We start from the raw sequence: 57,671 nt of genomic DNA, 5'->3' as shown, positions 1-57,671 counted from the left end.
TCGACAAGTCCATTTTTATTCTCGTGGGATCATGGAAAAAGCTGGAGCACAAAGGGCAAATACGGCTATGAAGTCTATGATAAAGTACGGGTCAATCGAAAAGAAACAAAGATCAGTGAAAAGGAATCTTACAAAATAGTCCCGCAACCGAAAGAAATCATCGACAAAGAATATGGACGCCCTCTAGCCCAGCCCGACAAGCTAGCAAGGGTTACTGATAGAGGCGAACAATTGCTAGATTTTCCTTTCCGTCGACGACTAAATTATATTTACCACGACAAGAAAAACCGACTTTATATTGGCGCCGAAGGAACACGTTTTGAGTGGACTGTCAAAGGGAATGAGCGTACTTATCCGACATCCACAGATACAGCGATCATTTACATCAGCAAACTGCCTATTAGCGCACAATAACGAAACCGCACTTAATTATTCGGAAAGAACAAGCGAATGATCGTCCCCTTACCCAGCTTACTGGAGAGATTAACGTTACCGTCCAGACGTTCCATCAACTCCTTAACTAAAGAGAGTCCTATCCCTGAGCCCTGTGCTGCAAGCGCATTTTTTGCGCGCTCATGGGCTTTAAATACAACATCTAGGTCTTCATCTGGAATACCGATCCCATTATCTTCCAAATAGTATACAATCCCTTTGCTTGTCTTTTCACTATAGATCGCAAGATAATCCTGCTCGGTATCTTTGGCATATTTCACAGCATTGGAAATCAGATTAAAAAAAATCTGATAAGCGAGACTACAATCTACCTCAAGCTTGTAGAGATTTCCCAATCTAAACTCCAACTGTGATGCTGGATAAATAAGCTTTACCTCATCTATCCATTCCGCGATCTTTTTATCCATATCTAAACATTCCCTGACCAGATTGACAGCTCTTATTTTATTTAGCTGAAGGGTTTGGTTGATAATAGACTGAATATTTTCTATGGCAGCTTGCATATTGTCGAACCATTTTTGCTGAACATCTTTAGGCAGACTTATATTTTTACGCAGCATATCATTTCCCATCTTTAGAATGGATAATGGGTTTTTTAAATCATGTGAAAGGGTATTGGATAATAGATCCAGCTTTCTATTAAAAGATATTTGCTCTTTTTGGCTTTCAGCTTTATCATAGGCAAGTTTTCTTTCCGTCACATCCCATGAGGAATGTAAAATAGCATAAGTATTTCCCTTTTCGTCTAATAATGCTTTGTATTCGAAATCAAAGTACCGTTTGATAATATTTCTCCCGGATACGATATCTGCCGGGGTATCCTTGGCACGATAGGTAATCCCTGTCTTCCACACATTTTTCAAAATAGATGAAAACCCCTCTTTTTCAAAGCTGGGAAAACAGGCACACAAAGTATGTCCCAAAATTGAGCTGCTTGCATGCCATGTATCCAGCATCGCCTGGTTGGCAAAGGCAATATTGAGGTCCTCACTATCATAGATAGCCGTGGCTAAAGGAGACCGCTCCAGAACAGACAACAAAAAGTGCTCATCAAAAGGCATACAGAAAGAAATTTAGCAATTGTGAATGTATAGATATAGGGAACTCTAACAAATTAATGCAACAGAAATGATGCCATTCTTTGTAACCATTTTTGTATCTTAACCTTTAAGAAAGTTTTATATGAATAAAGTAGGAAAAAAAATCAGGTTACTTCGGCACCAAAAAGGTTGGAGCCAACAAGATGTAGCAAAAAAACTGGGGATTTCCATCCCCGCATTTTCAAAAATGGAAACAGGCATTACAGATCTTAATCTCTCCAGATTAATCCAGATCGCCAATTTATTTAATTTAACAGCGGTACAGCTTTTATCTTTTTCTGAGACAGATCACATAAATGATTATATTGACGGAATAACTTTAATTCAGCAAAAGCTGAAAGAACGGGAAGAGGAAATAATCCAGCTTCAAAAAAAAATCATTCACCTCTATGAACTGTTGCACAAAGATTAAAACTTTTAAAATTTAACCGAAATACTGAGCCGAATAAGGTGCAAATAGATAATTGATTTAAAGAGTGTTTCTTTAGAAAGAAAGCCACCCCCTTTCGGAAATGGCTTTAATAAATATTTTAAGCTTAAAAATTCCGTGATTACAGTTTTTCAATTTCTTCAATAGAAAGTCCAGTAATATCACGGATATCCTCTATTTTAAAACCTTTACTCAACATCTTCCGAGCAGATTCAATAGCTTTTTTACGTTCACCTTCAGCAAGACCCTCAGCCATACCTTTAGCAAGACCTTTGGCCATACCTTCAGCTAAACCTTTAGCTTCTCCGGACCTCACAGCCGAATTAAAAACGCTTTCAGCATCTCGTTTATGCTTTAGACTTGATTCATATGACATGCGATCTTCCTCCGTTAATTTACCTATTTCTCCTACTTCAAAGATAAGACCAAATATCCTTTTATCCAAAAATGATGGCAACTTATCCATGGTACTCAAGTGTTTAAGCACATATAGCCACTGATCCATTACAGTACGCAATTCTGTCGGCTTCTTATTGAAGAGCGGTAATGAAACCAATTTGTACCCTAACTTATCATAAAAAATTTCATGCGTATCCTTATCACACAATGCAACATCATAGAAATAGGGTCGATCGGTATTGCGCATAGGAAGGACCTTATCGTCTCCATAGAGTTTAAATTCTAAAACACCAATAAAATAAACCTCTGGTAGACAGTAATCATTTCCTTTCTTTCCCCTTGACAATTGTTTATTAATCAATCGTGAAGTGTAGTAAACAGCTCGATCCCTAAAAAATTCTTGAAATAATTGCTGCATTTCTATAATAAATAACTCGCCATCACTTCCGATACAATGTAAATCGAAGACGACCCGACGCATATCTTCCTGATCACCATCATATTCTACGGATTTGTAGAATAAATCGGCAATTACTTTCTCCCCTTCAAATAAGCTATTGAGAAATTCAATCAAGAGAATTTTATTTTCCTCCCGCCCAAAATAAAGCTTCCAACCAAAGTCGGTATTGGGATCAACATATTTCCCGATATATTTAAACTTAGCCATAATTATTAAGTTACTGGTTATTAGCACAAATATAAATAAAACTAAAATTATTAGCAAACAAAACAGAAAAAGGACATCGTATAATCTGACCATCTCCACAAATCGTCTCAAAGTATCCTCATATTGTCTCAAGTGGTAAAGCCTATACTGTTAATGCTGTACATTTAGTATTCAAATCACACCAATTATATGCAGTATCTTGAATTTGAACATATCCAGTTTATCTGGAGCCGACAGCTGACATCGACCATTCTCCAAAAATCCTGTCAAGCTCATTTTTCATAAACAACCAATATTCTTTAATAAACATTAGCACATGAATTTTAAAATCAACAGTTTTAAAGTGGCTACTAAATTATTGCTATTCAGCAGCAGTTTTTTTGCTGGAGCCGCTTACGCACTACCGCATGCACCCTATGTGCAGGAGGTTCAGACCACAGTCAAGGGCAGTGTAAAAGACGAGCAAGGCAATCCCCTAGTTGGTGCCACGGTCTCTGTGAAGGGCAGCAATCTACGAACTTCGACGGACGCCAATGGTACATTCACCCTGACTAACGTTGAGCGAAATGCTATCCTCGTCGTTCGAATGATCGGCTTTAGCGCCAAAGAAATCACGTATACGGGTGGTTCCAGTTTGAATGTACAATTGGTATCTGACACGCAGCAGCTTGAGGAGGCTGTTGTGGTCGGCTACGGCTCCCTAGACAAAAAAGAATTGACCAGTGCCGTCTCGAGCATCAAACAGAAAGACATGGTCGCGGGTGCTGTCTCTCCTCTTTTGGCGATCCAGGGAAAAGTTCCGGGACTCAGTGTCATCTCCACCAATGGAACCGACCCTAATGCGGGTATCTCCTTGCAATTGCGCGGTGTCAATTCGGTAAACGCCTCTCAGGGACCGCTCGTGGTTATTGACGGTGTTCCTGGTGGTGATATCAACTCCGTGGCGAAAGAAGATATTGAATCCATCAACGTGCTGCGGGATGCCTCCGCAGCCGCGATTTACGGAACACGTGCCTCTGGTGGTGTGATCCTGATCACCACTAAAAGACCACAGGTTGGAAAGGCACAGGTGAATTTTACTTCGGAATATTTTGTCGAATCCATCCGCAAACGTCCCAAAGTCCTATCGGCAGAGAAATTTGTGGAATATGGCCTCGGTGAAGACCTTGGACATCGCACCGACTGGTATGATGAGGTTACCAACAATAATCCATTTAGCCATCGGCAAGTCGCAAACATCAGCGGCGGTTCCGAAAATGCCAATGTCTACACCACCTTTACCAAGCGCGACGCCAAAGGAATGGCGATTACCTCCAAAAGGGATGAAATCGGTGGACGGATCAATAGTGCCTTCAAATTTTTCGACGGTTTTGCGGAGTTGAATACCAATGTAAGCTACAACCAGGTAAAGGCGTTTGGCTCCAACGGAGACATCTTTAACAACAATGACATTTTTAATATGGCCTTGGTGATGAATCCGACGGAAACGCCTTACGATGCCAATGATGTCAGCGGTTACAACGTCTTGGAAGGTGGATATGATACCTGGAACCCTGTTGCCGAAGCCCGCCTACGCAGCGATGAAAAGCAATTCAAATACCTGTTGGCCAATGCGACCTTAAAGTTAAACCTCACAGAACATCTGACCACAAGTGCCACCATCGGAATAAAGAATAACAGCGAACATGGCAATTATTACCGATCGGCACAACATCGCATTTCGCGAGAGAACAATGTGGACGGATTTGCCAAGCAATATTATAGCCGGTTCAATGACCGCGTCTTTGAATGGACCGCCAACTATACAAACCGCTGGGCCGCACATTCCTTGAATGCTGTAGCCGGTTATAGCTACCAAGATTTTAATGGACAGGGATTTTCTGCCGAAAACTCTAATTTCCCGGTCGATGGCATTGGCGAAAACGATATGGGTACAGGCACCTATTTGCCCGATGGACGTGCCGGTATCGGATCATGGAAAAATCCCTGGGTCAAACTAGCCGCCTTTTTTGGCCGTGTCAATTACTCCTATTTAGACCGCTATATCCTGACCGCAACAGCACGTTACGAAGGATCCAGCAAATTTGCGCCTAAAAACAGATGGGGATTCTTTCCGGGACTTTCCGCAGGCTGGCGGGTTTCCCAGGAACCTTTCCTACGGGACGTCACATTTATCAATGACCTTAAATTACGTGCAGGCTACGGAGAAACGGGCAATGAAGGTTTTGATGCCAAAGTTGCCACACGGATGTATAGCGCCGACACCTGGTTTTTGCAGGATGGCAAATGGTTCAGAACTTATGGTGTGATGCACAACCAAAATCCAAATATCAAGTGGGAAGTCAAAAAAGAATACAACCTTGGTTTAGATTTCACTGTACTGAACAACCGTTTAAGTGGCCGTTTTGATATCTACAAACGGAAGATCGACGATCTGATTTATGACATCAGCGTATCCCAACCGCCGGCCATCCACGATAAAACCACCATGAATGTGGGAAGCATGCAAAATACCGGATATGAATTTGAGCTGAACTTTAAAGCCGTAGAAAATGATCATTTCAGTTATACCACAAGCATTGTCGCTTCACATAATAAAAGTAGGCTCAATACTTTATGGGGCAGTCAGACCTTTACCGATCGAAAAGACTTCCCGGCACCCGGTTCGCCAGGCTCGGCAGTGAGGTTATATCCGGGCGAGGATATTGGCCAGTTTTTCCTCTGGAAATTTGCAGGCTTTACAGATGACGGCTATTGGAAGCTTTATGATAAGGATGGAAATGCCTTTGATGTGCGGGACCGCAATAAGACCGTGGGCGACAAGTCTTTTGTCGGCAATGCCATCCCTGCTTTACAACTCTCCTGGAACAACCAATTTACCTATAAAAACTGGGATGCAAGTATCTATATGCGCAGCTGGATCGGCCACGATGTGTTCAATATGATCAATATGTACTACAGCCTACCCAATGTAAAAGGACAGAATGTGCTGGAAGAGGCATACGACAAACATAAAAATATCAAAGGAGAAAAAGAGCTAAGCGATTACTGGTTGGAAAAAGGTACTTTTTTGAAGGTTGACGCCCTGAATATCGGTTATCGCTTTAACCAAAATTGGATCAAACCATTGAAGTCGATGCGAATCTATGCCACTGCACGTGACCTTTTCGTATTTACCAACTACAGTGGCCTGGATCCGGAAGTCAATATCAATGGCCTTGAACCGGGATTTGAAGAGCGCAATGTCTATCCAAAGACCAGGACTTTTATGATGGGTTTACAAGTAAATTTTTAAAGCGAGCAAACATGAAAAAATACATTTCCATAGCAACATTATCCGTAGCATTATTGCTATCAGGATGTACCAAATTGGATCAGGAATTTTATAGTTCGGTCACGCCGGACACCTTTTTCAAAAGTGAGAAAGACATCAAGGCAGCCCTATTTAGACCATTTACCCATGCGAAGTGGTATATGGGCGAAGACCGTTGGCGCCTACAGGAATATACGGCAGACAATTTTGCCATTACCACCAAGGGACGCCACTGGTATAATGGCGGCGAGAATGAGCGCTATCATTACCACCGTTGGACGGCGGATGACAATTGGATTTGGGGAAGCTGGCGCGGAACCCTGATGGGGGTTGCCCTCGCACTGGATACAAAGAGTGATCTGAGCAAATTGGATTACGGCAAATTTGCACTGAGCGACGAGCGGAAAGCAGCAGATCTCGCACAATTAGATGCATTGATAGCCTATTTTTATCTACGTGGTTTGGATTATTTTGGCGGTATGCCTATTTTCGAGTCATTAGACCAAGAGTCACTACCGCGCAATAGCGATCAGGAACTTTTTGCCCATATCGAAAAGCTGCTCAAAGCTGCTATTGAAAATCTTCCTGCAAAGAAGGCCGGCGACAAGGAAGAAGGCGCGATTCGAAAAGCTGCGGCTGCAGCGATGCTGGCACAGCTCTACTTCAATGCAGAAGCCTATATTGGTAAAGCCATGTACGCTGAAAGCCAAAAATTGGCACAGGATATTGTCAATAAAGTCTATGGCGACTACAGCTTGGATACGAAGTGGAACGGGGTACATGGATTTAAAAACAATGAATCGCCCGAGATTATCTGGTCTATGCCTTCCGAATTCAAGATGTTGGAGTACAATTGGTTTTATGCAGACTTCTATCACTACAACACGAAGCAGTTCTTTGCACAGGATATGGGCGGGAATAATGGCGCTCACCTGACGCCATCCAAGAAACCTAATGGCTCAAGCTATGATGTGGACTTCAAGTTAGGTTCACCCTTTGAAACCTTCGACCAAGGCGATCTACGTAAAGCACCTTACGTCTATCACGGTTCGGACCAATATGAGGGTATGTTTATTGTTGGTCCACATAAAACACCGAGTGGCGAGGCTATTCTTGGCGGTGAAGAATACAAGGACAAGCCTTTGAACTTTGTAGACCAAGTGGGTCGTTTTTCGGAAGTTGGACCAGGAAAAAAGTACAGTTCCATCGATCAGTTGCCCTCCAAAATGTCTGAAGGAGAGGAAAACACCGGCATACGGCTGGTGAAGGTGCCCATCCCAAATCTAGCCAACAATACTTTACGCTGGGGAGCCGATATGCCGATTATCCGACTAGCGGAAGTTTACTATATGCTTGCCGAATGTGATTTCAGATTAGGGAACAAGGAAAAAGCGGCAGAACTGTTCAATACCGTCCGAAAGCGAAACTTTGCCAATGCTGCTGATCCTAATCCCGTGACTAGCGCCAATATGGACAAGTACCGTATTCTGGATGAATGGAGTATAGAGTTTTTAGGGGAAGGTCGGCGACGTACAGATCTGATCCGATGGAAAGCTTTTACTACGGAAAAGTGGTGGGATCATAATCCAAGTACCTCCGCACATCTGAATCGTTTCCCAGTTCCCAATCAGGCTATTGCTGGCAACAGCAACTTGGCCCAAAATCCGGGTTATTAAAATTGACAATAAAAAAAGCCAGCCTGCGATTGCTCACGCAGGTTGGCTTTTTTGTGAAAGACTTACTTGTCCAACGATGTAAATATCGAATTCTGAGAACGGAATTCCGGCACAATATCTTTAACCAGCTGAACTAATTTCATTTTATCCTCATTCGGATCGGCTGTTTTCGCCAATTCACATAATTGTTCAATTCTTGTCTTTTGCAACGCTAAATCTGGAGTATTGACCTTTGCAATCATAATCTTTTCATGATAGGTCTTTTCCGTATTCTCCCCATTTGCTAAAAGTTCCTCAAAAATCTTTTCCCCGGGACGGAGGCCAACAATCTTAATATCGATATCTTCAGGATAATTGTAACCTTTTAAGCGGATCATCTGTTTGGCGAGATCCATAATCTTAATAGGTTCGCCCATATCGAAGACAAATATTTCACCGCCTTTACCCATTACTGCGGCCTCTTGTACGAGTTGACAGGCTTCGGGTATCGTCATAAAATAACGGGTGATATTTGGATCGGTAATTGTCAGCGGCCCACCTTTCAGCATCTGCTTTTCAAACAGGGGAATCACAGAACCATTGGAACCCAAAACATTCCCAAAACGAGTTACAATAAAATTGGTTTTGGAGTTTATGTTCACCGTCGATATAGCAATCTCAGCGACTCGTTTGGTAGCCCCCATGACATTTGTCGGATTGACCGCCTTATCGGTGGAGACCATGACAAATTTAGATACACCATATTTATCCGCCAGCTGCGCCACATTATAGGAACCCCATACATTCGTTAGAATAGATTCATACGGATTCGCTTCCATCAAAGGCACATGCTTATAAGCGGCTGCGTGAAAAACATAAGTCGGCCGGTAAACCTGAAACAGCGTATCCATAAATAAGGCATCCCGAACATTGCCGACCATAAATACACAACGTCCAAAATTTGCAGATGAGCTCAACTCCTGTTGAATATCATACAAAGAGGATTCCGCCTGGTCGACCACGATGAGCTGTTTGAGATCAGTATGTGCAAGCTGACGCACCAGTTCTCCGCCAATAGAACCTGCTCCCCCCGTCACCAATACGATCTGTCCCTTCATCTCCGCAGCGATAGCAGGATTGTCCAGGTCGATTGCTTTGCGTCCCAACAGATCCTCTATGCGCAAACTGCGTATTTGTCGGGTTGCCACCTCCCCGGCCATTAAACGCGCCGTATCTGGGATAATCTTGACGATTAATGGAATAGGTTCAGCCAACTTAAAGACCTTGCTTAATCGCTCGGGAGACCTATTATCGACTGCCACAATTAGCTCTGCAGCATTTCCATGCCTATCGACAAATTCTTTATTCAATTTATTAATATCATGGATTCTAAAGCCTTGAATTCGATTACCGATACGATGTGGATTATCATCCGTGATAGCCACAATACGATATTTGTTTCGTGATGTTGTATGAATAAAATGAAAGGTTGTATTGCCCATATTTCCTGCACCAAACAAGATAACAGGAATACGGTTGTCTTTATTACCCCACATAAGCTCGTGGTAGAGCGCCCGATAAAGCACGCGGCTAAAGGTCATACCGAAACCTACAATCAATGCATGAAAAAGAAGCTGTGTATCAGAGAAAGGAAAAGCGGCATGTAAGAACGAAGGTTGTGTCCACTCTAACATTTTACATACAAGTACTGATGAAAAATAGGCCATCCCAATCGCAAAAACCATACGTTGCAGTTCGCGAATGCCAGTTTTATGAATAACACCTTTAAATGTTCCCAGCGAAACAAAACAGATCAGATATACGGTGGACACTAATATAAGCTGTATTCCCAAGGCATCGACCTCCACTCCGCCTCGATGCTTAAAAATGAGTATATAGCTAATCAAAAATGCTACTCCTACAATAATCATATCCAACAGCAGAATGATCCACCGAGGCTTGTTGATGGACAAGCCCTCCCTCCATATATTACTCATTTAAAATATATTAAAATTCCCTTCCCAAGTTTAAGTCAGTGCAAATGTACCAAATTAAAACAATGTTTCAGGAAAAGATTTCTGCCTATCTAGAATATAACAAATGGCGTGCAAATAATCTTGTATATCTTTATTTATTGTACCTAAATCATTAAGCATAGGATATAAATTATTATATTTGATCAACCCCTATTTCTAAAACCAAATGAACAAACAATTAAGGGATATTTTTTTTCAGTTATTGCGTATCGGCCTTTGGGGAGAAGGTAAGCTTACTCTCATCAAACCTTTGTCTATTGAAGATTGGATTAGTATCCAAAAATATGCATGCAATCAAACGGTAGAAGGTGTTATTTATGATAGTTTTCCATTTTTAACCGAAGATCAATTACCACCAGCTTCTTTGCGTCTAAAATGGGCTGTACGAATGGATCAGATCGAAAGGCACAATGCAAAGATGAATGCTGTAATTGCCGAACAGTTTTCAACTTTTGAGCAAGGCGGAATCCGCCCCATACTTCAGAAAGGGCAAGGAGTCGCATGCTATTACCGTATTCCTGAGCACCGTATATGCGGAGATATTGATTGGGGTTTTGAAGAAGATGATTATAGCAAAGCAAGGAATTATCTGAGGGAACGGAAAGTAAAATTTAAATACACCCCCGATTTCAGTTTTGGATATGACTGGAATGGAGTACATGTTGAGCATCATGAACGCAAATTTGATTTTTATAATCCTTTTAAGAAAAAATATTTGAATAAGCTTTTGGAGGATTATAGGGCTAGGCAAGAGGCATTGGAAATCCATGGAATATCCATTCGCTTACTAGCCCCAGAACTACAGCTTCTACAGGTCAATATCCACATTTTAAAACATCTAATTACTTACGGTATCAGCTTACGCCAGTTTTGCGATTCTGCGAGATTATATTACAGTGAACTCCCCAATATTGATGTTCAGGCATTGCATTCCATTTATAAAAAAACCGGGATGCTCAAGTGGACTCACCTACTTCATAAATTGCTTGTTGATTACATAGGACTCCCCGAATCTGCCATTCCGTTTGCTTACCCCAAAGACACACGTGTCGATTGGATGCTAGATGAAGTATGGCATTCCGGAAATTTTGGGTTCAATGATGAAAGATTTGTGCAGGGAAAAAAAACAAAATTTTTCTATCATCCTGACGCTAGTAAGCGCCTTTGGGGAAATTTTAAAAGATATCTTAAATATGCTCCACAGGAGGTTATAGCATTTCCCATTTTTCAAGTCTACTGTAAGTTTTTAAGGAAAGATAGTGACTGAAAAAGCGTCTCCCTTCCAAAATAGAAATAGAGACGCCACAAATTTTCTGTATTAAAAATCTAGATAAATACTTTCATCGACCACCTTCTTCTCAGGCCATAATCGTTGAGGATAATCACCTCGTTCTATTAATTGATGAATACTTTGTTGTACTTGATTCTTATCTTCTTTATAAGTCACACCAAACCATTTTGCGTCGGTAGGTAATACCGAAAAGTTCGCAATGCCTTGCTTCACCATGTGATCTGGCAAATCAGGAATAAAGAATTCTGCTTTGGGGTTCTCATAATTTTGCTCCACGAAACCAGGGAACAACTCACGTGCAATTTCAAATAGTTTAGGCGTAAATCCCCAAAAGTTCATTGAAACCCTTGTATTGTTTGGTAACACGGTTTCTTTTTCTTCCTGCGCGTAAACAATATCCTCATTTTTTCTGTAAATGTTGGTTCTTTCCGTAACGCTTTGTAAATAATTTGTCTGGTTTACTTCACATACACCACGAGAGACATAACCAAAGTCGGACAGGGTATTCCCCACTTCAAATCCAACTAATGCCATCTCGTTATCCATTGCCTTGTTCTTCAAAAATATAGCCATTTTTTGAAATGCATCAAAGCCATAGAAATCATCAGCATTAATGACACAGAATGGTCTATCCACTTCTTGCTCGGCACTCATTACGGCATGACCGGTTCCCCAAGGCTTTTGACGTTCTACGATACGATCCACACCAAATTTTTTCAAGTTGAAATCCTGATAGGCATATGCAACTTCGATTGAGTCCGGAAGCTTATCCCCAATGTTGCTTTTCATTACATCTAAAAACTCCTCTCGAATCACAAAAACGACTTTTCCAAAGCCAGCCTTTATCGCATCATAAATTGAATAATCAATAATTTTTTCACCAAAGGGGCCAAAGCACTCAACCTGTTTTGCAGAACCATAGCGACTGGCCATCCCGGCAGCTAATATGACTAAAATTGGTTTCTCGGAATAAATTTCATTTCTTAACATGACTATTTTGATCTATTTGTTTGTTGTTTTAAATATCTTCTTTTATATTGTCCGATGAACGTTAATATAGATGGCTAGTTTTTATTGAAAATTTATAAAATAAATAGAAGCGTTAAATAACAAAATATATGCCACTACACGTCACTTTCCTTTAACAAATGATGATGAATTAATTAAAAAGAACCCTATAGGACCCTAAAATAATGATGCCTCATCTTTTCTAAGAGAGGCATCACAAAAAACTTTATTATATCTACAGTTTCTCTTCTGCTTTTTTTCCTTGAGCCTTATTTCCCTCAAGCTCCTCAGCCTTTACGCCTTTAGGATTGCTCCACAACTTCTTTTTATAGGCATCCAATTTCTCCTCGACTTTTTTGCCATCCAGCTGTTGTCCTCCATTTTCTGTATCTTTGAGATTTTGCAACATACCAGGAGAAGATTCCCTAACAATTGTGCTTGCAAATTTATTCTGTACAAAAAAATCATCCATAGTCATATCATACAATCCTTTGTCCGGATCTGAAATGTCTACCTGTATAAGACTGTAACGCAATTGAGGAAAATACAACCAAAATGCGGGCGTTGCTCCAACAGATTCTGCCAATTCTGCTGAAGTGGTAATATTCATTAATGGCGCTACGCCGATAATACGTGTCTCCAATCGACTGCGCTGTTTATCAAAGAAAATATCTTCCTTTATTCTAAATTTGGTCACACGCGCAGGATCAAACTCATTTAACGCCATTTTCGAATCGATCTGATTTCCTTCGCCGTCGAATATGGGCACCAACACACTATCTGCAAATCGTGCCATCCCTTCCTGCGCACTTAATCTACCTTTGAATGAATCGTCATCCGGACTATAGAGTGAAAGCTTTCCTTTTTCGATAGCTTTCATGACCACCTCTATCAAGGAGTTTCCGGGTACAGCAAGAACATTATTCTTTTCATCTTTCAGGTCAATATCACGCCACACACGTTTATAAAATCGGATATTTTTTTTATTTACCTCAGGATAAGCAAAAGGAACAGCGTCTTCCATATTATTTGCCTGATAAAATCCATCGGTCAGTGGAATTGTGTCCTGTATAACTTCTCCTGATATTACAGGAGTAGCTGAATTTACATTATTTAAAATGTTCTGATTTTTGGGCACCGTATCTATCGTTGTCTCTTGTTGAGCAAACAATGACCCAACTCCAAAAGTCATCGCTGCTATCAATACTATTTTTGTTTTCATTGTTATCGATTTTTGGGTTCTAAAACAGCGGGTTAATACTTACGTGTTTTGCTCTGTACTGTTGGCATTTCAAAAGCAGACATGACACAACGGAAACCGATATAAGAATGCGGTTCATAATCTACCGAGTAATTGCGCGTTTCACTATTCAATTGTTCACCATTATCTTTCCAAGATCCACCACGAACGACTTTACGTTTCAAGGCATCACCATCTTTTGCATCAGCGTCATAAAGCAATGCAGGATTTAAGTCGTTGACAAATACGACTGCAGAAGGGCTGTAAGCATCCAAAGTCCATTCGGAAACATTTCCAGCCATATTGTAGACGCCGAAAGCGTTTGGCATATAAGATTTTACAGGAAGAGTGAAGGTCGCACCATCTCGCGAGTACGTTCCTTCTCCTTGTTTGAAGTTGACGGCTAGTTTCTTTTTTCCTTCTGTTCCATCAATAGTCATCCGTGAACCAGCGATGGTATCCTGCGGATCCAATTTACCAGAAGCGGCATATTGCCATTGCGCTTCAGTTGGCAAACTTAAACTCAGCTGATAACCGTTGAGATAGGAATTTTTCAATACTGTCGCCGCCATCTCGCTGGCCCGCCAGTCCGTAAATGCGCGCGCTTGTCTCCAAGTGACACCTACGACGGGATAATAATCGAAAGAAGGATGTGTAAAATAATTAGCATCTAAGGATGCTAATTGCGCATTCGGAAAATCTTTGGTCCAGATATCTTCCACAGGCATGACAGCCACTGTATCTGTTACATATTTCTTTTTCACATTACCCTTAGATTGTAAGTAGGAGAAGCGGTATCTAATCACCTCTGGATTGAGGGTACGTCTATTTCCTTGCATTTCAAGCATAGGGGCAATACGTTCTTGAATGCTTGGATCATTGCTTTTCCATATCGGAGATATTTTTTTGACCTTTGCCCAATTAATACGCTTTTGCCCAACCTGCTCACCTGCAATCTCCAAGAAATACTGATCATCATTTAAATAATCCGTTACAGCCACAGAGTCTGCTACCCAATTAACGAACTCACGGTATTGTTTATTAGTCACTTCTGCCTCATCGATAAAAAATGCACTCACACTCACATTTTTACCCACATTACCACTATCTAGCGATCCTTTGAAAAGAATTGTACCAGAAGGTACATAGACCATACCAGGAGGCGCCGGCAGTTTCCCGCCTCTAAAGGCATTAACTTTTGGAGCCTTATACATGGCCGAATTAGATTTACAAGATACAAAACCAATCAGGATAGCTATAGAAATTAATCCTAGCAGCCGATTGCTATAGGCCCATTTAGATATGTTTTTCATTTGTTTATTTTTGACTAGCATATTTGATTGACTTATTTGCGGTTAAACAGTGCATATTTCACACCCAGGGATACGAAACCGTATTGATCGTTATTTTTATTTTTGATACCATCCAGGTTATCGTTGAATGTCAAGGTATGTTGATAGTTTACGTTGATAGCCCATTGAGGACCGTATAGTGTACGACCAAAAGGAATATCAACCCCGACATTAAGTGGCACTACGAAATGGATTTCGCCCAGCTTGTCAGCAAGCTCTCCGCCATTGGACGCTAAATAATTTGCGTAGAATTCTGATATATGTCTATTAATTCGGTTTTTTACAAGCCCTGCTCCAGCTCCAACATAAATATTAGAAAGAATACGAGACAGCGTATTTGCTTCTAGAGTATAATAACTATAGTTATTCGTATTATCTAGAAAATGTCCCAAACGTAATTTACCATTAATATTCCCAGCGAAGTAGCGGTTTTTAAAATCACTATCGTAACCATTTCCAGCTAAAGTCCCTTTCTCACCATGTAAACCCACCGAGATATACGGTGTAATCAAATAATCCAGTTCTCCGTAAAAAGCAAATTTAGACTCTACGTTTCCTAAATCTGTAAGATTGATGGTTCCTCCAGCACCTGCTCCGATGCTAATTGGCCTGGAGAACTGCGCTGAAACAGTTAAACCTGTTAAAAATAAAATTCCAATAAAGCTAAAAATCAGAAGTTTTTTCATTTGGTTGAGTGTATTAAAATATTAATAATAACGGCTTAAGCAAAATAATAGTATTACATAAAAAATCCCAAGCCATTTTCTACGACTTGGGATTCAACAACAATAAGGCCAAAGTTATTTAATATAGACCTTTATTTAATATTTAAGCGATTAAAAAATTGGTAGCCTCACCTGTTTTTGGGAAAGTTTCAAGTTAGCGTGAGATTACATAGATAAAAATTGATAATCGCAAAGAACTGAATAAGGGCAATATGATCAAGGATTCAGGAACAAAATCAATTTGTAATCCTTTACAAGGAAATAATATTGTAAATAAAAAATATTTAGATTCTGTTAATAAAATAATCCAATGGCCAAGTATAATCATCTATACTCGCATGCTCGATACCATGATCTGCGAAAACCAACAGCTCGCTATCAGGCTTTGTGGCTCTAAAGGCTGTCCCATACCCTTTAGGTACATGAAAAACGTTCATATCTGTAGCATTAAATTTCATCTTTTTTACTACTAGATCCACCGCAGGTTGATCCCAATTATCAATCTTTATCAAGTCGACTTCAAATTCTCCAGACAAAACATAAAACCAACGTTGTTCAAGACGATGCGCACGCCAGCCTCTTACCAATTCAATATCCGCATTCTTAATAATGTAAAATCTCTTAACAGAAGTCATATCAAAATCATTAACAAAACGTATGTTTCCACGCTGGTCTTTGGCTATACCCCCTTTTATTGTTTTTATAGTATGCATAAAATTAAACGTATTTTTTTATGATGTAGTTTTTATAAACCAAATAAATTAAACTCATTAACACTAATAAACTCACAGCAAATATTACCTGTACTTTCACTTCTTGATGAACAAATTCAATAACCAATAAACCAATTAAATACTGAATAATACCATAAGAGAAAGAAATCTTTAATTTATTCACTTTTGCCTCATTGCCTAAAAACTGATATAAGTGCGAACGATGTGCTTCAAATATATTCTCCCTTCGTAATAATCGACGAATGATTGTCCAAACCGCATCAATTCCATATACCGACAGAAACAAGATATAGATCACATTTCCTGTTTGAATAATCAAAGCACCAAGTGCAAACAATAATACAAAAGCAATAGCCACCGCCCCTACATCACCAGCAAAGCATTTTGCTTTTTTTCGAAAATTAAAAAAGGCAAAGACCAATACGCCCAACAGCGTATAAGAAAGTAGATCCTTTTCTATAAAATTAAGCTTATGGTTTACCAATAGCAGAAGTGAACCAACAGCCAAGCTATAGCAGGCGGTAATACCGTTGATCCCATCCATAAAATTATAAGCATTGATCACTCCTACAACGACAATAAAGGTGATCAATAGATAATACCAAGGCATATTAAAAAGATCCAATTGATAAGCCATCAACAATACGGAACTAAAGTGAATCAGTAATCGTATTTTATTAGAAAGCGTAAATACATCATCCAAAAAAGAAATTGCAGTCATTAAAGTAAGGCCTAAAAAGAACCATGGATATTGAAAACCTGAAAGAATAAAAAAGATAAGTGCTCCACAATAAAAAATAATACCACCACCTCTTAAAGTTACAGTGTTATGCGAAGAGCGCTCATTAGGCTTATCAATAATATTAAAACGATCGGCAACTTTAAAGTAAAGAAGCTCAACAACAAATAAAACAACAAGTACGATTAAATAATTCATATTTTATACTTCATATACTTTGATCAATCACAACTACAACAGTAGCTGATCTATAAAACCAAAACAACCTTTTACACATTATACAAAAAAATCAAGATTATGTTAATCATAATCTTATCTAATTATTCAAAAAAATTGGCGCAATTCTATAGAGAAAAGCGCCAACAATCTAGAAATTCACATCTATTTCTTTTTAAATTTAATTAGTAAATTATGCAATAATTTACTAAGACCAGTTTTTGATTCCCCTTTATCTCCATAACCATAACCATAACCGTAGCCATAACCATAACCGCGAGCAAAGTCAACGTCATTGACAACCGAAGCTAAATTTTTCAACTTTCCTTCTAGATACAGTTCACGCGGCACTTGGAGCAAGCGTTTATCTAGATAGTTGACACGTGATACATATAGTGTTATATCAGCATTATGAGCGATCAGTAAGGTATCAGTTACTAAACTAACAGGTGCCGTGTCCACTAATATATAGTCATAATGGTCTCTTGCATATTTTACTACATCATCAAAGTGTCCGTTCATTAACAATTCTGCAGGATTTGGTGCAATATATCCAGAATAGACAACATCAAAGTCATAATTACCTGGCTTCTTAATGACAATATTGTCAACATCCATTTCTGGATTAATTAAGAATTGGGTAATGCCCACATTTGTATGTTGCAAATGTGATAAACCAAGATAATCCAAAACTTTTGGACTACGTATATCTGCGCCAATCAAGAGCACTCTTTTACCAGACATGGATAAAATCTGAGCTAAATTAGTTGTTACAAAAGATTTTCCTTCACCTGAAATTGTTGAAGTCACAAACACCACTTTAGAGGCTTCTTTTTTATCAGAACTAAACATAAAATTCATATTCGTCCGTAAAATACGGAATGCCTCCGCAAGAGATGAGCGGTCGTTTAGATGCACAATTGTATCTTCCGCTGATGGTATTTCACCAAGTACAGGTATTTTGACAAAGTCCTCAATATCCTTACGTGAGTGAATTTTATTATCCAATAAAAACTTCAAGTACAAAATCACGAATGGAATTAAAAATCCCATAATTAGTGCACCAAGAAGAATAATTCCTTTTTTAGGCGAAACTGGTAAGGCATTAGTATAAGCAGCATCAATAATTTTCAAATTATCAGGTGTTGCGGCAGCACGCACTTCACTTTCCTCACGTTTCTGCAATAATAATAAGTAAAGTGATTCAACAATCTGCTGCTGTCTGGATATTTTTTTAAATCCCTGTTCTTGATTCGGAATAGAATTTATACGCCCCTTTATCTCATTCGATTTACGTTCTATACTATTCAAGGCTAACTTTGTAACCTGTTGATAATTTTCCAATGAACGTCGAATGTTGTTTCGGTTTTCTTCAATATTTTCATTTAAAGCTATAACCGTCGGATTTAAATCAGAAGCCGATTTCAATAAATCATCTCTTTCCAACACTAACTTATTGTATCCTTCAATAGCAGCCCCTATAGACGCGTCTTGTAATCCTATGTTGGAGGGTAAAAGCTTGCCTTTCGCCTCGCCTTTGAGAAAGTTATTCATATGATCCACCAACTGCAGCTGTGTCCTATATTCTAAAACCTTTTTATCATTTTCAGATGCATTCTGCAAAAAGACTCCAGCTTCGGCCTGCATATCAACCATAGAATTATTAGATTTAAAGTCTGCAACTTCTTCATCAGCACCGGACAAATCCTTTGAAATTAACAACAGCCGTTTATTAATAAACTCCGAAGTAGCTCTTGTAGTGCGAAGCTTATCATTAGTTAAATCACTATTATAAATATCAATTAAAGAATTAAGAATTAGCTCAGCCTTTTTACCTAACTTAGAAACCATAGCGAAATTGACAATATAGGATTGCATTTCCTTACTAGGCGAAACACCAATTGTACCTAAAGTTGCATCCACAGCCCAATTCTTAGGGACCACGGTAATCTCATAGATATCACCATTATCTTTTTGACCATCGACACTTTTTCTAAAAACGATATCCTCGGTTCCAATTTTGACCCTTTTATCAAAATAACAAACAAACTTTTTTCCTGATTGCAGATCTGTTACAGCTAATTGTTTATTGCCTTGAATGCGGACCGTAAGCTGGAATTTAGTCGTATCAAGATCGCCTTGAGGTTGTAAAATAAAGGGCATATCTTTTTCAAGCACCTCAGAAGATCTTATATTTCCCTTTTTAAAATATGTCACATTCAAATGGTGCTGGTCCACCACCTTACGCATCAGCCTTCTCGAAGTAAGTACTTCAATTTGGTCTGGTACAAATGCTGACCTTCCTCCATTTAAACCCATGGTACTTGTAAGTTCAGCAATACCAGCCAATTCACCGGCGGCGGCACTACGCTCATCTCGTAATAAAATTTTCGCAGTTGTACTATATGTTTTTTGCGCATAACGTAAATATACAAATGCTATTCCCAAGGAAAGTATTACTGCTAATAAAAACCATTTCCAGTAAAAGGCATATTGCTCAAAAAGCTGTCGCAAGTTGATTTCTTCTTCTTGTTTTTCTTTATTTTTTATTGGTTGTTCCATGAATGATTATCGTGTCAATACTGAAATTACTGTAATTAATAAGCCTGCAATCGAAATTATGATATTCGTATTGGCTCCCAATTTGGAATTATTGATTTGCGCCTTATTTGGTTCTACATAAATTACATCATTTTGCGCCAAATAATAATAAGGAGAATTTAAAGTTTCTTGCTTTGTTAGATCTAATCGATGCATGGTCTTTTGACCATCCATTTCTCTAATTAAAAGCACATTTTGTCTAATACCGCGAATGGTCATATCGCCTGCCATTCCCAACGCTTCTAAAACAGTAACTCTTTCAGAAGGTAAAATAAATGAACCAGGTTTAGCAACTTCTCCTAATACGGAAACTCGGAAATTATTAAAGTTAATATTAACACCTGGATCTTTAATATATTGACTTAATTCATTTCGAATTTTTTCAATTGCTTCTACTCTCGTTAATCCTGCTAAGTGCACATTTCCCAGCATGGGCAATGTAATTCTTCCATCATTATCAACGGTATAAGTCGGTCGTAGTGCCAAATCTACTGACTGAGTCATATTATTAGATGTCATTGTACTCAATGGATTAAAAGGAGCGGTAACCTTCGGGTCTGCCGCAGTCACCACAATAGTCAAAATATCATTCGCTTGGATTTTGGGAACATGTTGTTCATATATAGCATTGATCTGCGTTGAATCAGGTTGTAGGTAAACCATATTTTTACGTGATCCGCAAGAATTAAATATAGTTAAAACTATCGAGGATAGCAGAAATGCAAAACTGCACTTTAAAATTGTTCGCATATTATATTTATTATATAAAATTGATTTCATTATTTATAATCACAAAAATATATTTTTTTTACATACTATTTTTACGTATCAAGATTTATTAGTGCTTCTCGATGATTATTCAAAAAAATCTGAAGAGTAAACATGAAGTAAAAACTATTTATAACTTTTTAAACACCTTTCAATTCTCTAAAAAGATCGAAAAGTTTTTATTAATCCATCCTTTGACGATATAGGTAAATTTGTAATTTGCAAGTCTTTTTTAATTTTACTATTCGAAACTAAATAAGATTCAGTTAGCTTTTTTAGCCGTTCCGAATTCAGCGGAAATGGTAAATAATCGCCAATTTTTGCAACTAGTTTTACTATAAGAGGAGGAATAGCCCACAATTTTGTTTTTTGACCCAATGTTCCAGATATTAAATTTACTAGTTCATTTGTTGACAATGCATTATCGTCAGCAAAATTATATATACCTGATGTCAACTCTACTTTGTTTATCATTTTTTCAACCAAAAAGCTTAAGTTATCTATACTTAAAAATGAGCGTTGATTGTGAAATGCAGCCAACGGCCATGGAATACCTTTCTTCACAACTTTATACATTAAATTGAGATTCCCCTTATTACCAGGCCCATGAATCATACAAGGTCTTATAATAAACAATCTTTTACCCATTGGTAGTTTTTGTCCAAGTAGATATTTTTCAGCTTCTATTTTAGATTTCCCATACGGCGTTAAAGGATTTGCAGCGAAGTTCTCGTGTAAAACTCCTTCTAAGGAATCAGCTACCGCTTTCACCGATGAAAAATAAATAAAATCACGGATTTCAGATTTAAGAAATTTATTAAACAATTTAATTGTCAAATCGCGATTGATAATTAAATAATCCTCAGGTTTAGATGTATTAGATGTATCGTGGGCTTTACCAGCCAAATGTATAAGAGCTATAGCAGTCGCTGGGAAATTTTCTTCCCATACCGGGTCTCTTAATGAAAGTGGTATAATTTCATTACCCATTTGATGCAAATACGTATTTAAGTTTTGACCTACAAAACCTGAAATTCCAGTTATTATAATTTTCATTTTCTTTTGAAAGAATTGAATTTATTCTCTAAATCTTTATCTGATGTTTTTAACATCAACTTAGACATACTAGTTTTATATAAAAGCGTTTTTTGAGAATTATTGCGGTAATTTGTGTTAGCCAAACTTATCGTTCCAGACAGATTATTATATTGTGAATTTTTGTATCCATGGAAGGCAGCAGCATTTTTAGAACCATTATCATTGTGCCCGTCAATATTTATTGAAATGGTTTTATCCTTATTAGATTTAAATTGCTCCAACACAATTAATAAACCTGACCATTTGTTATTATAAGTGTTCAAATTTCTAATATTTACATTTTCTATAATATCATTAAATGAATTAGGCTCAATGTCCAACCCACTCTCAGGGCTATTCCCATTTGTATTTGCTATATAGCAATTAGTAATATCAATATCTTTGGCGGATGTAATTGAGATACCATTTCTTCTTACATCATCAATGACGGCATTATAAATAAATATTTTTTCACTCGGTATATTATTTGATTGCCCTACATAAATGCCATCACCCCAAGTCCTTTTAATGTATGGAGAATACAAAATGATATTTTTTGAACTTTTAATAGTTATACCAAAACCCCATTGTCCATCTTTTGCTAGATGAGAATATTTATCACCTTCTATATTAGCATAAAATACTTTAACATTAGAAACATTAACGATTGATAATATATTATAACCAGGTTTTGAAGTGGACTTTAATTTCAAAATAGAGTTTGGTTGAAATAATAGAACTTGATTACTTCGAAGAACTAATCCTTTATCAGCTATTAACACTGGAAAATTTGGAAGAATAACAACGTCATTATTATTTAATGCTCTTTGGATACTTGCTGTATAATCAACTGATCCATCCCTTTTAAAATTTTTGGGCAATTCATTTTCAACGGCAAATGCCGAAGCTTGATATTTACTATATTCTATAGAATACGCGCTTTTATTAAGATTTCTATTTATAGTTTGCTGACTAAGCTTTTTTATGCTAAATCCTTGCGCATTTGAAATAACTGTGCAAAAGATTACAAATATAAACAAGATTAACTTTTTCATTTGAACTGATTTAATGTGTTTTTATTAACTTCAACTCTTTCCCTATCAAAAATCCAGCCCCATTTATTAAAATAAAACTTTGCAGATTTTAAAAATATTTTAAACAATCTACTACTCTTATTTGCACCAGATTCATAACCATGAAATATAGATACTTTTGGGAAGTAAACAGTTTTGTACTTTCTATGCATTCTCCTCGATATGTCCCAATCTTCAAAATACATAAAAAAATTATCATCATAAAGACCGATATCTTTTAATGCAGAAACCCTAAATAATGTAAAACATCCTGATAATATTGGGGCATTATAAATCACATTCTTTTCCACAGATCTCAATTCATAATTGTCTATAAATTTGTTGTAAATAAATTTAGGTTTCTGCAGCTTTCTCAAAATAATACTGAGAGGAGATGGTAAAAGTTTCGGTAAACTTTGAATAGATCCATCTAAATTTAAAATCTCAGGCATCATCATTCCAACATCTGTATGATCTACCATATATTTCACCATTCTAGTGATCACATCATCTTTAAAATATACATCGGGATTGATAACAAAATGAAAATCTACACTTTCTTTAATAGAAATCTCCAATGCAATATTGTGAGATGCACCAAAACCTGGGTTACTTGGATTATGTCTATAGATAATGTGAGGTTTATCTATAAAATAATTTCTAAGTAGATCTTTAGGAGAATTATCAATAACATACAATTTATATAAAGATTTCACATACTCCAAAGAACTAAAGATATTCTCAATATCTTGTTTCGGAGTATTATACAATACGATTGATAAATTAATCATTGTCCATCTTATTATTATTCAAATATCATTTTATATTAATTCAGTATTCTTAATGGCAAATTGAGAGCAGAAAGTCATACTAAAACACGGTTATCCAATTAGTTTAAAAGCAAAATAGGCAGGTAAATAAAGTATCTTCGACAAAAATTCGGAATATCTATTTCTGTAATTTCCCTTTCCAAAGATTTTATCTATTAAAGAATTCATAGAAAAACAGTATAAGTAGGTAATTTTTATTATTTTACTGATTTTAACATTTGGAAAAAACGAATCTATTTTTTTTATTAAATTGTTATACAAATTTGCTCTCACATATAGATGTACTCTTGCTCTTTGGACAGCATTTGTTCCACGAACTCTTACTAAGGTCAATGATTCATCTAGATATCCCAAATTATTATCTATAGCTAATAGCATCCAAAAAAAACCATCTTGACCGAATCTCATATTTTCTGAAAATCTAATAAGTGGATTTTTCAACAAGTAATCTCTTCTAATCATAACGCATGGAGTTCCAATATTCAATTTAGTCAAACATAAAGGATAAACATTTCCTTTGAAATCTTCATTTTCAATATCTTTATATTCTCTTCTTGATTTATTTTCAACCTCATCAAATAGACTGTACTTTGTATGAGACCATACTAATTCTGTTTCAGACATTAATTTGACTTGTTTTTCTAGCTTAGAAGGCATCCAAAGATCATCTGAGTCTAAGAATGCTAAAAACTCACCAATCGCTACTTTTATTCCAAAATTACGTGCATGAGCAGGCCCTTTGTTTTCTGTCTTAAAGTATCTAATTCTATTATGATATTTTGCAACAAAAATACTATCATCCTCTGGAGAACCATCATTTACCACTATAATTTCGAAATCCTGAAATGTCTGCTCCAGAACACTATCAACAGCTTCATCTAACCAAGAAATATTAGAATAAAACGGTATAATTACACTTACCTTTTTCATATTTTCACCAAATTCGAATTTAATTGCTCTGAATGATCCATTTTTTTATCATATAAATATTTTGCGATAGTATTTGCTCCATTATCTGCAATTACTTGGCCCAAAACAGGATCATTAATTAGTTTTTCAATATTTTCCACGATACTATCTACACTTTTAGGAAGGATTTGTAGGCAGTTATACTCGTCAGTCATTAAAAAATTGATAGTCCCTACGAAAGTAGTAATGATTGGTATACGCATTATCATCGCCTCATATAGCACACGCGGAAAACCCTCATGGTAAGTAGGCAACACAAAAACATTACATGATTTATATAATTCTACCAGGTCTTTCTTCTCAGAAATCATACCGTGAAACTTTACACGCTCGATAAGCCCCTTTTCTTTAACAACATGAAGCAAGTTATCATAATCCGTTCCCCCACCAACTAAATTCAGAAAAACATTTACTCCTTTTTTAAATAAAACTTCTAGAGCATCAATAAGTTCAAAAAGCCCTTTATCATAAACTAACCTACCTACATAAAGTAATTCAATTTGCTCTGATAAATTAATTTTTCGTTCAATAACAATGTCATCTTCATTAAATCCAATCATCGGTCTAATGGTATATACTCTTTTATTAAATTCTAAAATACTCTGTGTAAATTTTGGAGAAATGGTAAAGACATTCGATGCCCTTTTCAAAATAAATTTAGAAACTGCTGTAGAGATACCCTGTTCTCCCCTTACATATAATCCGAAAGGTTTTCTATATAAAATGCACAGTATACTTATTACTTTACAAATAGGTCCAGGATAGAAAATATAAATGAAGTCATTTCTGAGAATAGCCTTTTGAACAACGAAAAATGCCTTGAAAAAAGCAAAAATTCGGCTTTTTCGCCTTTTAACCTCATATACATGCATTCCTTTGTTACTTATACTAAAGTTTGCAAAATTATCTTTTTCAGTTTTTAACTGACTAATTTGGAAAAGACTTATTTCATTTCCGATATTTTTCAGTTTACAAAAAAAATTTCCCGTCTCTTTATTTAAATACAATTCCTCATCTTTTTCATAAAAGATCGTATTGTTGACTAATAATATTTTCATTATTTGAGTTGATTTTTAGATATTAAGAATGGCTTATACAAGCTAATTATTCCAAAATATATTACAGCTGCCCATGAAATATATCGCACACTATCGAATAAGCTCGATCGTGTCATATATACCGAAAAGCTAAAAATAAAAATGTAACATATCGTACTAAAGAGCTTATTCGTAACATTAAGTTCCAATTTAGTAACAATATATCCCAGACCAAACATAAGGGCTATCACTCCAATAATATCAAATTGCATATAAATATCAATAATTAAATTAGTTCCAAGGCCCCAAGTAGCATTTACATCGTTAGTCAAAATAGTTCCTGTTGATAATTCCTGAGGTGTAGAATCAAAGAATGTCGTTGTTATTAGAGAAGGTAGTTTAGGTATTGGAGCAAATATATATGGTAGAGAGCTACTCCCATAATTTAACCCATATTTCTCAACATAGTCATATCCTGCATATAGATTCCTATTGTTTACAATAAGATCCATAGCGAAATCGTAGTAATTATTATATTGCACAGAACTTATATTATTAGTACTTCCCTCTCTTCCTCGTATTGAGGAAATAATGGTTAAACCAACAAATCCAATTAATACGGAAAGGAATAATTTTAATCTTGAAATCTTTTTATAAAATATACTATAAGAAATCAACAACACTAAACTTGTTTGAACAGCAGGACCTCTATCACCTACAAAAATGAATACGAAAATATAGATAAAAACGATTGACAGATTGAAAAATGACTTCCTCAAATAAAAGGTAAAAATAATAAGCAAATTAATAAAACACTGATTTATAACCAATAATGATGGCTCAATATTAAAAAAAGCATCCGAGCTCCTTGCTAAAATACCGTCTTTCGCAATTAGGAAAACTATACCAGTAAACGCCCATGAAAATATTAAATATATTTTAAACGAATTATTTATAATAACCTTTTCATTAATATAAGGTCTCTCAATTTTTTTCGCTCTTTTTTGAGAAAAAATTGATTTTATTCCAAATACAAAGCTTGTATAACCAACCAAAGCTAAAGATGTAGCTTTAGTAATGACATCTTCATTAAATTTAAAGCGACTAAAAACCAAAAAATAATACTTATCAAAAGGAAAAATAAAAACTGGATAGAAGAAATTTACAAAGAAAAAGCTAATAGTAAAAAAGAAAGTGAAGTTGACATAATTTTGTTCAACCATACTAATCTTAATTGCTCTGTATGCTGAAAAAACAAATAATATTAATAAAACACAGCAGTAAAAAAAGTCATAATTATTAGGTGCAAGAAAGTATAATACAATTGTTAAAAGTAAAATTATAGCTTCCATATTATCTGTTTTTATATTGCATTAATTTTAAAATTCTTATAAATATTCTAATATTACTTCTTGATTACAGCAAATACGCTTTTAAGATTAAATAAACCTAAGGCTTTCGAAATAACGAAGTAAAGTGATACAAGAATAACTCCGAATAATTGGATGTATGAACGATCATTATTATATAAATAAATCGTAACGTTGTAGTAAATAATAAAAATAGAAAATAGAATTAAACAGATTTTACCTAAAAAGTATAGCTCCTTATTGCCTATATTTATAATGCGCGAGGTATAATAATAATTTAAAAAATAGCTAAAGGCATTTGTAAAAATATATCCATACAGTAAGTAATCAATTCTTTTCAGGTACACGCCTAACACCAAAGTCAATACCTGTACTATTTTTTTCACAATTTCAAGCTTCAATAATTTCCCAGTCTTATTAAAAACTTTAAAAATCATTTTATTTATCAATTCCTGTGTATAAAACATAGATCCAACAATCAGTAATTTGATATAAAAAACAGAACCTAACCAATTTTCACCTAATAAAAATAAGATAATGTCTTTACCAAATATTAAAATTATCAACACAGCTAATCCCATTAACCATATGAATGTTTTAGAGATCAGGTTATAAGTCTTTATAAGTTCACCTATATTGTCTTGAGATTTTGATAATGTTGAGAAAAAAACTCCTTGCGCTAGATTATTAACAACATTATTTGGCACATCCTGCATCTTTTTTGCTTGATAAAAATACCCCACTTGTGTAATACTGAAAACTTTACCTATTACTAATTGGTAAATATTTTCAAATCCTAAATTCAATACGGAAACTAAAGTGGTATTAACACCAAACCCAAATAACTCTTTAAATGATTTTTTATAAAAATTAATATTAAAATAGAAACCCTTATATAAATTGTAGAGGAAGGTTTGACAAATAACTGTAAATAATGGTATTGAAATCAATGCCCAAAGTTCCATTTTAAATACATAGGCTAGAGTTAAACCGAATAACACTCCAAATAAAGTTGAAATGAGATTTAAAATTGAGCGCTTTTTAAATTCTAAATCTTGCAAGAATTTTACATTCTGTATAGTCTGAAAAGAGGAAATAATCAATATTGACGCAGCAAATATTATTGGTTTTTTAAGTTGTTGATTATTATAAAAATCAGAAATATAACCAGAAGAACATGATATTAGAATAAATAATACAATACTGACAACTAAATTATAAGTAAAGACAGTTGAATAATCGTTTTCATTCTTATCTAATTTTCTTACTAACGCTCCAGATAGACCTCCATCAGTAAATATATTAAAGACTGAAACGAAAAACATTACAATTCCAAATTCACCAAATTCTTGAGGTGACATCAATCTGGCAAGTATAATATTTGAGAAAAGCACTATAAATAATGAAAATATGTGCGTAAACATCGACCACATAGAATCAAAAAAAAGTTTTCTATTTTTCATCTTTATATTTCAAAACTTTAGCGGGAATTCCTCCAACCACAGCATTCTCAGGTACATCATTAATAACTACGGCATTTGCACCAATCATAGAATTCTTACCAATAATAATATCTCCAAGTACACATGCACCTGAACCTATGAAAACATTATTATCAATCCGAGGCGCACCTCTTCCGTTTCTTCCGCCAATTGTTACATTTTGCATAATTGTCACATTTGCTCCAATAATAGCTTTCTCATGCAATACAACACCTAATCCGTTATGTTTTAAAACTGTATTTTCACCAATACAAATATTCACTGGTACATCAGCAGAACATATAATACGAATAAACCACTGCATAGCTTTAGGCAAAATTGGAATATTATTTCGCTTTAACAATGCCATCAGTCGTATACACTTCATTATTAAATTTGGTTCTTTCATTTATCCAATGTTAACAAGTAATCTCCATAACCCGATTTTTTAAGGGGCTCAGCAATCGTCTTTAATTGATTAGCATCAATGTACCCCATACGATAGGCAACCTCTTCAATGGCTCCAATTTTCATACCTTGTCGCTCTTCAATGACCTGAACAAATTGCCCAGCCTGCATGAGCGATTGTATTGTGCCTGTATCTAACCATGCCGTTCCTCGATCAAAAACTCCAACCTTCAACTTACCACGTTTCAAATATTCTTTATTCACGTCTGTAATTTCAAGTTCTCCTCTTGGTGATGGTTCAATATTTTTCGCAATCTCTACAACGTCATTATCATAAAAATAGATACCAGGAACAGCATAACTTGATTTAGGTTCTTTTGGCTTCTCCTCGATAGAAACCACACTCTTATCCTGATCAAATTCTACTACACCATATCGTTCCGGATCATGCACAGGGTAAGCAAATACTACTCCACCGTCAGGATCTGCACAAGATTGTAGCAACTTGGACATACCAGATCCATGAAATATATTATCCCCTAAGATCAGTGCAACTTTCTCCTTCCCAATAAACTCTTCGCCCAAAATAAAAGCCTGCGCTAAACCATCTGGACTTGGTTGCTCCTTGTATGAAAACCTACAGCCAATTTGAGACCCATCGCCAAGTAATTTTTGAAAATTTGGCAAATCTTGCGGGGTAGAAATAATAAGGATTTCATTTATTCCTGCAAGCATAAGGGTAGACAATGGATAATAAATCATTGGTTTATCATACACCGGCATCAATTGCTTCGAAACAGCCAATGTCAATGGGTGTAATCTTGTACCTGATCCCCCTGCTAGAATTATTCCTTTCATGTTTCTTTATGCTTGTTGTAATTTATATTTTCGCTAACATATTGGATAGGCTCTGCTTCCATTCGGGAACAGCGACTCCAAAAGTTTGTTTAATTTTTGTCTTATCCAGTAATGAATAACTAGGACGCTTTGCAGCAGTAGGATATTCCGCTGTAGTAATTGGTCTAACATGACAGGCCAAATTCTTCAATTCTTTGATAGCAACTGCGAAATCATACCAAGAAATTTCACCTTCGTTAGAAAAATGGTATATACCTTTAGCCCACTTTTCACTATGCGCAATCTCCAAAATAACTTGTGCTAAATCATGCGCATAAGTGGGCGATCCTACTTGGTCTCCAATAACAGAAATTTCTTCTCGATCGGTCATTAACCGGATCATTGTCTTTACAAAATTAGCCCCATAGCTAGAATAAACCCAAGCAGTACGAATGATAATAGCATCAGCTCCAGAAGTGATTATAGCTTCCTCACCTTTTTGTTTGCTTAAGCCATATACATTAATTGGATTTGTTGGCTCATCTTCTTTTAAAGCTGTGCTACTAATTCCTTGAAATACATAATCCGTCGAGATATGGATAAGCTTCCTATTGTTTTGCTTAGCCCATTGAGCCATTGTTGCTACAGCTTGATGGTTAATAACATCCACCAATTCAGCTTCCGACTCTGCTTTATCTACCGCTGTATACGCTCCGCCGCTGATAATTAAATCTGGATCAATAGTTTCAATAACACTCAAAACTTGTGTCAAATTATCTAAAGCCATTTCTTCGCGATCTACGAAGATAAAAGTATCATCTGTATAGTTGACACTGAGCTCTTTAATTTCCGATCCTAATTGACCAGATGCACCTGTAACAAGTATTTTCATATTTTATATGTTAGCACTAAATACCTCCTTGAAACTTGGAGCTTCTTTGTCCTTATCTGAAAGGATCAATTCTTCCTCAGGAAGCTGCCAATCAACGCCAACAGTAGAATCAAATGGGTGAATACCACACTCTGATTCCTTGTTGTAAAAGTTATCACATTTATAAAAAAACGTAGCCGTATCACTCAGGACAACAAATCCATGTAAAAAACCTCGAGGAATAAAAAGCTGAAGATTATTTTCCTCCGAAAGCTCTACAGCAATATATTCACCGAATGTAGGTGAATTTGGACGTACGTCAACCGCAACGTCCAATACTGTACCGCTAAGTACGCGGACCAATTTTGCCTGTGCATTTTCTCCACTTTGCGCATGAAGTCCTCTTAAAACGCCTTTTGAAGAAAAGGATTGATTGTCTTGAACAAAATTTGTCTCCGTGCCAGTAAGCGAACGAAAGGTTTTATCATTAAAGCTCTCGAAAAAATACCCTCGACTATCGCCATATTTTATTGGCTCCAAGATAAAACAGCCCTTCAATTTTGTCTCTGTAACTTTCATATCAACCCTGGTATTGTTGTTGGTAATAATTTTGATATCCTCCTGAAGTGACTTGATCTAACCATTCTTGATTATTTAGGTACCAATCAATGGTTTTGGAAAGTCCCTCTTCAAACGTAACGGATGGGTGGTAACCCAATTCTCGGTTGATCTTCGATGCATCAATAGCATAGCGCAAATCATGACCCGGACGATCTTTAACAAAAGTAATCAGTTGCGCAGAAGTACCCTGTGCTCTTCCAAGCTTTTCATCCACTTGCTTACAAAGTTCCTTCACCAAATCAATATTTTTCCACTCATTAAAGCCGCCGACATTATAGGAATCTCCATTTTTACCATTATGGAACACCAAATCTATTGCTCGAGCGTGATCTATCACAAATAACCAATCTCTCGTAAATTTTCCATCACCATAGATCGGCAACGGTTTATTATTTAAGATATTGTGAATACATAGTGGGATCAACTTTTCCGGAAAATGGTTTGGTCCATAATTATTTGAACAGTTGGTCAAAACGACGGGTAATCCATAGGTATCATGGTAGGCACGGACAAAATGATCTGAAGAAGCCTTTGAAGCAGAATATGGTGAATGTGGATCATAAGACGTTTCTTCAGTGAATAAGCCGGTTTCGCCCAATGTACCATAAACTTCGTCTGTAGAGACGTGATGAAAACGTTTCCCCTCGAAATTGCCTCCCCAAATTACCTTGACAGCGTTTAATAAATTGACGGTGCCAATAACATTTGTCATTACAAATGCCAATGGATCCGTAATTGATCGATCTACATGTGATTCAGCTGCCAAATGAATAACTCCATCAGGTTGATATTCCTTAAACGTAGATAAAACTCTCTCTGCGTCCGTAATATCCACTTTTACAAAAGTATAATTCGGTAAATGCTCGATATCCCTTAAATTAGCCAAATTGCCCGCATATGTTAATGCATCGAGATTAACAATATGATATTCAGGATATTTAAGTACAAACTCCCGAACAACGTGCGAACCTATAAATCCCGCTCCACCTGTAATAATTATTGTTTTCTTCATTTGTACAAGTTTATAAACGAGAATCCGCTAATTCTGATACAACTCCTTTTACGTCGTAAATAATTGAGTTTTCCTTTTTTAAAATTTCAAAATCAATATTTAAAAATTCATTGTGAGCAACTCCTAATACAATAGCATCAAATTTTGTCTTTGGCAAATCAGTTGTACTTTGAATACCATACTCATGAGCAACTTCAGCAGGATTTGCCCAATGATCATATGTAGTTACTTTGATTCCATAATCTTCTAGAGCTCGGATGACATCTACAATCTTGGTATTGCGAACATCGGGACAATTCTCTTTAAATGTTACGCCTAGCATTAATACTTCGGCACCATTGACATTAATTCCCTTTTTGATCATTGTTTTAACAACCTGAGAAGCTACATACTCACCCATAGAATCATTTAAACGTCGACCTGCCAAAATAATCTCTGGATGATAACCATGTTCTTGTGCTTTCTGAGCCAAATAATAAGGATCTACACCAATACAGTGTCCGCCAACCAGTCCTGGTTTAAACGGCAAAAAGTTCCATTTGGTACCTGCTGCTTCCAATACGGCATGAGTATCAATGTTCAAAATATTAAAAATCTTCGCCAACTCATTGACAAAAGCGATATTTATATCGCGTTGCGAATTCTCAATCACTTTAGCAGCCTCCGCAACTTTAATACATGGTGCTAAGTGTGTACCTGCAGTAATAACCTCTTTATATACCGAATCGACTTCCTCTCCAATCGCTGGAGTAGAACCCGAGGTTACTTTTAATATCTTCTCAACGGTATGTTGTTTATCTCCTGGATTAATGCGTTCTGGGGAATAGCCTGCAAAGAAATCTTCGTTAAATTTTAAGCCTGAAATCTTTTCTAAAACTGGAATACATTCTTCCTCTGTAACGCCAGGGTAGACTGTAGATTCATAAACAACGATATCGCCTTTTTTAAGCACTTTACCTACAGTTTCTGACGCTTTATATAGCGGTGTTAGGTCAGGACGATTGTTTTTATCTACCGGTGTAGGAACAGTAACCACATAAAAATTTGCATCTTCAATATCTGCCAGTTGGTTTGAGCAGTACAAACCTGCTGTATTCGCAGAAAATGGATTTTCATCCACTAAGGCTGCCTGAAGAATATCATCTTCCACTTCTAAAGTTAAATCTTTACCCGAACGCAATTCATCAATACGTTTTTGGTTGATATCAAATCCTAATACTGGAAATTTTGTTGCAAACAGTCTCGCTAAGGGTAAGCCTACATAACCTAATCCAATGACAGCTATTTTTTTCATCTCGTTTTATCTATTTTAATTGATTAATTTCTTATTTTAAGTTATCCCAATACCACTTTACAGCCTCTTTAAGACCTTCTCGGATCACGTGAGTAGGCTCGTAGTTTAATAATTGACGGGCTTTGTCAATTGACGCCAACGAATGTGGAATATCTCCCTGTCTATTGGGCCCATGAATAATCTCTACCTTCGCAATTTCAGCATCGTATTCTGTTAAAAATTCTTTTAGATATCCAACCAATTGGTTTAAGGTCGTACGGTCCCCAACTGCGGTATTGTAAACGGTATTGACTGCCGCGCAATTATCTGTTGTCATCGCACATTCATTCATCTGAATAACATTATCGATATAAGTAAAGTCTCGGGAGTAATCGCCAGTACCATTGATTACTGGACTTTCATGATTCATAAATTTCTTTACAAATAATGGAATTACAGCAGCATAAGCACCGTTAGGATCCTGGCGACGGCCAAATACGTTGAAGTAGCGCAACCCTATCGTTTCTAAGCCATAAGTCTTCGAAAAGATATCGGCATACAACTCGTTTACATATTTAGTAATCGCGTAAGGAGACAATGGTTTGCCTATGATATCTTCCACCTTTGGGAGATTTTCAGAATCGCCATATGTTGATGATGAAGCAGCATAAATAAAACGTTTAACGCCTGCATCACGTGCAGCAACCAACATATTTAAGAAACCTGTAACGTTTACCTCATTGGAAGTTTGAGGATCTTTAATAGAACGCGGAACTGACCCCAACGCTGCCTGATGTAGAACATAATCAACCCCCACAACAGCCTTTTGGCAATCTGCATTGTTACGGATATCTCCTTCAAATAAAGTAAAGTCTGGATTGCCTTCGTGTTGTGCAATATTGTGACGGTGACCTGTAGCAAAATTGTCTAATACCACAACTTGATGGTTTTTACCTAAAAAATGCTCTACGAGATTTGAACCTATAAAACCGGCACCACCGGTGATTAATATTTTACTCATCTTTTGAAGTAATTATATGGTAGAATGATTTGTATATAAAATAATATAACGTTGTTCTTCACTAGTCTTCTGAAAAGAAAGATTGACCTGCTTTCCCAATTTTTTACCAACCTTGTCCGCTAACAGCAATAAATATGCCTGATTTATATTTTCTCCCAAAACTACTACGTCAATTTTTCCTGAATCTACGCCTTCAGCATAATCTCCAACCAAACTAACTTCCTGAATATCTCCCGCTTGCTGTAGTATATTATCTACGATTTCATCAATTCCTAAATAGGTATGAATTAATTTTTGAAGAGGTGCAAATAAAGAATGTTTTGTGTTGGCTCGGTATAGGATTTTATTTTTTTCTGTACTCTTTTCTAAATACCCTGCTTCGGACAATTGGTTCAGTTCTTTTCGTATGGCATTGGTTGATTCTTGAAACTCATCCGCGAGACCTCTTAAATGTGATTGGTTACTTGCCGATACAAAAAATTTGATCAGTAGCTTCAGTCGTGTCTTGGATGTAATTAAAGAGTCTAGCATGGTATAGTTCAGATTGAGTAACAAAAGTACTCAATCTGATTTTATTTATCAAATTAAATTATTGTTAAACAATGATCAATTGTTTATTCGCCAATTGCATAATAGTCAAAGCCTAATTTTTTCAGTCCAGCGCTATCCAATAATTTCCGCCCATCAAATACGAATGAGGGTTTCTTCATCTCTTTTTTAATCAGCGCCCAATCATACCCCTTAAACTCATCCCATTCTGTTAATACCGTAGCAGCATGCGCCTCGCGTAAAGCTTCATAAGGATCATCAACAACGGTTACTAAACGGCGATTCTCCTCAGCTGAGCGAGTTTTTAAATAATCTAGATCATTATAAATTTGTTCAGCCGTCACTTTTGGATCATAAACCACCAGATGTGCCTCCTCATCCAACAGATGATCGGCCACATAAATAGCAGCAGATTCCCGCGTATCGTTCGTGTCTTTTTTAAAAGCCCAGCCTAAAAAGGCAATTTTTTTCCCGTTTACCGTATTATACATGGTCTGGATAATCCGTTCTGCAAATCGCGATTTTTGATGGTCGTTTAAAATAATTACCTGTTCCCAGTAATCAGCTACAGCAGTCAGATTGTAACTTCGTGCGATGTAAACAAGATTGAGAATATCTTTCTGGAAACAAGAACCTCCAAAACCTACCGAAGCCTTCAGAAATTTGTGCCCAATGCGGCTATCATGGCCAATCGCTCGAGACACTTCATCCACATTGGCCCCCGTCACCTCACACAACTCCGAAATCGCATTGATAGACGAAACACGTTGGGCCAAAAAAGCATTTGCAACTAATTTAGATAATTCTGAAGACCATAAATTGGTTGTAAGTATACGTTCCTGTGAAACCCAGGCGGCATATATTTGCACCAGCGCCTGAATAGCATCTTCGTCTTCACCACCAATAAGCACTCTGTCTGGATGGTGTAAATCCGCAACGGCTGTTCCCTCAGCTAAAAATTCCGGATTGGAGAGAATGGCAAAGTTGACTCCGTTCCCTGTATCGTCCAATATACTTTTTAATGCTGCAGCCGTGCGGACCGGCAAAGTCGATTTCTCAACAATTATTTTATCGCCCTGAGCAACCCGAGCAATCTGCCGCGCACATAATTCAATATATTTTAAATCTGCAGCCTGCCCCTTCCCTTTACCATAGGTTTTTGTAGGCGTATTGACGGATATAAAGATCATGTCCGCCTCATCAATAGCCGCTTCAACATTTGTCGAAAAAAACAAATTCCGTCCGCGAGCTTCACCTACCACAGCATCAAGACCAGGCTCATAAATTGGAAGCAGGCTAAGATCCTCGCTATTCCACGCATCTATGCGTTGTTGATTCAGGTCAACAACCGTTACCTGAATAGCAGGATTCATCTGCGCAATAACTGACATTGTTGGCCCCCCTACATATCCCGCTCCTATACAAGCAATTTTCTTTATTTCTTTCATTTTTCTATATGCCTAATTTCTATAAGTCAATTTTCTTTTAATCAGCAAACCATTATTCTGCTAAAGATAGGAATATGCCCCGAATTTGCGGTCAAAAGAAAGTGACGATAATAAGCTTAACGTAAAATCCACGTGGAACATCTCCATGAATAAGAATAAAGAAACCCCGGCAAGCAGGGTTCCTTTGAGTTAAATAGGTATCTAATATGGAATAAAAACACGTAAATTACTTATTGACCAAATCACCCGGCTTTTCGGAATGATTATGATATACGCCCATCACGGGAAGAACAGTACTAAATGCTTTCTTTTCCCCATCCTGATAGTTAATTACACCTTGTATCCTGACTTTATAATTAGTTAGATCAATTCCTTTTGTTTTATCCGATACGATCCGGAATCGTACAGATACTTCAAAAGAAGTATTTTCACTTTCTTTAAAAGGCAGAATCAATAGTTGCTGCAGCTTTATTTCTACCTTGGAGTCTGTTGATCGGACGTCTTTCACCACAATATTATTGACATCCTCCCGAAATCGCTCGCCCCGAAATACCAGCGCCCCGTGGGTTGCTCGGAAACTACCACTATACTGTCCAGGATGATCCTGAAAACGGTAGTAAACATACATAGAGACATCAGTAGGTTTTTTCTTTCTAGAAGAAAAAAACCGAAATAAAGCATACGCTACTGCAATAAACAGAAATATATATAAATACATCATAATCAACTCGTCATTCTATCTGAATGTCAATATCCTTGCGTTCGTAGATATTCCTCTAAATGCGTATAACAAAAGTAATAAGTAATTGTAGACGGAAACAGAGACCCTAGGGTCTTATTTACAATTAGGAAAATAAAAGCTTATTAGATTTAATGAAAATAATGCATTTTTGTTTGCCTTATGAAGCCAAATATTATTGTCACCATCTTAATGTTGCTCTGCATAGCAACCATCCGCTTCGGAGGAGACGCTATGATGGCCAATAATCAGGTTGCAATACAGACTTGCATCGCCAAAAACTCGCCTCTACTCATTGCAAAGGAATATGCTGAGTATACCAATCCGATATATTACTATCATCATTCCGTCCTTTTTGCTCCCCTCAACCGAATTAAAAGGGAAGTTGATCAAGAAAAAGGCATTTTCTGGCTCAAAAAGGAAATAAGTCTTTCAGATAGCTTAAAAACAGGCAATTATGTGTTATCTTTCGACAATTTAACATATGTCAATCTCACCGTAATCGATTCAAAAGGTGAAATCGTCTATAAAAAGAAATCAGGCTTGTTCCGTAAACGCAAGGATCTGGATCCGCGAGATGGCCGTGATCATTTTGTTTTAAACTTGGAAGCGGGAAAACCCTATACCATATTGCTCCGGGTAAAACATAGCAAAGGCTACACACCGCTGTATAATTTCCATTTACAGACAGAACTGGATTATGTTAAAAAGAAACAACATAGCCGAATTGTCCATGCATTTATGGAAGGTGCCATTATTGTACTCCTGCTGTATATGGCATTCGCATGGATAGTATCACGCTACCGACCCTATATCTGGATTTTTCTGTTCTTGCTATCTATCGGTATGTATAGCGTTGCGCTTCAAAACATCTTTGTCGATTTTATCTTTTATGACAGTCCCCAACTGGGCTGGAGCATGGTATCGCTCTTTAGTAGATTTGCCGCCATTAGTTTCTATCTGCTGACCATAGATTTTCTTCAATTAAGGAAGCTACACAGCCGTTATTATAAAGTAGCCTGTTACATTATTTTCACCATTGGCATCACGGCACTATTTACATTTGTCAATAATTTTTATTTTGTCAATTATAAACAAAGTAACTGGGTAAATATTACGCTCGGTATTATTCATATGCTCTATTTTTCCAACCTTTTTATTTCACTCTGGAAAAAGATAGACCTGATGCAGCGCTTCTTGGCGTATGGAAGCGTGTTTTTTGTGACCGGTATCACTGCTATGGTCTACTGTGCCCTCACTTTTCAAGAACAGGCCATACAATATGTTTCCATGCTGACGCAGTTTTTTGCCCTGTGCATTACCATGTTGCTATTGATCGGTATACGCTTAAAATTGCGAAAAAATGAGCTGGACTATCATCAATCGACCGAGTCAATTGTGCAGGAAAGGACAAATGAGCTAAAGAAAGCAAATAATGCACTTTATGAACAGCAAATCCAACTGCTTCAAAAGAATCACTATATTGAGACATTGATCGATGAAGTTAATCATCGGGTAAAAAACAACCTGCAGCTCTTATATAGTCTCGGAAGCCTGTACAAAACAGGTGAAAGCCATGGTATCCAATATAATCAGGCCATCCAGTCGATGCAAGACCGCATTCACGCCATGATGCTGGTCAACCAGCTGCTGGTGTATAACCAAAACAGCCAGCTGAAATTAAAAACGTTGGTTATTGAAACGGTCAATTACCTCAGACAGATGCATGATCCAGAAAAAAAGGTCTGGGTTAACCTCGAAATTGAACAAGACTGGTTGATATCCACAAACACGTCGATCCCGCTAGCGTTGATCATCACAGAGCTATTGACAAATAGTTATAAATATGCTTTTCCAAAAGGAAGCACAAGCACTCCAGTCATTAGCCTAAGTATCATCAAGAAAAAACTTGCTACAATCATGCATTTTGAAGATAATGGCGTTGGCGCCGCCCAAACCGTTTTATCAACTTCTTTCGGAATTGGTCTGGTGAAAGACCTAACCAGGCAGATTAAAGGAACCGTGACCATCCAGCAAGAGCGAGGATTTCAGTATATATTTGAATTTAACAACATGATATGAGCCTAAAAGTTTTAATTGTAGAAGACGAAATGATTATCGCCCGATTTATCGAATATCAACTTCACTCCCTTTATTCAGGATTGGAATTGCATATTGCGCTCACCGTTGACGAGGCAGATCAATACATGGCGCAAAACTCACCAGATCTAATACTCTGTGATATTCAGCTCAATGATCGACTAGATGGCATTGAATTAATGGAAAAATATGCCGCAACCAAGCTTTTTAGTCTTATTTTTATTACTTCGTATCAATCGAAAAGCAGCATTGACCGGGCTGCCGCGCTAAATCCTGAAAATTACATTATTAAGCCGCTGGGAGAAAATCGGCTCTATGCTGGCACGCATTTGGTTATCCAGCGCCTACAACAACAAAGGGATAAAAACCAAACGGTGGAAAAACTAAAAACATTGACTCCTGCAGAGTTAAATATCCTTAAGCTGATAGCCCTCCGACATACGACTAAATATATTGCCGAATCACTATTCCTCAGTCCCTACACCATCAAAAACACCAGGCACCGCATCTGCCGGAAGCTTGACCTCCAGGAAGAAAACAATGCGCTCTTATCCTGGGCTATCGAACATCAACATTTGCTGAAATTCTAAGTAAAAAAAATAAGGGTTTGTTCCATTACAAACCCTTTCCCATAAAATAAGAATTAATGCAAATTATGTCGTCTGATTCGATTGTTCGTTTGATTGATAAAGCTCTCCTATCTTCAATACTGTACTAAACGTTTTTGGTTTTCTGTTGGCATAATTCAAAACACCGGCAATGCGTATTCCTTTTCCTTCCAATGCTGTTATTTCACCTTTCCTTCGCTGCAATTTAAATCGAACTGATACGTCTGAATCGCCTTTTTTGCTTTCAAAAGGCACCACCACAATCTGTTCCAGATTGACGACCAAAGCGGGATGATCGGGTTTGACCAGTTTGATCACCATATTTTTAAGCTCGTTGTCTCTGGATTTCGTACGAAAAACGAAGACACCACTTTTTGTCCGATAGTCGCCACTGTATTGCCCCGGCCTATCCTGAAACAGGTAGTTAACCTGCATCGAAACAGCTTCGTTAAATAGCTTTTCACGTTGCTTTGATTGTAGAATAAAATAAATAATAAATAAAACGATAACTGAAACTGCTATAATAAGTACCATAATAAAATAGATAATAGGACTAGGTGTTATACAATCTTATGATTGCATTTAACTATATCTCAAAATTAAGGTAATAGGCAATTGAAGACTAAAATTAACAGGGGACAAATTGGGGACAATCACATATTCAACTAAAAATCAACCGTATAATGTATTTTTATATAGATTTTAATGAACAGCTTACTTAAGGGCTATACGAATTCGAGTTTTACTTTCCTTTCTGAAAGTTGAAATCAGCTACACTTTCCAAAAAACCGTGTAGCTGATATCTTGATCTAAGCATACAAGGAAATAGTTTAACTTGTAGCTAGATTGAAATTAGTCGATCAGTTTGGACTGATGACGTTCCAATGTATTATAAATTTTCTTGACTTCCTGGGATTTCTCTTTTTGTAACACCAGTATCGCATCTTTTGTATGCACAAGTATACTATCGCGCATCCCCACAAATGCCGTGTAGATATCCGTACCGATAACCATATTGCCATTCTCATCAACCGGATGACCCGTCTGTTTTAAATAATCGTACATGGATTCAAAGGAGCCAAGATCGGACCATTGGAAACTCGTCGCAACAACGCGAATTTTCTTGGAGCGTTCCATCACAGCATAATCAATGGAGATTGATGGAATCTCCTTAGATAGGGCCAAATCCAGCTCTCCATCCTTGCGATGCTGCCATGCGTTGAATGCTGTTGCATACACTTTAGGCTCAAAAGTCTGTAACTCGGCCAGAAACGTATCGGCTCTAAAACAGAACATCCCAGAATTCCATAAGAAATTGCCGCGTTCAATAAAATCTTCTGCGGTATCCTGATTTGGTTTTTCGCGGAAGGATAAAACTTTGTCATCCTTATATTCGATATAGCCGTACCCCGTTTCAGGACGTGTCGGCTGAATACCAAACGTAACAATATAACCTTTATTAGCCTTTTCTATCCCAGCTTTGATTGCTTCCGCATAAGCCTCCTCACCTACAATCACATGATCGGAAGGTGTGACGATCAAAATATCATCCGGCTGTGCGGCAAAGGCAGCGAAAGCAATAGCAGCAGCTGTATTACGGGGTGTAGCCTCTACAATGTCAATATAGTCTATCTTATTGTTTTCCATGACTTCACGGCTCAAACTATGGTTATCACAGTTGCCCACAACAATCACTTGCCCGCAAAGGGATTGATTACGTTTAACAGTCATTTCAAACAATGAGCCATCCTTAAATAAATCAAGGTATTGCTTGGGATAACTTTTACGTGAAAGCGGCCACAAACGGCTACCTACTCCACCTGTTAAAACAACATGAATTATTCTGCTCATAATCTTTATTTTTGCTGTTCCTCTTTTGCAGCGACAACACGACGCAGCCCCGCGCTCGAAAAACGATGTGTTCGCTTATTATAATAGATCTCAATATTCTCTTCTACGCAGTACATACGACCCGAAAAATCTTTGTCCCGATATTCCTCGCCAATAATACGGATATGAATAGGAAGTGCTTTGATCATATCAATCAAATCTTGCTCCGTCTCATAAGGGATAATTTCATCTACATAGCGACAACCTTCCAATTGTACATATCGTTCGACAATCGTTTGCGTCGGTTTAGCTTTCTCAGGAAATACTTCTGAGGGATCTGTATTTAAACCAACAATCAGGTAATCACAATTTCTCTTTGCTTCTTCAAGCATCATAATATGGCCAGCGTGCAGTAAGTCAAACACGCCAAAGGTAATTCCAATTTTCATCTTATAATCTTTTCTCTAGTGGTTGATTAGATCGTTTAGCTTCGTACTATCTATAATGATTAGACTATTTCTAGAGCTGTTCCATCTTGCGAATTGGCATCTGCAACAATTCTCCGCAAGCCCGAGCTTGAGAAGCGGTGATCTCTGCTATTGAAATAGAGTTCAATACCTTTTTCCTCACAATAGGTTCTTCCAGTAAAGCCTTTCTCGCGGTATTCATCGCCAACAATTCGCACATCAATATTGAATGAGCGTAAGATATCTTCTAGATCTTGTTCAGTCGCATAAGGAACAATCTGATCGACATATTTACAACCCTTGAGCTGTATATAACGTTCTACAACGGTCTGAACAGGTTTGTTTTTTTCAGGACGGTCAATAGTTGGATCTGTCTGTAGGCCACAGATCAAATAATCACATTGTCTTTTTGCATCTTCCAACATTTTAATATGCCCAGCATGCAGCAGGTCGAATGCACTGAAAGTAATACCAATTCGCATTCCTTTTTCTGGAATTTTTATCATAGTCGCATTGATTTTAATAGAATAGAAATTTTATTGTATTCATATACCAAAGATAAGATATATCTAATAACAATTGGAGGTAATATTTGGTTCGATAAAAATGGGATTACTATATAGTCAAACCTATATCGTGATGTCGAATAAATAATTGCGCACAAGCACGCGCATCCGAAAGAGCTTCATGATGATTCAATTCAATACCCAATACTTCACAGCAGGCATTTAAGCGAGCAGGTTTAAATCCTTTCCCTTGATAAATCTTAAATGTGCATTCCCATCTGTCCATTAATCCAAGGTGATCATAGGACAGATTATAGTAACTCATCGTTTTGCGAAGTACACCACGATCAAATAATTCATTATGGGCTACCATAATTCGATTGTTAATAAGAGGATAAATCCGCGGAAACAATTCCTTGAATGTGGGAGCTTGCGCAGTATCCTTAGGGCGAATCCCATGCACACGGGTGGTCTGCCACATATATTGATTATTAGGAGGTTGTATTAATGAATAGAATTCCTCAACAATAACGCCCTGCTCTACCACGACCAACCCCACCGCACAGGCTGAATTCTGATTCGCCGTTGCTGTTTCGAAATCTATTGCTGTAAAACTTAAATCTGATTGCATGTTTACTCCTCCAATGTCGCGGTAAAATTACTATTTTCTAATCAATTTATGTATATAACGCTTCTGCTATAAGTTTTTATATCTTTGCAAAGAGCAACGACGAGACACACTAATTTGAATGAAAATTTAACGTTTTATAAAACATATAAACGATATTGCACATTCCATAAATAACATTTAATGTCTAAAAAAAGTATTATATATAAACAATACGACTTTCGGAGGCAACAGTCGAACTGGAAATTTGAATAACCTGTATTTTATAAGTTGCGAAGCATTAAAAGCATTTATGGAACGGGCGTAAGCTAAAAACTTATTTTCTTTTTTTAAATAGTGCAAACCACTTCTACGCTTAATCGTTTCAACTCCATCTCCAACCCTAAAGTCGAGTAATGTATCCTGGATATTATAAAACCTAGCCCCTTTTTTCCATAAGGTAAGAAAAAGTGCATAATCTTCAAACAGCAATAAATCGTGCCTATAGTTACCAGCCTGTAAAACAGCTGTTTTTCTCATCATAATAGAAGGATGATTAAAGGGATTACGAAGATAGATTGTATTTACTATATCGTCATGATACTCAGGGGAAATCTTAAATCTATTCAGATCTCCAGGTATACTATGAAATTCTTCTATATTAGCTCCCACCACATCTACTTCAGGGTTTGCAATCATAAACTCAATCTGCTTTTGAAAGCGTTGTGGTCGGCTAACGTCATCGGTATCCATTCGTGCAACGAGCTCATGGCTACAACGTTCCAGTCCAATCTTCAAAGCATGACCTAAACCTTTATTTTCTGTAAGATTTATCAAATTCAATAGCTGAGGATACTTTTGATCAAATTCTTTGATAGCACGCTCCAACTGCGCGGTTAATGGCCCGTCCTTTACCAAAACTATTTCGTCAGGAGGATATGTTTGATCCACAATACTGTTCAAAGCCATTGCCAAGTTCTCAGGTTTTTCTTTACTATAAACCGACATTAAAACAGAAAATTTCATCATATTTTTTAAATTATCTTCTCCTAATTGTGTGGAATTATCAATTAACGTTATCGCTTTACCACCATGCCTTTACTATCTTGATTTTTAATGTCGAAGGTCATCTCTCCAGACAACTTGTTAACTTCATATATATTAGATAATGTTCCATAGTCTAAGATCCCATATGAGTATTCTTTGCCTAGGTAAGAAATGTTCAATCTATTGCCAGCATAAACGTTTGATCGAGAATAATAAGATACTATACCAAATCTTACTTTTTCAATAACATTTTCTTTAAAAATATTATTAAAAGCCCCATAATAACTACCAATACCTTCTGCAGCTCCAGCTATATTGTTATTGGTAATTCGATTATTAAAGGACAATGCATGAGAAAATATACCACCAAAATCTCGACTCCGTTCGCCAATATTTTTAACATCATTATAACAAACTTGATTACTGTAGGCCCCCATTAATAGGATAATTGCACAGTCACCACCTGTATCTAAACCGCTTCTCCGAAAAACCACTTTGTTTCTTAAAACAGCATTATCCGAAGAGAAATTTTCTATACAAACCACATAACCTCGTTCAGAATCAATTTTATTATCCATTATTGAACATTTATTTGCATAATGAGATAGTAAAATACCCCCATATCCTTTAATGGTAAGCTGGCTGATAGAAACATTAAGTGGTTGTTCTAATAATATAGCATACCCATCGGTTTTCCTGAAGATAGCTAGCTTTTTGATGTTAACATTTGAGATTCCAGATCGCAGGGAAATTATACTGTTCTCAGGCAGATCAAAGGGAAGCTTTGTCTCTAAAAACAGAGTATCCCCTTGAATATTTTTGACTTTAAAACTACCCCCTTTTGCAAAATAATCACCGTGAGCGCCATTCCATTTAGCAGACTGCTTTTCATCCTCTAAAATTACCCAACTATCTAACTTGTTGTTAAACATGACGATATTATCACCTACCTTAAATAAGTCCGAATTAGCCACCTCAATGCGATCTACCCCCTTATTGACCTTACGCCTAAGCCGTGTATATTTTGCATCAGGTACCACCTCGTTATTATAGTTATTGGTATAATAAAACTTAGCGCTTCCATTTTTATACCCTCGAACACCCCCTTTATTAAATATAAGCCTAGACGCCTCTCCTTCTCCGATCAATGAACTACCACTTGGCAGAAAAAGATCCTGGCTGAAATAATAAGTTCCTTTAGGAACGTAACAATCACATTTCTGAGCAGCGGATTCTTCTAAACATTTTTGAAAAGCTGTAGTATTATCTGGTGATTCCTCTGATCCGCCAAAGTTCTTTACGTTCAACTCATGCGCGCAGCTACTAAAACCGCTTAGCAACAACGCTAAAATTACTTGTGAGACAACTCTCTTAATAAAACTTCCCATTTCTCTACAACTTGTTCCGTATAAAATTGCTCTATTGAATCCTTTATTTTGTCGGGGCTTGACTTGCCTAAACCATTAAAAATATTCACAAGTTTGCTGGCAGCATTCTCCTCTAATCCCTCCTCGACTAAAAATCCATTAATGTTATTCTGAATGATATTTCTGGGACCATAACCAACATCATAAGAAATACAATATATCCCCTTACTCATCGCTTCCAGTAAAACCATCGGAAATCCTTCGATCTCAGAAGTTAACAAAAGGCATTTCACATTGTCTAACATCACATTTGGGTCTGTCTCACCTTCCACAATCGAAACAAAAGGTTGGATATTATATTTTTTGATAGCGGCTAGCAGGTCAGGCTTTAAATGCCCATAGCCATACATTCTCATATTTACCCCTTGCACGTAAAGACGACTTAAATAAAATATGTGTAGTGCGCCCAATGGATTTTTCTCCTTTGAAAACCGCCCAATAAAAACCACATCATTACCTAAACGACGCTTTTCAGCCGTATCCCTTCCTATAAAATTGGGTATATAACTCGATGTAATACCACTTTTTTTATAATATAAGGCATCTTCTGGTGTCAAACCCACCATATAGTCCAATCTGCGCTTTAATAAATTAATTACAAATGTAAGTTTACTTTTACTATACGTGGTCGCGGTATGGTCACAGCCAACAACTTTAAAACGTTTTTTAAACAGGCTAAAAAGAATGTTTATGGGGGCAGAAGTTGTAACGAAAACCGCACTACTATGTGCACTTAAAAAATTCAGCACCTTCCTGTAGGACATTAAAAAGAAAAGTAATTTGTTGATACCACTTAATTGTCTGGTATCATAATATTTCAGGTTCAGACAGATTAGCTCTACCGAATCATATAAATGGTAGGCCGGTGTGGTAATTTTGCCCAGACTAACCACACTTACATTCCATCCACGCTTTGCTAACTCATTCGCTTGCATGCTGGTGATCTTCAAAACCCCTCCGATTTGACTTTCATCAAATGTATGTACAACAAAAACAACGCTGCCCATAAGATCTTCTTTACGCTTTAAATTTCTTTAGATCGCTCTAAAAATGAAAAACAAATATAAAATAACATAACTTGGATAATCGGCATAAAGAGTAAAACCTCTCCCTTATATTGGAGAATTACTGTATACAATAGCAGACCAAGAAAAAATAGAAGTGTATTTAAAGTAGCAAATGAACCTTCTTTTTTTAAATCGGAAAATATTAGCATTAAAGGCTTGAAGAAATAAAACAAATGTCCTATCAAAATCAATAGTAAGCCAAAAATTCCATAAAACAATATATTCCTCATTATACCTGAGTCAGTATGCTTATAATACGCTCCATCCTCTCCAGTGTAGATCCCATCACCAAATAAAAATGTTTGCCAAGAAAGTGGAAAATACATCTGTTCAAGTACCTCTCCAGATTTTGTACTGGTTTCCCCGGTATCAATATAATTGTAGACTACCTCAAAAGCAAATGGTAACAATTGATTCTCAACCATATCTTTTGTCTCTGGAGGCAATAGAATATTGTATAAAAGGAATGAAGTTCCAGCTACAATTAAGATAAGCCGAATAAAACTTATTAATTTCTTAAATCGCGATCCAAAAGATAGAAAATACAAAGCCAGGGCTGTCCCTAAGCCAACAAATGCAGTTCTTCCAGCGAAGAAGCTTCCCACAAAAAGAACTATAAAAAAAAGCGAATTTCTAAGTGAAAAATACTTATTACCGTTCTTATTGACTGAAATACTAAAAGTAAATACTATAAATATTAATCCAAAACTTGCAGCTAAATCAAAAAAAGGATTTCCTGTCAAAGCTAAAGCACGAATTCCGCCCATATCTTTCTCCGATACAAGATCCTTTTGAAAAAACGCAACAAAGTCTTTAGCAACGGGTGAAAGAAATGCCGTAACTTCTATTACAGATTGGAGAAAAAAGACGCTAATCAGTAGATTCAAAATATAATAAAACCGTTCACCTAGTGATATTTCTTTTATCAGTAAAGGATAGATATAAATTGCAATAAATAGAAGAATTATATTAAGTAAATAAGGTTTAACTATTGTAAAATCAAATGTAAAATGTAAAACACCAGGAATGAATCCAATAAGCATGAGAAGCATAAATACACCAAGTAAGGATACGATATATTTGTTTCCAAAACAAGATCTCAAATCTTTTATTAAAGAAGGTTGCGCGAAATAAAAACAAGTCGCAATACTCAACGCTAGAAAAGCTGAATTGTAAATTACAGGTATCGGAAAATTAAAAATTATGAAAAAAACCAGTATAACTTTAATTAAATACATATCTCAACCGGCTATATATCAACGAAAAAAAACCTATATAGGTATATTTTGATAGAAAATAAACAAATAGTTCATTGCTTGTATGACTTGCTAATATAAACGTTCCGAACCATCTTTCGGATATACGCATCATGAATTTCCAGTCATTTTGTGCTCTATTTATCTTTTTATAAACTTTCTTCAATAATAGAGGTTTAACTTTACAAAAATTAGGTCGAAACATAGAATATGTATACTGATCCAATTCAGCATCATCAAGCTTGATACCATTTAAATCAAAAAGGTAATTATAGACAGATTTAAGTGTCGAATGCCTGAAAAGATGATCTGCCTGAGATTTTTTTGTCTCACTAGTATCTAGAATCCTATAATTGATTAATGCCTTCGGGATATTGTAAAATTTAGTTTTCTTACTCAATTTCACCCAAAGTACATAATCTTCCACTTGGTAAAAATTAGCGTCATAATTTTCCATAATTTCCCTTCTTACCATAACAGAAGGATGAATAAAAGGAGAATCGAAATACAGCTCTCTTTTTATCTCCCAATCTGTAATTGGTTTAACAAATTTACCTATAATTCTATTTTCTTTTATAATGTTACCAAAAGTACCTACTACCCCATAATCAAGGTTTTTAGTCAAAAAGTCTACTTGTTCACCCAACCTTGCGGGTTCGGAGATATCATCAGCATCCATACGCGCGATGAATTTTCCTTTAGAGATAGATATCCCTAGATTAAGTGTTTTTATAAGCTTTAAATTGGTTTCATTTTTCAAAAAAACGATTCTAGAATCTTCTAAAGAAAGGGATTGAAGAATTTCATTTGTACGATCTGTGGAACAGTCATCTATTACAATAATTTCCAAATCTAAATATGTTTGTTTCATTATAGACCTTACTGCTTCCTCAACATACTTTTCAGCATTATAACAGGGAATGATTACTGAAACTAATTTACTCATCTAACATCTGTTTGAATTTCACAATTGCATTGTCTATCCACATTTCTTCAGAAACATTATACGCTTCACGTGACATCTCCAGAAGTTTCTCTCTCGAAAAGTTTGCTACAGTTCGTATACCTTCTATGAAATCGACCTCACTATTACAAAATATACTAAAACTATCCCGACAATAATCTTTTATAGAACCAACTTCTGAAACGATCTGAATCTGTCCCATTGCTAAAGACGTAGTGATGGCATTACTTCCAACTGTATCTATTAAAATCGACATATTTACCAATGACCTCTCCATTAGAGATTTCAATTCATCTTCTTTCAAGTAACTATATACTTTTGTATTTTTAAAATCTTTGAAAGATGGTTTTAACTCGTTATATGATTTTCCTAAACACAAATGGAAATAAACTGATTGCGGCGCCTTTTCTAAGACATTTAGTAAAGTTTTAAAATCTCTTTTAATAGACCCCATCACGAGTACTTGGATGGGATCATACCTATCAGTCAGATTCTCATTATATTGATAATAATTATTCTCAACATAATGTAAAACTTGGTTTAATTTTATCGTTGAACTGATCCGCCTAATAAATGATGTTAAGCTCGAACCGAAAGAAAAAACTTCGTCAATATTATTGAGTCTACATTTTATGTGTTCTTCTCCCCCATACAACTCAAGAAGGTGAGAAGGCGCTAGGTGAACAAGACCCGAAAAATGATTTTTGCACCCCATCATCCGTAGCAAACGAGCCGTAACATCCTGAAATGCGACGTCTTTTGTGAGATACTCTCCAAATACAACTTTATCATTCTTCTTTAAAATAAGTTTTAAATAAAAAGCTAAGAGAATAGAACATATAAACCCTATAATCTTCGAACCACTAAAATTCTGATTTATATTTTCTATCAAACGAATGTCGGGATACTTATTTGCTAATTTTTTAAAAAAATATGCCATCCCAGTATGATTATCCTTCGTATTATCAAATTTACAATATAGAATATAGATCATTATGAAAAAGATTTAAGAATGGACTTAATTAAATTATAAGTCGTAAGCGACGCCTTGCTTTTATTTTTCAAAAGAGCAAATAGCGTTTTAATTTTATAAAGAATAGATTTGCTACCTTTGAGTGCCTGTATTATACAATCTTCTTTTTTCCTGTTAAAAAAACGATCGAAATTTAAATCTATATATGATTTCAAAATTTCATCAGCCTTTGTTTGGGGGTTGATTTTGGAAACTAATTCTTTAGTCAACTTATATTCATAATTTACCGCATCCAATTTCAACAAATAGGCGTTACTATTGCTGATTGTATAAGAGGATTCCCTATAAAATAGTAGTGGAATTTCCGTATGGCATACCCCATGTTCAAGCGCTGCACAATAAAAACTTAGGTCGTCAGAAGCCCATGCCAATGGTAGCTTAACAAAACCACCAATAGCCCTAAGAATCTTCGTCGAATACACGAAATCCGAAATATACCAATTTCGCAGATTCGATAATCTGTGATACATACTATTTAGAACGGTTTCGTTATTCGGCCAAGAATTAGTTAACTTAAATTCTGTTGATTTTTCATCTACTATATAGGATCTACAATGAAAAACAGCATATTGTGGATTAGCTAAAATAAGTTGATGAAAATTAGAAAGATAATCTGGCGACAAATAGTCATCATCTCCGACAATAACAATATAATCACCGGAACATAAATCAAGCAATTTGTTCCAATTATCAACCAAATCTATAGCGCCAACGTTCTTTTCGTTTTCATAATAGTAAAGATTAGGATGATCAACAGCATTGCTAATTTCACGGATACAGCCAGGGGAACAATCGTTTAAAATAATGATTTCATAATTATCGTAATTTTGATTGATCAGACTATTTAAGCACTCCTTAAAAAAAACATCTTTATATGCTGAAACACATAATGAAAACTTCATATCTCCAATGATTTAAAATGGGGCATTAACGATTTTTATTTAAATAACTTAATGCCTTACCGTACAATTCATAAAGTAGACTATCTTTAAAAATTAGGAGATAAAGCAAATATGTTATTAGTCCAGTGAAAGACTTCAAAAATATTGTAAAAAGCAAATTATTAGACAAGGCAGGAATGAAAGGAATTAATAAGCAGATAAAACCTCCAGCGAAAAAATAATGAAGATTTGACTTAGAAAAAAAACCCAGGCTAATTAGCTGTTTCTTACAAACAACTATCATCAAAATTATGCCTAAGAGTTCAACAAACACACTCACGCTCGCAGTTGCAATATGGAGAAATTTGGGAATGAGTAAGATGTTCATAACAACACTTACTACAGCTGAAACCACAACAATTTTTGTGTATAAACTTTCTTTTCCTTGAGGATATAGTATCATAAAAGCCAAATAATATGCAATTCCAATAATAATAATTAGAAAAGATAAAATTCTCATAGCTCCGACTGAGCCAAGAAATTGTTCGCCAGCCATTACCAGTATAATTTCTCTTGAAAGTGAGAAAATTAAGGCTGAAATTGGCACAGAAAAAAACAAAATATATTTAAGAGACTTCGCCAAATATGTTTCATATTCTATCAATCTTCCATTATCATACAGATATGATAGCCTAGGTAGCATTACCGCTCCTAAGGTAGTTATGAATAGTATTGAAAACCTTACTAGCTTGTTGGCTGTAGCATACAGCCCAACTGTCTCGTCGCCTCCAATTGCTCCTAATAAAGTTATATCAAGTTGTAAGTAGATGCTTACTGAAATAGTAGCCAAAAAAACTGTCAAAATACCACGAAAATGTCTCTTAATGTTAAGACACTTTAAAGATGATACAGTTAGATTTACATACTTTCTGAGCCTGTAAAGGTTAAATATATTCCCCCCTACACCGGATACAACTGTTATTCCCGCATAAATAATATAGTCATCTTTAGTTTTTACAAGCGTAAATAGTAAAACAAGAGTTATAGCTTTTACTACTATAAATCTTATGGTAATGTACAATTGATCTTCAATACCCTGAAAAAACCATTCCGCTCCGATATTGGTTAACAATATAATTGGACATAAAACAATTATTAAGTCTCGATATGAGCCTTCTGAGAAAACTGTAAGCGTCAAAATTAAAACGACGATATAAGAAATTATGGTAGTTATAAATAATATTAGAAGCAACTCCAGCACGACCGATGAACGTTCCCTAATATCATCTCTTACTCTTGCAACTTCTCGAACACCGTACATTGGGATTCCCAAAGCGGATATCAATACAAAATAAGTAATTATCGAATTAATATATTCAACTTTGCCAACGGATTCTACACCTAACGTGCTATTAACATATGGAAGAGTAAAAATACCAATTAATGTCGTTAATATTGTTCTTACTATATTTAAAATATAATTTGTCTTTATACCTCTAACTTTCATCCTCAATCTTAGTGGTTCCTAATAAAATAGCTCGAATCATCCTTCTTATTGTTAGACATATGACACTAACCATTACTATCATTACAACACCTGCAAACGCCGCTTTTAATTTACTAACTGCATTCTTTTCCAAAGGATATAGAGGCTTGTCAATAATCTCAATTAAAGGAGCTTCCTTTGCCAAGGCTAATTTTGAAAGTTCGAGATTTTGAACAAGTTGGCTTAATATAGCTTTATTTGCTTCCGCCGAAAACTGAGACTTCTGGGTAGGAACAATACGTTGCACCTGTCGAGTAGGATTCAAATTCGGAGTTGCATCTAAAACAACTGCAGATGCCTCGATTGCCCCGTTCATAACCGACCTGACAGAATCCGCCTTTCTTTGAAGTAATAATACATTGTCCAAAGATTTTTTTGTCTTGGTCTGGATATAGAAATTATTAACCTCATTTACTAACAATTCGTTAAATTCCTTAGAAAATATTTCATCGTTAGAAACTACGTCAACTTTCATGATTGACAGTTTTTTATCAATCTTGTCAACAACAAGATATTTTTTATTAATCTCTGAAATTACTTTTGATATTAAACTATCTTTACTACGGCCTTGAGAACCTTTATAGACCTTTCTAAAATCAATTTCCAGAAGTTTTGGATTATTTTTAGCCCAATCTCCTTTAGCTTCATTTAAATCCAAATACCTATCAATCATAAGTTTTGACGTATCGCTCGGGGACTTAGCTAATAAAACTTTTTCTAGCATTCGTCGAGACTTATAAAATGCAAATAGATTATCTCCCTGAAACACTCCCCCTCCATTACCACCTAAATTTACGCCAACCATAGAAGCTATACTTGCGTACTGACCTAATGAAGAAGTTTCCGAATCAGACTCTAATACGAAAGTAGTCGTCGCTGTATAGGTTGGTTTAGTAAATTTAGCGTAGATAAAACCTAGCCCTCCACCAAGAAGACCTATTATCATGAGTAACTTCCATTGTGAAGATATGTATTTTACCCAATCATAAATTTTTAGAATAATATCCCTCGCTGATATCTGACCGTTATCCATTTTATAGGTACTTTAATTTACTTTAATTCTTAAAAAGGCTAATGATTATAGCTAATGTTGAAGCAATCCCAGTGCCAATACCAATCCAAGCCTGAGAGCTTAATCTTTCTCTTGGCGCACGCTTAGGAACAACAATTTCCGCTCCTGGTTTAACTTCTGGATATCCACCATCCTTACCTTTTACGGCACCATTGGCATATTGTACAAAGACACGTTTCTTCAAGGCATTATCGGTAAATCCTCCGGCTTGGTTTATATAATATTTTAAATTCTTACCTTTAACGTACACAACATTATTTGGGTTTAAGACTTCCCCCACAACCTTCACGGTCTCCAGCTCTTTCGGTACTGTAATAATATCGCCATCTAAAACGAGAAGGTCCCCCTTTTCATACGGCTTTTCTAAAATTTTATTTAATTCAATACCTACAAGATCACTCGGTTCAATCTCCGAAGCTGACATTCCTTGTTGCGATACTTTTGCCAAAGCGGCACTTTTTGCCTTGGAGCCATCGTTATTCTTTTCAGTGTCCTTGTCTAAACTAGAATCTTTCTGATTGCCATCTTCATCTAACTTATCCTTTTCCAGTTCTTTCTTCAACCGCTCCTTTTCCTTTTTCTCTTCTGCTTTCAATTTAGACATACCGGTACGTTTCAGGGAAGCTCCCTCGGTATACGCATAAGGTGTTAGGCCACCCGCACGTTTAATGATGTCCGAAATACGTTCATCTTCACGTGCAATGGTATAAAAGCCAGGGTAAAGAACCTCGCCCTCGATTTTTACCTGACGTTGTGTGCGGAAACCCGCATCCCCCAAAATGGAGATCACATCATAAGGCTGCAGCGTCAAGTTGGGATCTGTAAGCACGCCGTCTTTAATATCCACCAAAATAGTCTTCGAAGATCGATGGTCAGTCACATCTAGGTTTTGTATACGTCGTGCAATTTCCACCCGAGCATTTTTAGCGGCTTCGGTAAACCCACCTGCCTTCTGAATAACATCGCCTAGTGTTGCGTTGCTCGCAAAAGGGAAATCTCCAGGAAAACGTACCTCGCCTTGTACGGTGAATTTATATTCGTCTCTTAAATCGAAAATAGACGAGATCTCAATCTTATCCTCCCTTTTAAGGGGAATATCTGCCGCAGTGCCGGCTAGGATATCGCGTACATTGAAATTGATCAACTCCGAAGTATTATCGGCTTTCAGGCGATTGATCATACCGCGTTCCCAAAAGGCGTCTTCGCGTACGCCATCCGCCATTTCCAATACCTGTTTTAACGTCATCCCTGGTTCCAAACCAAAAATACCCGGACGAAACACCGCGCCTAAAACACTGACACGGTTGGCGAAACGTTCCAATATAGGTTCTACAATATACTGATCTCCACCTTTGGGTGTATAGTTTGCAAACTGATCCGCGTAGATATCTTGTACACTACGCTCCCGACCTGTTGTTTGAAGGACTTTAACTTTAGCACTATAGGCATTTTCGGTAAAGTCACCAGCATAACGCAAGATATCTGATAGCGACTCTCCCGGTACCGTTTCAAATATTGCCGGACGTTTTACTTCGCCTTCAAATTGTACTCTGGCCCCATAAACGGGTATATGAATAATATCCTGATCCTGCAGACGGATATTTCCCTGTTGTATGCCATTGGCCAAAAAATCATAGACATCGATTGTGCTTACCACACGATTGCCACGGATTACCTGAATTTTACGATAAGTCCCGTTTTTATTAGGTCCTCCCGAGGCGTATAATGCATTGAATACGGTTGCCAATGAAGGTAGGCTATAGGTCCCAGGTTTAGTAACAGCACCAGTCAATGTCACACGAATGGTGCGGATATTCCCAATGTTGACACTCACTTGTGTTCTTCCCGAACGTAGCGCTGGATAAGTGCTACTCAAACGTTGCTCAATCTTACTTTTCGCTGCTGCTATAGATAAACCGGCAACATTGATCTGCCCCACATATTCCACCTTGATGGTTCCATCTGGACTTACCGGAAGCTGATAGGAGGCTTCGTTATCCCCTGTGATATCCAACAAGATCTCATCGTCTGGCCCAATAATATAGGAACTTGGTGTAGCCATACGTAAGTTAGGCTCAAAGGTAATGGCGTTATTCTTAAAGAGGTCAGAGCCAAAAATCTTGAGCTTCCCCTCCTCATTTTCAACGGAGTCCCTTTTATTTAATTGTTTAGTTTGCAATGAATCGGCATTTGATGCTCCTCCAACCTGACGGCCATTGCTCCGACTATTGCGAGATTGGCTTGATGATCCCTTCAACTGATCCGGCTGCTGTTTTTTTCGTTTAATTGTAGCCAAACGTTCTTTGAGTTTCTGAACCTCAACAGCAGACACACCCTGTGCACGTGCGAAACCATCCAGCTGGCTTTCATCGTAGCCCATTAATGCTGCCTGTTTCACATATTGCTCGATCTGAGCATCACTAAGATTATCAACTTTTATATTCGCAGGGTTGGTCTGTGCTTGTACTGTGCTCACAAATCCTGCTATACATAACCATAATATTATTCTTTTCATTCGATACCTCGGCATTTTGCCGCAAAATTAGTAAAACTATTTAATTAAATGGTTTAAAAATTTACTCAATGGATGTCTCCTTTCCTACTTTACACCTGATTTAACCTAGTTGGTTGAAGGATTTATCAAATTTTCATAACGTAGTTATAACAGCATTCGCTACTTAGTAACTTTAAATTAGATATATATTAAATACTTACTACCCTTTCTATCCCCAACATGCTATTCTGAGTCAATTTGAGGGTAATAGGAGATTATTCCTCATCATACTCTTACGGTCAATAAAATCTTACAGAATAGGATTACATTCGTTCAAGTAGAATCCTGAAAGTTTTATTAACTTCGTAAAGTTAAGCATAAATTAAATGAAAAGTCCAATCTTTAACTTTTGGCTACCCATATGTGTAGTAATCCTATTCGGTTACTCCTGTAAGGACAATACAAAAGGAAAACAAAAAAACGACACTGCACAACAAAGCAAAAAACCTTTAAGCGCTGCTGATAGCACTTTATTCCATTTCTGGGATAAATTTGACATGCAGGATACTGCACAAGTAAAAAAACCTGAGAAGGGAGAACAACAACTTGCTGATTTCATTCAACTATTGGCACAGACGCCAGATTCTGCAACAAGAGACAAAGCTGTAGATCTGATGCTCGACCAAGCAAAAGCCAATCGGACAAGCTTTGATTATTTCATCAAACAATATGAACATTATCTATACGACGGCAATTCGCCCATGCGCAATGATATTGTGTACGAATCGGTTTTGCGCTACCTAATCAAAACAGATTTGCTTTCAGACCTTGAAAAAGAAGCCTACAGACCAACTTATAAATTGGTACTTCGAAATAAAGAGGGAAAAACTGCCGAAGACTTTACTTATGAACTAGCGAATGGCAAAAAGCAAAAGTTATCGGATACAAAATCAAAATATACCTTCTTGATCTTTTACGATCCGGATTGCTCGCATTGCAAAGAAACTATTCATCAGCTCCGCGATACTCCTCAGTTGGTACAGCTCTTTTCCCAACTACAAGTACAGGTACTCGCGATCGATCCATGGGGAGATCGCACAAAGTGGAAAAACTATCAATCTGAATTGGCGGACCAATGGATCAACGGTTTTGACAGCGAAAGCAAAATATTGTCTTTCAACTTATACGATCTGAAAGCTTCACCAACGATTTATCTTCTGGATGAAAACAAAAAGGTGTTATTAAAAGACACCTATTTACAGCAAGTTATTGCTTATTTCGTTAAAACCAATCCCTAACTGATGTCTGAAAATACAAACGACAGCAAAGCACGGGTTATTTCAAACGAAGACTATTTTTCTGAAGTACAACGCATCCTTACTGAAGGCAAGGAAGTTCGCATCAGAATCAAAGGAAACAGTAT

At 36.6% G+C, this 57,671-nt stretch carries 52 protein-coding genes (2 of these 52 running past the window's edge); 9 read left to right on the top strand and 43 right to left on the bottom strand.

Annotation, left to right across the window (positions count from 1 at the left end; all coding sequences use genetic code 11):
• Positions 1–414: the 3' portion of a hypothetical protein gene (locus M2419_RS16145; RefSeq protein WP_259255371.1), read on the top strand. 342 nt of this gene lie to the left of the window's left edge; 414 of the gene's 756 nt are visible here — the last part of the coding sequence; the start codon falls outside the window, past its left edge; the stop codon is at positions 412–414.
• A gap of 11 nt (positions 415–425) precedes the next feature.
• Here M2419_RS16145 and M2419_RS16140 read toward each other — a convergent pair whose 3' ends face one another.
• A complete protein-coding gene (locus M2419_RS16140) occupies positions 426–1,514 on the bottom strand; it encodes a PAS domain-containing sensor histidine kinase (RefSeq protein WP_259255370.1) in 1,089 nt (362 codons plus the stop codon).
• Between the two features lie 121 nt (positions 1,515–1,635).
• Here M2419_RS16140 and M2419_RS16135 point away from each other — a divergent pair, with 121 nt between their 5' ends.
• Positions 1,636–1,965, top strand: coding sequence for a helix-turn-helix domain-containing protein (locus M2419_RS16135; protein WP_259255369.1), 330 nt, complete (start codon positions 1,636–1,638; stop codon positions 1,963–1,965).
• A gap of 139 nt (positions 1,966–2,104) precedes the next feature.
• On the opposite strand, the gene M2419_RS16130 is transcribed toward M2419_RS16135, so the two are convergent.
• Positions 2,105–3,049, bottom strand: a complete 945-nt coding sequence (locus M2419_RS16130; protein WP_259255368.1) for an Rpn family recombination-promoting nuclease/putative transposase — start codon at positions 3,047–3,049, stop codon at positions 2,105–2,107.
• A gap of 316 nt (positions 3,050–3,365) precedes the next feature.
• Between M2419_RS16130 and M2419_RS16125 the strand changes: the two genes are divergently transcribed.
• Positions 3,366–6,344, top strand: a complete 2,979-nt coding sequence (locus M2419_RS16125; protein ID WP_259255367.1) for a SusC/RagA family TonB-linked outer membrane protein — start codon at positions 3,366–3,368, stop codon at positions 6,342–6,344.
• A gap of 11 nt (positions 6,345–6,355) precedes the next feature.
• A complete protein-coding gene (locus tag M2419_RS16120) occupies positions 6,356–8,038 on the top strand; it encodes a RagB/SusD family nutrient uptake outer membrane protein (protein WP_259255366.1) in 1,683 nt (560 codons plus the stop codon).
• A gap of 62 nt (positions 8,039–8,100) precedes the next feature.
• On the opposite strand, the gene M2419_RS16115 is transcribed toward M2419_RS16120, so the two are convergent.
• Positions 8,101–10,014, bottom strand: a complete 1,914-nt coding sequence (locus tag M2419_RS16115; RefSeq protein WP_259255365.1) for a nucleoside-diphosphate sugar epimerase/dehydratase — start codon at positions 10,012–10,014, stop codon at positions 8,101–8,103.
• Positions 10,015–10,219: 205 nt separating this feature from the next.
• Between M2419_RS16115 and M2419_RS16110 the strand changes: the two genes are divergently transcribed.
• The gene (locus M2419_RS16110; RefSeq protein WP_259255364.1) at positions 10,220–11,320 is read left to right on the top strand and encodes a nucleotidyltransferase family protein; all 1,101 of its coding nucleotides are present in this window, start codon (positions 10,220–10,222) and stop codon (positions 11,318–11,320) included.
• A 51-nt stretch (positions 11,321–11,371) separates the two neighbouring features.
• On the opposite strand, the gene M2419_RS16105 is transcribed toward M2419_RS16110, so the two are convergent.
• The 25 genes from M2419_RS16105 to M2419_RS15985 all read right to left on the bottom strand — a co-directional run bounded on the left by M2419_RS16105 (position 11,372) and on the right by M2419_RS15985 (position 37,325).
• Positions 11,372–12,334 carry a sugar phosphate nucleotidyltransferase gene (locus M2419_RS16105; RefSeq protein WP_259255363.1) on the bottom strand — a complete coding sequence of 321 codons (963 nt, stop codon included), beginning with the start codon at positions 12,332–12,334 and terminating at the stop codon, positions 11,372–11,374.
• A 253-nt stretch (positions 12,335–12,587) separates the two neighbouring features.
• On the bottom strand, positions 12,588–13,574 hold the full coding sequence (gene gldN, locus M2419_RS16100) for a gliding motility protein GldN (RefSeq protein WP_259255362.1): 987 nt from the start codon (positions 13,572–13,574) through the stop codon (positions 12,588–12,590).
• Positions 13,575–13,606: 32 nt separating this feature from the next.
• Complete coding sequence (locus M2419_RS16095) at positions 13,607–14,905, bottom strand: SUMF1/EgtB/PvdO family nonheme iron enzyme (RefSeq protein ID WP_259255361.1); 1,299 nt, start codon at positions 14,903–14,905, stop codon at positions 13,607–13,609.
• Between the two features lie 32 nt (positions 14,906–14,937).
• Positions 14,938–15,630 (bottom strand): outer membrane beta-barrel protein, encoded by a 693-nt coding sequence (locus tag M2419_RS16090; RefSeq protein ID WP_259255360.1) that lies wholly within the window; start codon positions 15,628–15,630, stop codon positions 14,938–14,940.
• 323 nt (positions 15,631–15,953) lie between these two features.
• Complete coding sequence (locus tag M2419_RS16085; protein WP_259255359.1) at positions 15,954–16,382, bottom strand: WxcM-like domain-containing protein; 429 nt, start codon at positions 16,380–16,382, stop codon at positions 15,954–15,956.
• A gap of 4 nt (positions 16,383–16,386) precedes the next feature.
• Positions 16,387–17,340: a glycosyltransferase family 4 protein gene (locus M2419_RS16080; protein WP_259255358.1), complete on the bottom strand. Its 954-nt coding sequence runs from the start codon at positions 17,338–17,340 to the stop codon at positions 16,387–16,389.
• A gap of 183 nt (positions 17,341–17,523) precedes the next feature.
• Positions 17,524–19,920 carry a polysaccharide biosynthesis tyrosine autokinase gene (locus tag M2419_RS16075; RefSeq protein ID WP_259255357.1) on the bottom strand — a complete coding sequence of 799 codons (2,397 nt, stop codon included), beginning with the start codon at positions 19,918–19,920 and terminating at the stop codon, positions 17,524–17,526.
• A 6-nt stretch (positions 19,921–19,926) separates the two neighbouring features.
• Positions 19,927–20,739 (bottom strand): polysaccharide biosynthesis/export family protein, encoded by an 813-nt coding sequence (locus tag M2419_RS16070; RefSeq protein ID WP_259255356.1) that lies wholly within the window; start codon positions 20,737–20,739, stop codon positions 19,927–19,929.
• Positions 20,740–20,886: 147 nt separating this feature from the next.
• The gene (locus M2419_RS16065) at positions 20,887–21,783 is read right to left on the bottom strand and encodes an NAD-dependent epimerase/dehydratase family protein (RefSeq protein ID WP_259255355.1); all 897 of its coding nucleotides are present in this window, start codon (positions 21,781–21,783) and stop codon (positions 20,887–20,889) included.
• Positions 21,780–22,859, bottom strand: coding sequence for a right-handed parallel beta-helix repeat-containing protein (locus M2419_RS16060; RefSeq protein WP_259255354.1), 1,080 nt, complete (start codon positions 22,857–22,859; stop codon positions 21,780–21,782). The genes M2419_RS16065 and M2419_RS16060 overlap by 4 nt, the downstream gene beginning before the upstream one ends.
• Positions 22,856–23,668, bottom strand: coding sequence for a glycosyltransferase (locus M2419_RS16055; protein WP_259255353.1), 813 nt, complete (start codon positions 23,666–23,668; stop codon positions 22,856–22,858). Before M2419_RS16055 ends, M2419_RS16060 begins: the two co-directional genes overlap by 4 nt.
• A gap of 90 nt (positions 23,669–23,758) precedes the next feature.
• On the bottom strand, positions 23,759–24,637 hold the full coding sequence (locus tag M2419_RS16050) for a glycosyltransferase family 2 protein (protein WP_259255352.1): 879 nt from the start codon (positions 24,635–24,637) through the stop codon (positions 23,759–23,761).
• Positions 24,634–25,734 (bottom strand): glycosyltransferase family 4 protein, encoded by a 1,101-nt coding sequence (locus M2419_RS16045; protein ID WP_259255351.1) that lies wholly within the window; start codon positions 25,732–25,734, stop codon positions 24,634–24,636. The genes M2419_RS16050 and M2419_RS16045 overlap by 4 nt, the downstream gene beginning before the upstream one ends.
• The gene (locus M2419_RS16040) at positions 25,734–27,065 is read right to left on the bottom strand and encodes an O-antigen polymerase (protein ID WP_259255350.1); all 1,332 of its coding nucleotides are present in this window, start codon (positions 27,063–27,065) and stop codon (positions 25,734–25,736) included. The genes M2419_RS16045 and M2419_RS16040 overlap by 1 nt, the downstream gene beginning before the upstream one ends.
• A gap of 53 nt (positions 27,066–27,118) precedes the next feature.
• Positions 27,119–28,546 carry a lipopolysaccharide biosynthesis protein gene (locus tag M2419_RS16035; protein WP_259255349.1) on the bottom strand — a complete coding sequence of 476 codons (1,428 nt, stop codon included), beginning with the start codon at positions 28,544–28,546 and terminating at the stop codon, positions 27,119–27,121.
• Positions 28,536–28,973: a serine O-acetyltransferase gene (locus M2419_RS16030; protein WP_259255348.1), complete on the bottom strand. Its 438-nt coding sequence runs from the start codon at positions 28,971–28,973 to the stop codon at positions 28,536–28,538. The genes M2419_RS16035 and M2419_RS16030 overlap by 11 nt, the downstream gene beginning before the upstream one ends.
• The gene (gene rfbA, locus M2419_RS16025; protein WP_259255347.1) at positions 28,970–29,830 is read right to left on the bottom strand and encodes a glucose-1-phosphate thymidylyltransferase RfbA; all 861 of its coding nucleotides are present in this window, start codon (positions 29,828–29,830) and stop codon (positions 28,970–28,972) included. Before rfbA ends, M2419_RS16030 begins: the two co-directional genes overlap by 4 nt.
• A gap of 22 nt (positions 29,831–29,852) precedes the next feature.
• Complete coding sequence (rfbD, locus tag M2419_RS16020) at positions 29,853–30,701, bottom strand: dTDP-4-dehydrorhamnose reductase (protein WP_259255346.1); 849 nt, start codon at positions 30,699–30,701, stop codon at positions 29,853–29,855.
• A gap of 3 nt (positions 30,702–30,704) precedes the next feature.
• Positions 30,705–31,259: a dTDP-4-dehydrorhamnose 3,5-epimerase gene (rfbC, locus tag M2419_RS16015; RefSeq protein ID WP_259255345.1), complete on the bottom strand. Its 555-nt coding sequence runs from the start codon at positions 31,257–31,259 to the stop codon at positions 30,705–30,707.
• A gap of 1 nt (position 31,260) precedes the next feature.
• Entirely contained in the window at positions 31,261–32,313 is a 1,053-nt protein-coding gene (rfbB, locus tag M2419_RS16010; RefSeq protein WP_259255344.1) for a dTDP-glucose 4,6-dehydratase, read from the bottom strand.
• A 10-nt stretch (positions 32,314–32,323) separates the two neighbouring features.
• Complete coding sequence (locus M2419_RS16005) at positions 32,324–33,607, bottom strand: nucleotide sugar dehydrogenase (protein WP_259255343.1); 1,284 nt, start codon at positions 33,605–33,607, stop codon at positions 32,324–32,326.
• A gap of 31 nt (positions 33,608–33,638) precedes the next feature.
• A complete protein-coding gene (locus M2419_RS16000; RefSeq protein WP_259255342.1) occupies positions 33,639–34,607 on the bottom strand; it encodes an SDR family oxidoreductase in 969 nt (322 codons plus the stop codon).
• Between the two features lie 12 nt (positions 34,608–34,619).
• The gene (locus M2419_RS15995) at positions 34,620–35,138 is read right to left on the bottom strand and encodes an ArsR family transcriptional regulator (protein WP_259255341.1); all 519 of its coding nucleotides are present in this window, start codon (positions 35,136–35,138) and stop codon (positions 34,620–34,622) included.
• 83 nt (positions 35,139–35,221) lie between these two features.
• Positions 35,222–36,604, bottom strand: a complete 1,383-nt coding sequence (locus M2419_RS15990) for a nucleotide sugar dehydrogenase (protein ID WP_259255340.1) — start codon at positions 36,602–36,604, stop codon at positions 35,222–35,224.
• A 226-nt stretch (positions 36,605–36,830) separates the two neighbouring features.
• Complete coding sequence (locus M2419_RS15985) at positions 36,831–37,325, bottom strand: hypothetical protein (protein WP_153845388.1); 495 nt, start codon at positions 37,323–37,325, stop codon at positions 36,831–36,833.
• A gap of 180 nt (positions 37,326–37,505) precedes the next feature.
• Here M2419_RS15985 and M2419_RS15980 point away from each other — a divergent pair, with 180 nt between their 5' ends.
• Positions 37,506–39,425 carry a 7TM diverse intracellular signaling domain-containing protein gene (locus tag M2419_RS15980; protein ID WP_259255339.1) on the top strand — a complete coding sequence of 640 codons (1,920 nt, stop codon included), beginning with the start codon at positions 37,506–37,508 and terminating at the stop codon, positions 39,423–39,425.
• A complete protein-coding gene (locus M2419_RS15975; protein ID WP_153845386.1) occupies positions 39,422–40,033 on the top strand; it encodes a response regulator in 612 nt (203 codons plus the stop codon). Before M2419_RS15980 ends, M2419_RS15975 begins: the two co-directional genes overlap by 4 nt.
• A 63-nt stretch (positions 40,034–40,096) precedes the next feature.
• On the opposite strand, the gene M2419_RS15970 is transcribed toward M2419_RS15975, so the two are convergent.
• The 15 genes from M2419_RS15970 to M2419_RS15900 form a co-directional block, all read right to left on the bottom strand.
• Entirely contained in the window at positions 40,097–40,585 is a 489-nt protein-coding gene (locus M2419_RS15970; protein WP_259255338.1) for a hypothetical protein, read from the bottom strand.
• A gap of 318 nt (positions 40,586–40,903) precedes the next feature.
• Positions 40,904–41,902 (bottom strand): mannose-1-phosphate guanylyltransferase, encoded by a 999-nt coding sequence (locus M2419_RS15965; protein ID WP_259255337.1) that lies wholly within the window; start codon positions 41,900–41,902, stop codon positions 40,904–40,906.
• Positions 41,903–41,907: 5 nt separating this feature from the next.
• Positions 41,908–42,330 carry an adenylyltransferase/cytidyltransferase family protein gene (locus M2419_RS15960; protein ID WP_153845383.1) on the bottom strand — a complete coding sequence of 141 codons (423 nt, stop codon included), beginning with the start codon at positions 42,328–42,330 and terminating at the stop codon, positions 41,908–41,910.
• Between the two features lie 59 nt (positions 42,331–42,389).
• A complete protein-coding gene (locus tag M2419_RS15955; RefSeq protein WP_227550126.1) occupies positions 42,390–42,854 on the bottom strand; it encodes an adenylyltransferase/cytidyltransferase family protein in 465 nt (154 codons plus the stop codon).
• Positions 42,855–42,963: 109 nt separating this feature from the next.
• On the bottom strand, positions 42,964–43,485 hold the full coding sequence (locus tag M2419_RS15950; protein ID WP_259255336.1) for a 3'-5' exonuclease: 522 nt from the start codon (positions 43,483–43,485) through the stop codon (positions 42,964–42,966).
• A 177-nt stretch (positions 43,486–43,662) separates the two neighbouring features.
• Positions 43,663–44,490, bottom strand: a complete 828-nt coding sequence (locus M2419_RS15945) for a glycosyltransferase (protein WP_153845381.1) — start codon at positions 44,488–44,490, stop codon at positions 43,663–43,665.
• A gap of 47 nt (positions 44,491–44,537) precedes the next feature.
• The gene (locus M2419_RS15940; RefSeq protein WP_153845380.1) at positions 44,538–45,896 is read right to left on the bottom strand and encodes a glycosyl hydrolase family 28-related protein; all 1,359 of its coding nucleotides are present in this window, start codon (positions 45,894–45,896) and stop codon (positions 44,538–44,540) included.
• Positions 45,860–46,942 (bottom strand): glycosyltransferase, encoded by a 1,083-nt coding sequence (locus M2419_RS15935; RefSeq protein WP_153845379.1) that lies wholly within the window; start codon positions 46,940–46,942, stop codon positions 45,860–45,862. Before M2419_RS15935 ends, M2419_RS15940 begins: the two co-directional genes overlap by 37 nt.
• 17 nt (positions 46,943–46,959) lie before the next feature.
• Complete coding sequence (locus M2419_RS15930) at positions 46,960–48,240, bottom strand: hypothetical protein (protein ID WP_153845378.1); 1,281 nt, start codon at positions 48,238–48,240, stop codon at positions 46,960–46,962.
• Positions 48,227–49,204: a glycosyltransferase family 2 protein gene (locus tag M2419_RS15925; RefSeq protein WP_153845377.1), complete on the bottom strand. Its 978-nt coding sequence runs from the start codon at positions 49,202–49,204 to the stop codon at positions 48,227–48,229. Before M2419_RS15925 ends, M2419_RS15930 begins: the two co-directional genes overlap by 14 nt.
• Positions 49,197–50,162 carry a hypothetical protein gene (locus M2419_RS15920; RefSeq protein ID WP_153845376.1) on the bottom strand — a complete coding sequence of 322 codons (966 nt, stop codon included), beginning with the start codon at positions 50,160–50,162 and terminating at the stop codon, positions 49,197–49,199. Before M2419_RS15920 ends, M2419_RS15925 begins: the two co-directional genes overlap by 8 nt.
• Before the next feature lie 53 nt (positions 50,163–50,215).
• Complete coding sequence (locus M2419_RS15915; protein ID WP_153845375.1) at positions 50,216–51,157, bottom strand: glycosyltransferase; 942 nt, start codon at positions 51,155–51,157, stop codon at positions 50,216–50,218.
• A 25-nt stretch (positions 51,158–51,182) separates the two neighbouring features.
• Positions 51,183–52,643 (bottom strand): flippase, encoded by a 1,461-nt coding sequence (locus M2419_RS15910; RefSeq protein ID WP_153845374.1) that lies wholly within the window; start codon positions 52,641–52,643, stop codon positions 51,183–51,185.
• On the bottom strand, positions 52,633–53,715 hold the full coding sequence (locus tag M2419_RS15905; protein WP_153845373.1) for a Wzz/FepE/Etk N-terminal domain-containing protein: 1,083 nt from the start codon (positions 53,713–53,715) through the stop codon (positions 52,633–52,635). The genes M2419_RS15910 and M2419_RS15905 overlap by 11 nt, the downstream gene beginning before the upstream one ends.
• 22 nt (positions 53,716–53,737) lie before the next feature.
• Entirely contained in the window at positions 53,738–56,269 is a 2,532-nt protein-coding gene (locus M2419_RS15900) for an SLBB domain-containing protein (protein WP_153845372.1), read from the bottom strand.
• 365 nt (positions 56,270–56,634) lie between these two features.
• Between M2419_RS15900 and M2419_RS15895 the strand changes: the two genes are divergently transcribed.
• Positions 56,635–57,546: a DUF5106 domain-containing protein gene (locus M2419_RS15895; protein ID WP_153845371.1), complete on the top strand. Its 912-nt coding sequence runs from the start codon at positions 56,635–56,637 to the stop codon at positions 57,544–57,546.
• A gap of 3 nt (positions 57,547–57,549) precedes the next feature.
• On the top strand, positions 57,550–57,671 hold the 5' portion of the coding sequence (locus M2419_RS15890; RefSeq protein ID WP_153845370.1) for a S24/S26 family peptidase. The gene runs 367 nt beyond the window's last position; only the first 122 of its 489 coding nucleotides appear in the window; its start codon is at positions 57,550–57,552; its stop codon lies beyond the right edge, outside the window.

The sequence above is a fragment of the Sphingobacterium sp. BIGb0116 genome (genome assembly GCF_024808035.1).
Taxonomy (GTDB): domain Bacteria; phylum Bacteroidota; class Bacteroidia; order Sphingobacteriales; family Sphingobacteriaceae; genus Sphingobacterium; species Sphingobacterium paramultivorum.
This window is presented reverse-complemented; position numbering and strand designations above follow the sequence as displayed.

What these genes read in the sequence shown, in the direction of transcription:
- M2419_RS16140 (WP_259255370.1), bottom strand. Translation starts at nt 1,514, where the DNA reads ATGCCTTTTGATGAGCACTTTTTGTTGTCTGTTCTGGAGCGGTCTCCT.
- M2419_RS16135 (WP_259255369.1), top strand. Translation starts at nt 1,636, where the DNA reads ATGAATAAAGTAGGAAAAAAAATCAGGTTACTTCGGCACCAAAAAGGT.
- M2419_RS16130 (WP_259255368.1), bottom strand. Translation starts at nt 3,049, where the DNA reads ATGGCTAAGTTTAAATATATCGGGAAATATGTTGATCCCAATACCGAC.
- M2419_RS16125 (WP_259255367.1), top strand. Translation starts at nt 3,366, where the DNA reads ATGAATTTTAAAATCAACAGTTTTAAAGTGGCTACTAAATTATTGCTA.
- M2419_RS16120 (WP_259255366.1), top strand. Translation starts at nt 6,356, where the DNA reads ATGAAAAAATACATTTCCATAGCAACATTATCCGTAGCATTATTGCTA.
- M2419_RS16115 (WP_259255365.1), bottom strand. Translation starts at nt 10,014, where the DNA reads ATGAGTAATATATGGAGGGAGGGCTTGTCCATCAACAAGCCTCGGTGG.
- M2419_RS16110 (WP_259255364.1), top strand. Translation starts at nt 10,220, where the DNA reads ATGAACAAACAATTAAGGGATATTTTTTTTCAGTTATTGCGTATCGGC.
- M2419_RS16105 (WP_259255363.1), bottom strand. Translation starts at nt 12,334, where the DNA reads ATGTTAAGAAATGAAATTTATTCCGAGAAACCAATTTTAGTCATATTA.
- gldN (WP_259255362.1), bottom strand. Translation starts at nt 13,574, where the DNA reads ATGAAAACAAAAATAGTATTGATAGCAGCGATGACTTTTGGAGTTGGG.
- M2419_RS16095 (WP_259255361.1), bottom strand. Translation starts at nt 14,905, where the DNA reads ATGAAAAACATATCTAAATGGGCCTATAGCAATCGGCTGCTAGGATTA.
- M2419_RS16090 (WP_259255360.1), bottom strand. Translation starts at nt 15,630, where the DNA reads ATGAAAAAACTTCTGATTTTTAGCTTTATTGGAATTTTATTTTTAACA.
- M2419_RS16085 (WP_259255359.1), bottom strand. Translation starts at nt 16,382, where the DNA reads ATGCATACTATAAAAACAATAAAAGGGGGTATAGCCAAAGACCAGCGT.
- M2419_RS16080 (WP_259255358.1), bottom strand. Translation starts at nt 17,340, where the DNA reads ATGAATTATTTAATCGTACTTGTTGTTTTATTTGTTGTTGAGCTTCTT.
- M2419_RS16075 (WP_259255357.1), bottom strand. Translation starts at nt 19,920, where the DNA reads ATGGAACAACCAATAAAAAATAAAGAAAAACAAGAAGAAGAAATCAAC.
- M2419_RS16070 (WP_259255356.1), bottom strand. Translation starts at nt 20,739, where the DNA reads ATGAAATCAATTTTATATAATAAATATAATATGCGAACAATTTTAAAG.
- M2419_RS16065 (WP_259255355.1), bottom strand. Translation starts at nt 21,783, where the DNA reads ATGAAAATTATAATAACTGGAATTTCAGGTTTTGTAGGTCAAAACTTA.
- M2419_RS16060 (WP_259255354.1), bottom strand. Translation starts at nt 22,859, where the DNA reads ATGAAAAAGTTAATCTTGTTTATATTTGTAATCTTTTGCACAGTTATT.
- M2419_RS16055 (WP_259255353.1), bottom strand. Translation starts at nt 23,668, where the DNA reads ATGATTAATTTATCAATCGTATTGTATAATACTCCGAAACAAGATATT.
- M2419_RS16050 (WP_259255352.1), bottom strand. Translation starts at nt 24,637, where the DNA reads ATGAAAAAGGTAAGTGTAATTATACCGTTTTATTCTAATATTTCTTGG.
- M2419_RS16045 (WP_259255351.1), bottom strand. Translation starts at nt 25,734, where the DNA reads ATGAAAATATTATTAGTCAACAATACGATCTTTTATGAAAAAGATGAG.
- M2419_RS16040 (WP_259255350.1), bottom strand. Translation starts at nt 27,065, where the DNA reads ATGGAAGCTATAATTTTACTTTTAACAATTGTATTATACTTTCTTGCA.
- M2419_RS16035 (WP_259255349.1), bottom strand. Translation starts at nt 28,546, where the DNA reads ATGAAAAATAGAAAACTTTTTTTTGATTCTATGTGGTCGATGTTTACG.
- M2419_RS16030 (WP_259255348.1), bottom strand. Translation starts at nt 28,973, where the DNA reads ATGAAAGAACCAAATTTAATAATGAAGTGTATACGACTGATGGCATTG.
- rfbA (WP_259255347.1), bottom strand. Translation starts at nt 29,830, where the DNA reads ATGAAAGGAATAATTCTAGCAGGGGGATCAGGTACAAGATTACACCCA.
- rfbD (WP_259255346.1), bottom strand. Translation starts at nt 30,701, where the DNA reads ATGAAAATACTTGTTACAGGTGCATCTGGTCAATTAGGATCGGAAATT.
- rfbC (WP_259255345.1), bottom strand. Translation starts at nt 31,259, where the DNA reads ATGAAAGTTACAGAGACAAAATTGAAGGGCTGTTTTATCTTGGAGCCA.
- rfbB (WP_259255344.1), bottom strand. Translation starts at nt 32,313, where the DNA reads ATGAAGAAAACAATAATTATTACAGGTGGAGCGGGATTTATAGGTTCG.
- M2419_RS16005 (WP_259255343.1), bottom strand. Translation starts at nt 33,607, where the DNA reads ATGAAAAAAATAGCTGTCATTGGATTAGGTTATGTAGGCTTACCCTTA.
- M2419_RS16000 (WP_259255342.1), bottom strand. Translation starts at nt 34,607, where the DNA reads ATGAGTAAAATATTAATCACCGGTGGTGCCGGTTTTATAGGTTCAAAT.
- M2419_RS15995 (WP_259255341.1), bottom strand. Translation starts at nt 35,138, where the DNA reads ATGCTAGACTCTTTAATTACATCCAAGACACGACTGAAGCTACTGATC.
- M2419_RS15990 (WP_259255340.1), bottom strand. Translation starts at nt 36,604, where the DNA reads ATGAAAGAAATAAAGAAAATTGCTTGTATAGGAGCGGGATATGTAGGG.
- M2419_RS15985 (WP_153845388.1), bottom strand. Translation starts at nt 37,325, where the DNA reads ATGATGTATTTATATATATTTCTGTTTATTGCAGTAGCGTATGCTTTA.
- M2419_RS15980 (WP_259255339.1), top strand. Translation starts at nt 37,506, where the DNA reads ATGAAGCCAAATATTATTGTCACCATCTTAATGTTGCTCTGCATAGCA.
- M2419_RS15975 (WP_153845386.1), top strand. Translation starts at nt 39,422, where the DNA reads ATGAGCCTAAAAGTTTTAATTGTAGAAGACGAAATGATTATCGCCCGA.
- M2419_RS15970 (WP_259255338.1), bottom strand. Translation starts at nt 40,585, where the DNA reads ATGGTACTTATTATAGCAGTTTCAGTTATCGTTTTATTTATTATTTAT.
- M2419_RS15965 (WP_259255337.1), bottom strand. Translation starts at nt 41,902, where the DNA reads ATGAGCAGAATAATTCATGTTGTTTTAACAGGTGGAGTAGGTAGCCGT.
- M2419_RS15960 (WP_153845383.1), bottom strand. Translation starts at nt 42,330, where the DNA reads ATGAAAATTGGAATTACCTTTGGCGTGTTTGACTTACTGCACGCTGGC.
- M2419_RS15955 (WP_227550126.1), bottom strand. Translation starts at nt 42,854, where the DNA reads ATGATAAAAATTCCAGAAAAAGGAATGCGAATTGGTATTACTTTCAGT.
- M2419_RS15950 (WP_259255336.1), bottom strand. Translation starts at nt 43,485, where the DNA reads ATGCAATCAGATTTAAGTTTTACAGCAATAGATTTCGAAACAGCAACG.
- M2419_RS15945 (WP_153845381.1), bottom strand. Translation starts at nt 44,490, where the DNA reads ATGATGAAATTTTCTGTTTTAATGTCGGTTTATAGTAAAGAAAAACCT.
- M2419_RS15940 (WP_153845380.1), bottom strand. Translation starts at nt 45,896, where the DNA reads ATGGGAAGTTTTATTAAGAGAGTTGTCTCACAAGTAATTTTAGCGTTG.
- M2419_RS15935 (WP_153845379.1), bottom strand. Translation starts at nt 46,942, where the DNA reads ATGGGCAGCGTTGTTTTTGTTGTACATACATTTGATGAAAGTCAAATC.
- M2419_RS15930 (WP_153845378.1), bottom strand. Translation starts at nt 48,240, where the DNA reads ATGTATTTAATTAAAGTTATACTGGTTTTTTTCATAATTTTTAATTTT.
- M2419_RS15925 (WP_153845377.1), bottom strand. Translation starts at nt 49,204, where the DNA reads ATGAGTAAATTAGTTTCAGTAATCATTCCCTGTTATAATGCTGAAAAG.
- M2419_RS15920 (WP_153845376.1), bottom strand. Translation starts at nt 50,162, where the DNA reads ATGGCATATTTTTTTAAAAAATTAGCAAATAAGTATCCCGACATTCGT.
- M2419_RS15915 (WP_153845375.1), bottom strand. Translation starts at nt 51,157, where the DNA reads ATGAAGTTTTCATTATGTGTTTCAGCATATAAAGATGTTTTTTTTAAG.
- M2419_RS15910 (WP_153845374.1), bottom strand. Translation starts at nt 52,643, where the DNA reads ATGAAAGTTAGAGGTATAAAGACAAATTATATTTTAAATATAGTAAGA.
- M2419_RS15905 (WP_153845373.1), bottom strand. Translation starts at nt 53,715, where the DNA reads ATGGATAACGGTCAGATATCAGCGAGGGATATTATTCTAAAAATTTAT.
- M2419_RS15900 (WP_153845372.1), bottom strand. Translation starts at nt 56,269, where the DNA reads ATGAAAAGAATAATATTATGGTTATGTATAGCAGGATTTGTGAGCACA.
- M2419_RS15895 (WP_153845371.1), top strand. Translation starts at nt 56,635, where the DNA reads ATGAAAAGTCCAATCTTTAACTTTTGGCTACCCATATGTGTAGTAATC.